We start from the raw sequence: 57,200 nt of genomic DNA, 5'->3' as shown, positions 1-57,200 counted from the left end.
CAATCGCCGGGCTTTGGTTTTTTGGGGCATTTGGGGACTGGTCGAGGACGGCGCTCCCGATCGCTTCCCCTTACAAGCTGGTTGCCGGTGTGGACGGACAGGGACGCGCCACGCTCATCGGCTTTGCTCCTGATGCCGACCAGCAAGAGGCAATCCTCTCGAAATTCACCCAAGAGGTCGGGCATGCACCACCCGACGGCACCCTTACTCTTGCCGACGGCGCTCCGTCTGTACGATGGGCTGAGGACATGGCCGCCTTTTTCGCGCTCGCCGCGCCGCTCGAGGAGTGGAAGCTGGAAGTTGCCGATCGAACGGTTCGCCTTACCGGACTTGCGGGCGATATCAAAGGGCGCGAAGCCGCGGTAACCCGATTTGCTGCGGCGGCCAAAGAGGCCGGCTATCAGCCCGTCCTACGTATCGCCGCCGGTCCGCGCGATCTGGCGCCGGATCAACTGAAATCGCTCCTGGTACCATTGGAGACCTGCGGCCCACTCACGATTCAACCTCCGCAGACGGGTACCTACCCTCTTGGAGCAATGGTGTCGATCCGGGGAAACGTCGCCTCCAGCAAGGACATCCATGCCGTTCAACAGGCGCTTGCCCCGCATCTTGGGGATCGCGAGCTGCGCTTCGACGCCACCGTGCTCAACAGCCAGCTATGCGTCGTTCAGGAGCTGCTGCCGGATGCGAAACAGGGTCCGATGACAATCGTCCTCGGATACGGCGACAAATCCGAACCGAACATGTCCGGCATCTATTCGGTTGGCGATAACCCGGTTATCGACGTGCTGGCGCCGGCCACGCTTGACGAGGGTTACTTGTGGGTTGCAATCGCCGACGTCACCGGCAATCTCTTTAACGTTCTTCCGAATATTAAGAGACCCAATCATGCGCTTGCCGACCTCGGAACCCTGTCTGAGGGGATGCGAAGCATCCGGGTTGCCTATCCGACGGCCGAAGGTGCAGTCGATCCAGCCAAGCTCTCCTTCGCCGTCGACAGCACGTTCGGCAGAAGCCTGATCATCGTCCTGCAGACGAACGAACCGCTTTTCCCGGAGCTTCGGCCTACAACCGAGTCCACCAAGTCTTTTGCCGAAGACTTGCGCGCGGTGATAGCCATGAGGCGTGTTTCGGTCCTCTCAATCGCCACCCGGCTGATCGATACCAGGAACTAAAAATTCAATTGCTATCGAGAGACGGGGAAATAGAACAGCTTGAAAAACTATGGTAAAAGTACACTGTGAGGAGAACATTAGTTGGTAACGGGGGGATCTGTTGTTCGACTCCGCTCTCTGGCTAAGTCCACTGAATGGCAGCAATCCGTCTGGCGAAAGCTTGCGGAATGATGGGCGATTCCACGAACTGGAACGCCTCATGCAACCTCAAATCGAAATTAGCCGAGACGAACGGAATAACCCAGTAGCAAGGGCCGAAGTTCCTGTCGATTGGACAAACGTCCTTCGGAAATCGGAGGAGCTGCGTCAGCACGGGCGGGATCTGCGGCTCCTGGTGATCGTCACGCGAGCTCTTGCGAATGAACAGGGTTTTGCCGGCCTGGCCTCGGGGCTTCGCCTGATCGCCCGGACCTTCGACCTGCATTGGGAGACGATGCATCCAGAACTTCGGCCGGACTCCACTCCTCGGGATGCGGCGCTGCGCCGGACCAACGCGCTTCTCCAGCTTCAAAACGACAAGGACGGGTTGTTGGGGGACTTTCGGAGGATGACCTTATTTGCCCCCCACGGTGTTGGCCCATTCACCGGCCGGGATCTGGAGCGCGGATCGATTGACACCCGTACGGCTCTTGCCGAGGCTGCACCGGGACTGAGCGAGGCTGAGAAATCATCACTCGTAAGCGAGCACGACCGCCTTTTGAACCGCATGAGAATAGGCTGCGCGGCATTTGCGGAGCAATCCTCGGCTGAAGCGGCCGAGCTTATCGCCAACGCACGTGCTGCGGCGGCTGCGTTGGGAGAACTCGAAGAATCGCTTAACCGGCAGATGGGCGGTGATGTGCGCTTCACATTGTCGGATTTGGACCGGTTCCTTCAACGAGTGATTTCGACGCTCGAGCGGGCGCAACCCGGCTCGCGCCAGGAGGTCGCAAGCGAGGAAATCGCCGCTGGTGACAAGGCACCTGCGCAAACGAGCTCCGGCGCAGATTCGATCTACACCGGACCGGCTGCAGCCTTTCCGGCGCGCCTTGCCTCGCGCGAGGAGGTCACGAGGTGCATCGACCTCGTCATCGACTTCTACGACCGCACCGAGCCGTCGAGCCCTATTCCTCATCTGGCGCGCAGAATCAAACGTATGGTGCCGATGAATTTTCTGGAACTGATGGAGGACTTGGCGCCCTCCGGTCTGAAGGAGTTCCGGCTTCTGGCCGGCGTGCCAGAAAACAAGAAATCTCGGGACGAAAGGTGACCTATGAGCGAAACTAAGGCGAAGGTAATTGAACGAAACCGGGCGCCTCGCGTCCAGATCGCCTATGAGGTGGAAACATACGGCAGCCCGACAACGATCGAATTGCCGTTTGTGATGGGCGTGATGGCCGACCTTGCCGGCGCCTCCGAAACGCCTGAGGCGCGCAAATCCATACGGGACCGCGCTTTTGTCGAGACCGACGCAAACCGGTTTGGCCGTTTCATGGAAGCCCTTAGCCCGCGCGTCAAGGCGCGCGTGAAGAACACTCTTCCCCAGCCTGCCGGCGAAGAACGCGATGAAGAGCTTGCGGTAGACCTGACCTTTACGAGCATGGCCGATTTCGCGCCGGATCGTGTTGCAGAACAAGTCCCTCAGCTCGCCGAGCTCCTGAGGATGCGCCGCCAGCTTGAGGAATTGCTCGGCTTCATGGACGGTCGCATCGACGCGGAAAAACGCATCGCCCAGCTTTTGAACAATGAGCCCCTCCTGGGAAAGATCGCTGACCAGGCGATCGAAGACAGCAGCAAGTCGGAGGTCTGAGCCATGGCCGAACAGGAAAAAGCCGCCATTGCCGGTGTCGCAGAAGCGGAGGGAGTGGATCTCGGCGAATTCAGCGAGCTTCTAGAGAAGGACTTCAAGGTCAAGAAGGATGACAGCGAAAAGCTTCAGGCCCTCGTCCGAAATCTCGCCCTTGCCGCGCGGTCGCGCTCGGAATCGGCTGTCATCTCGTCGAACGCGATCAAGTCGATCAAGTCCTTGATCTCCGGCATCGACAAGCTTCTGACCGAGCAGGTCAACGAGATCCTCCATGCGCCCGAAGTGCTCCAGATGGAAGGGACGTGGCGCGGATTGTGGTATCTCGTCAACAACACCGAGACGGATCAGAAGCTGAAGATCCGCGTCATGAACATTTCGAAGGAGGAACTGGCCGATACGCTTGAGGATTACGAAGGCCAGATGTGGGATCAAAGTCCCATCTTCAAGAAAGTCTACACCGACGAATACTCGATGCTTGGTGGCAGCCCGTATGGATGCCTGATCGGCGCCTACGAGTTCTCAAATCACCCGAAGGACGTCGCTCTCCTTCGCAATATGTCCGGGATCTGCGCGTCGGCTCACACGCCCTTCATAGCAGCCGCCTCCCCGCGCCTGTTTCGCATGGAGAGCTGGCAGGAACTGCCGAACCCGCAGGATCTGCAACAGATCGTATCGTCTCCAGCCTATGCCTCATGGCAGTCGCTGCGCGAGAGCGAGGACGCGCGCTATATCGGGCTGACCATGCCCCGGGTGCTGGCAAGACTGCCTTATGGAGCTGAAACGGTCCCCGTGAAGGGGTTTGCCTTCGAAGAAGAGGTCCAGGGCGACCATCATCGCTATGTCTGGATGAACGCGGCCTTCCCGATGGGAGTGAACATAAACCGCAGCCATAAGCTCTTCGGCTGGGGCACCCAGATTCGTGGTGTCGAAAACGGCGGCGCCGTCATCAATCTCCCGGTCCACACCTTTCCGACCGACGACGGCACGGTAGCGATGAAGTGCCCGACCGAGGTCGCGATCGACGATCGGCGCGAGGCCGAGCTCGCCAAGCTCGGGCTGATGCCGATCCTGCATCGCAAGAACACCGATATTGCCGCCTTCATCGGTGCCCATTCGCTGCAGGACGATGAGACACGAGCCGGCCGGCTGGTCGATCCGGACGCCCAGGCCAATGAAAGGTTGAGCGCCAACCTGCCCTATCTGTTCCCGGTTTCCCGTTTCGCTCATTACCTGAAGGCGATCGCCAGGGACAAGATCGGCTCATTCAAGGAACGCGCCGACATGCAGATCTGGCTGACGGAGTGGATCAACCGCTACGTTCTCGCCAATCCTGCCTTTGCCGATGAAAAGGCCCGCGCAAAGCGGCCGCTCGCGGCAGCCGAAGTCCAGGTTGACAGCGTCGAGGGCCGGCCGGGCTGGTACAACGCCCGCTTCTATCTCAGGCCACATTACCAGTTGGAGGGCATCAATGCTTCGCTCCGGCTCGTTTCGGAGCTGCCGTCTATGAAGTCGTGAATACACCAGAGAGCCGATGGAGGTTGTTCATGAAAATTGATGGATTTCTCAAGGTCCCCGACATTACCGGGCCGAGCATCCGCGATGGCCACGAAGAAGAGATTGAAGTGCATGGCGTAGAGTTTGAAATGCAGGCACCCTTCGATCCCAATTCGTTGTCCAGGAGGGGCCGTGTCAGCCTGGGCATGGTGAATTTTATCAAACACTACGACAAGTCTTCGCCCTATCTGAAGAAGGCTCTCTTCGACAACACGCTCCTCGACGAAGTCAAGTTTTCGGCGAGAAGAACAATCGAAGGCGAGACAAGCGACTACCTGGTCATCACCTTAAAAGACGCATCGGTAACCAGCTATATCATGAAGCCGAGTGAGGACGAGCCAGACCTCATCGAAGAGCGCGTCGGCTTCGCTTACAAGAACATCACTTTCAACTACGACGATAAGGACGAGGTCGAGATGGATGTCTATGTCGGCAAGTGAAAGCTGGCAAAAGAAAGGATTTGGAAGGGAAGCGAGACCGCCCGGGGGGAACCTGCGGGCGACGCGCGAGGCGATCCAGCCATCCTTGTGGGATCGGCTGGTCAATGACCTGCCGGGGCTAAGCTCGGAAATCAAGCAGCTTCGGCAGGCCTTGCAGAACGAAATAGAGGCTGAACGGCTCGATGCGCTGATTGCCGGCGGCATTCGCCAGATCGACGCAGCGACGGATATAGGCGTCGACCAAAAGAAGAGCCTGCACCGGCTGGTCTCGCTCGACCGACGCCGGGCGGAACTGGAAAGCCGCGGCGTCGTCGTCTCGGCCGACGTGCTGCGTGAAGCCGTTCGACGGGACATCGAGGCGCTCTTCAATGCACAGCGCTTCGAGTCCTCGCCGCTCCTGACGGACTTCGAGGTCGACCAGGCCGGTGACAACCCGCCCTCGCTCGAGGATTTCCCGGAGGTTCGCCGCAGCGTGGTCAATTATGGCGTACCGCCCTTCTCCGGCCGCTCGTCCCGCGATTTCGACCGTGACGAATTGGCCAAGGAAATCAGGAACGTGCTTGCGGCATTTGAACCTCGACTGAAGGAAAGCGCGACAAAGGTGACCGTCAGTCTCGGCGACAGGTCGATCGGTCTGAGGATAGACATCGACGCGCTGCTGCTCACCGCTCCAGCGCCTGAACGGTTACGGCTTCGAACCGTGCTCGATCTCGAGAACGGTTCGGCACGCACCGAGCTCAAGGACACCTGACATGGACCGAGTCTTCCTGGAATATTATGAGGAAGAACTCACACACATCCGCGCTCTCGCCGCAGAGTTTGCGGCCATGCATCCTTCGATCGCTCGTAATCTTTCCCTGGACACTGTCCCCTGCCCGGATCCTTATGTCGAACGCCTGCTCGACGGTGTGGCCTATCTCGCCGCTCGCACCCGCCAGAAAGTGGATGCGGAGAGCGCACGTTTCTCGAGAAGCGTGCTCGAGAACTTCTATCCCGATCTCGTCTGCCCGGCGCCGGCAATCGGCATGGCTTTGCTGAAGCCCGGCCAGCAGGTTCAAACAATGGCCGCGGGGCACCTGGTGAAGCGTGGGACACGGCTGGTTTCGAGCGCCCGGCCCGGGATTTCGACCCGGTGCATCTATACCACCGCACAGGACGTGGTGCTGTGGCCGCTCACGATCAGCTCGGCCACCTACATCCAGGATCGAAGCGCACTCGCGGCGGCGGGAATAGGCCCGATCGGCGGACAACCCGGCGTGGCCGCGTTGAGCATCGTCGTCAGTCGGACCGGTAAAGGCCGGCTCGGCGATTTGGCGCTCGATCGCCTCGATTTCTATTTCGCCGAGAAGAGCAAGGCAGCCTCGCTCTTCGATACGCTCTTCGGGGCCTGTTGTGCCACGGGCGCTCGCCCGGAAGGCCGCGATCATCCGCTGAGCCGGCTCGCCGAGCCGGAGATGGTCGGGATCTCGGACGAGGAGGCGCTGCTGCCGCGCACGCGCGAGACTTTCGAGGGCTACAGGCTCTTGCGCGAATACTTTGTCGCGCCAGAGCGATTCCACTACGTGCGGGTGAGAGGGCTGCAGCCGATCGTTCATCGCTGTGAGACTGGGCTCGAACTGGTGTTTCTCCTGCGGCGTCCCGCCCCCGAGCTCGCCAATATGGCAGCAACCGATCTCGCGCTTTTCACGACGCCGATCATCAATTTGTTCGAGCGAAGCTGCAACGTCATCGAACTCGATCCGAGGCGCACACGGCAGGTGCTCCATGCCGATCGGACCCGCCCGAGCGATTTCGAAATCTATCGCCCGATCCGTGTCGAAGATGCCGACATTGGGGGACCGGACGCCGAGATACCGGCGCTCTTCAGCCTGGGCCAGGATCGTGGCAACGGCTTTGTCTATTTCACCGAACGTCGCCCGCGGCGACCGAACGAGGACGAGCTGCGCCTGGGACAAACCCGCACTTCCTATAGTGGTGACGATGTCTTCGTGTCGCTTTCGCGTCCCGCCCACTCGAAAGCTGCACGGGCACCGAAACGAATTGAGGTGGCGGCGCTCTGCACAAATCGCGACCTGCCTATATTGGACGACACACCGTCGCTCTCCCTCGAAAGCGGCGATCCGGTCGAGACAATCCGGCTTCTCGGAGCCGTTCGGTCCCCGGTGCCTTCGATTCCGGCAACACTTCCGTCTGGAGCCGTGGATGCCACGCGGGCCGATGAACTGGCGTGGAGGTTTGTGGCGCAGCTCTCGCTGAATTTTCTCAGCCTGGCAGAAGAAGGCCGCGGAGTGGACCCGCTTCACGCCATTCTTGAGCTCTACGCGCAGCGCGGGGATCCGGGCCTCAGCCGGCATGTACGCGCGATTCAAAGGGTCGAGTCGCGGTCGGTGATCGAACGCCTGCCCATACCGGGACCGATGTGCTTCGGGCGGGGCACCGAGATTACCCTTCATATCGACCAGTCTGTGCTAGCCGGGCACAGCGCGCTATTACTCTCAGGCCTGCTCTCGAAGCTTTTTTCCCGCTATGCGTCGATCAATGCGTTCGTGCGAACCCGCGCGCGCGTGATCCAGAAGCAGGAGGATGTGCCATGGCCAATGACGCCGGGCAATCGCAACCTGATCTGACCAAGGACGCCAATCCGCTCCCGACGGAGTTCGACTTTTTCGAGCTCCTCAGGTGCCTGGAAGAAGGCGGAAGGTTCTTCGGCCAGGCCGGCCGACCGGATCGTGAGCCGGCGCGGCTCGGACAGCATGTGCGGCTCGGCTTCGCGGTGCAGGACGTCACGAGCGTCGAGATGGCGACCGACAAGGCGCCGGCTCGGGTTACGGTGACGACTATCGGGCTCCTCGGGCCAGAAGGTCCGATGCCCCTTTACCTGACCCGCTGGGTACTGGATCGCCTTTCGCAACGCTGGTTCGCAACGACCGACATGCGTGAGATCAGCGATACGACCTTCATCGACTTCGTGAACATTCTTCAGCATCGAATGATCGCGCTCTTTTACCGCGCCTGGGCGGATGCTCATCCGGCGGTGCAGGTCGCGCGCCCGGGCGGCGGTCGCATTCGTGCGTTCCGGGCGGCCTTGGCCGGACTTGGACTTAGTGGTCAAGGACAGACGGCGCCCACCTTGATCGATGAAACGAAGCTCCGCCATGCGCCTGCGCTCGCCAATCAGATAGAAGGGCCTGAGAGACTCACGCGGTTTCTTGCCGACCTCCTGAAGGTCCCGGTTCGCCTTCGGGAATTTGTCGGCAGCTGGAACCCGATACCGGCAAGACTTCAGTCCCGGCTTGCCGTCGCCCATGTTCGACTTGGCCGAAGTGCCACGATCGGCCCGCGCATATTCCAGCGCCAGCAGAGAATGGAGCTCGCCCTGGGGCCGCTGACGCTTCCCGACTACATGGCTTTTCTCCCCGGCAGCGAACGGCGCGAGACCTTGAAAACGGCGATCGGCGACCTGGTGGGACATGGGCTCGACGTCGACGTCAGGCTCGTGCTCAAGCGAGACGCGGTTCCTTCGGCACGCCTGGGAGAAGCGCGGATTGGGCACACGGCGTGGGTCGCTCCACGGAAAGATCGCAGTGACGCAGAAGACCTTTGCATGCGCACGGTCAATGGCTGGCGGCCCGAAATGCTGGAGGCTGCCGAATGCTGATCCTCACTCTCGAGCAATCGCCGCAAATGCAAGCTGTTCGCCAGATGAGCCTCGTCGAGGGCGAGCTTGTCATCGGCCGCAGCGCCGAGGCCGATTGGCGGCTTGACGATCCCGACATGTATGTCTCGCGGGCTCATTGCACGATCACATGCGTTCGCGGTCAGTATCTCGTGACCGACACGTCAAGCGGCGGGCTGTTCATCGACGGCTCGCGAACACCGCTCGGGGCCGGGAATTCCGCCACGCTGCATAATGGCGCACGGCTGCAACTCGGCAATTACATCATCCGCGTCGACTTCCAGGCAGCCCCCGCCGAGCGGGTTCCTGAACAGAGGGCGTCGCCGCCCATCGGCTTCGAGAGGGACACGTTCTTCTCGGAGCGCAGCGAGCCGCCGCCGCCTCCCCCACGACCGGCCGGGCTGCCGGATCCATTTGAACAACCGGCCGATACACCAGACGAAGGCGATGCGGTCAAACGCCCACCGATGTTTGACGATCCATTCAGTCTCGACCCGGTGCCGACATCGGGCCAACAGGAGCAGTCCTGGGATTTTCCCTGGCCGAGCCCGGCACCACAGCCGCTCGTCTCGGAAACCAAGGCCGCCGCGAAACCGGTCCCGGAAGAGCCGGCGAAGCCCGGCCCGACGGTGGCGGCTTCCCCCGAGACCGACCTGCGCGAGGCTTTCCTGCGCGGCCTGGGCTTGAGCGCCGACGAGTTTCCGGCCGCCGACCCGGCGGCGCAGATGGAGAATTTCGGCCGGGAATATCGGATGATGCTTGAGGGGCTGATGCATCTCCTGCGCAAGCGTGCCGAGGAAAAAAACGAGGCGCGGGTCGTTCAGACGGTGGTCGGAGCATCCGATGTCAACCCTCTCAAATTCCTGCCCAACGTGGACGATGTTATCGCGACGTTTCTGGCCCAGCGCAGTGTTGGCTTTCTTCCTCCGCAGGCCGCGATCAGCGGCTCCATCCGCGACCTTGCCCACCACCATGTGAGAACGTGGCGCGGCGTCCAGGCGGCGCTTGCGAGAATGATCGAGCGCTTCGATCCGGCGGCGCTCGAAAACGAATTGAAGTCGCGCTCGGCGTTGGAAGCGCTGCTCGCCGGCGGACGGCGGGCGAAACTCTGGGAGCTTTATGAGAACCGCTATCAAGAAATCGCCAAGAGCGCGACGACGCGTTTCCTCGGCGAGATCGGCGGCGACTTTCGGGACGGTTATGAAGAGAGGGAGAACGACTGATGCTGCATCGACGCGACTTTCTCATGGTGATCGGCGCGACAGGCCTGATATCGGGCTGCATGGGCGGTCCGCCGAAATCCTCGAACGTGACCGTCGCGGCGGTGGGACAGGCGGGCATGAACCTTGCCGCCGACGGCGGGGAGCGTCCGGTCACCCTCTTAATCCTCAGGCTCAAGGATGTCGGGAAATTCAATGCTGCGGATAGCTTCGCTCTTCAAGACCCGGCTACCGCACTCGGCGCAGACCTCGTGGGGTCCGATCAACTGACGATCGCCCCCGGCAAGACCGCCTCGAAGACGGTCACCTTTCCGCCCGAGGCCACCTATCTCGGTGTCGTGGCTCTGTTCCGGGAACCTGGTGGTCGCACCTGGCGAAGGACCGCCCCGATCAAACCCGAATCGACTGTGACGGCGAAAGTGATCCTCAACCGCGGCGGTATGACGCTCGCGCTCGCCTGAATGGAGGCGTGCAGCATGACGGACGCGAACAAGGTGGTATGGCTGGAGGGACTTTTCCTCCGCACCCAGCATTTCCAGCAGCAGGATCGTTATACCGAAGCCTTGATGCGAGGCGCGCTGCAGGCCGGTCGGCTGCAGACCTTCGGTTTCAGGTCTCTGACACTCGATGCCACACAACTCGAGGCCGGACGGGTCGCAGTGTCATCCGCGCGGGGCATTTTCCCGGATGGCACCCCCTTCGCGATTCCTGAAACGATGGATGCCCCCACACCGCTGGCAATAACGCGCGACATGGGCGCCGGTGCGGTGCAGCTCGCTTTGCCGGTGGAGCCTCCTGGCGAAGCCAGCTTCGATCCTGCTCATCGGGAACCCACCGGCGCGCGATATCGCGGGCGGATCGAGTGGGTCCGCGACGCCGTCCATGGCGGCGCCGATCCTGAAGAGATCGAGATCGCCCGGCCGCAAGCGCTGCTTCTGTCGCCGGCTCAGACGACGGGCGGCTACACCGCAATGCCTGTCACGAGCGTCAACGGACTGCTCGCCGATGGAAGCGTTGCGGTCGCCGAGAATTTCCTGCCGCCGGCGCTGACGACCGGTGCTGTGCCCTTCTACGGCAAGCTCCTGCAGGAGGTGATTACCGGACTGGACCGCATTGCGGAAGCGCATGGAAAGATGGTGCTTGGCGGCGCCGGCCGCAGCGTGGAAAATCTGCTGGTGCTCGATCTCGCCAATACGGCTCGACCCCGATTGGCCCACATGCTTCCACAGGAGGTCTTCCATCCGGCCGAGCTCTTTCTCGAGCTCAGCGGTCTGGCTGGCCGAATGGCCACATACGGATCAGGCTCAAGGCGACTGACTGAGCTTCCCACTTACGAGCATATTGCGCCCGGGCAGGCGTTTGCCGCGCTGGCGGACACCTTGCGGTCCCTTATACTGAGCTTGCGTTATGTCGAGCCGAAGTCGCGGGCGCTGCCCGTCGTTAAGCACGCGACCAATGTATGGAAGGTGCGCATCGACAACCCCGAACTGCTGACGACGAGCCGCATCGTTATACGCGTCGGATGCGATGCCTCAGAGGAAACGCTGCGCAAGATCTTTGTCGACCAGGTGACCGTCGGTGCTGCGGACGAATTCGAGGCGCTGTGGAAGTCCCGGCTCCCTGGCATTCGCCTCAAGCCCCTCCACTCGCAGCCGCGCGAAATTCCCTATGACGGGGACCGGCTCTGCCTGGAGCTGGATCAGCGCAGCGAGCATTGGGAATCACTTCTGCGCTCGCCGGGATTTGTGATTGGCGTCTCGGGTATTTTGCCCAGCGAGCCGCAAGTAGACTGCTATTCGGTAAGCAGGTAGCGCCATGGCAAGCGAGGACCCATTCGGCCTTTCGGAAGATCAGGGCCGCACGCGCATCCGCCCGCCGCCGGCGGCAATGCGGACCCTTCCGACCGGCCCCTTGACGAGACGCGTGCGCTATCATCCCAACGCGTTGATCAATGCCTTCGCCATGCTGCTGGAATTTGCGCCAGAACTTGAGAATGCCTTGCCGCCGGGCAATCCCGAGGCGCTCAGAACAAGGCTGATGGAGGAGCTGGTCACCGCGCGCGATGCTGCCGTTGCCTCCGGGGCGAACCTCGCACGGGCAGACGCGGCCGCCTGGGCCGTCGCCTCGCTCCTCGATGATCTGGCGCTCAACACGCCGTGGGGCGGCTCCAGCGCGTGGCCGCGCCAGCCTCTCGTCGTCATGCTCCGCGGCGACGTGGATGCGGGCGCACAGTTCTTCGCCCGTTTGGAGGAACTGGAACGCCATCCCGGCCGAGACCGTGAACTGCTCGAGCTGCACTACTTCTGCCTGGCGCTCGGCTTCCGGGGCAAATATCGAGTGCCGGGGCGCGCCGGTGATCGTTCTCTCAACGCCGTGCGCGCCGCAGCCGCCCGCTTCCTGCGGGACGCCGATGGCGAGAGTTCGAAGCTGTCGCCGAGGTGGGAGGGCGTCATAGCAGCCGACGAACCTTCCCGTTTTGCCATCCCGATCTGGGTGCTCGCAGTCGTGGCGGTGATGCTTGCGACCGCAATTTACGTGCCACTATCGATGCGGCTGGGTGCCAAGGCTGAGGAACTGGCAACCCTAGTTCGGGCACTGCCCCCGCCCGAACGGGCCGAAATCTATCGGCCGAACAAGCGCACGCCGGCGCCGGATGCGCCACCGGTGCAACCGGTCATCTTCGAGCTCTTGCCGGAATTTCGCGCCGCCGCGCCTCCTACTCTTCTCCCAGCGTTGAAGGGCAAAGAAAACGCCTCTTCGGTGACACTCCTGCTTCAATCGAGCAATCCGGAGCTTTTTCAGTCTGCACGAGCCGAACTGACGAAAAGCTTCGAACCGCTCGTCGCCTCGATCGCTGCTGTCCTCAAGGATAATGCTGAATTGATCGGAAGCGTTACGATCGTCGGTCACACCGATAATGTTCCATTGCAGGCTACCAATCCGCTTGCAAACAACCAGCGCCTGTCCGAGGCCCGCGCCGCAACGATTGCTGCTTTGCTGGCTGCCAGCGGCGTGCCGCCTGAGCGCGTGCGGTCGGAAGGACGTGCGGCAACGCAGCCGCTGGCGAAGAATGATACGCGCGAAGGCCGAGCCGCCAACCGCAGGATCGAGCTCCTGATAGCAAAGAGGCTCTGAGATGAAGTTCTTCCGGTCCCTCTGGGCTGTCTTTACCTCGCGCTGGCTTTGGACTTTCATCGGCCTGATCCTGCTATCCCTGATCATCTGGATATTCGGCCCCATCGTCAGTGTCGGAGAGAGCGCGCCGTTAGCATCGGAGACGGTGCGGCTGATCGTGATCGGCGTTCTGCTCCTTCTGTTTCTCATCTGGTGGATCGCTGCGCAGCGCCGGGCAATCCGCGCCAATCGTATCTTCGTATCGGAAATCGCGCCCCAGGCGGAAGCGCCACCCACCCCGGCAGAAGAGGGCGTCGCCTCGGTGGGCGCAAAATTTCGGGAGGTGATGAGCGAACTGAAGCGTCGCAAAGTGGGGGGCCGGAAGTTCCTCCGGGAAATGCCCTGGTACGTGATCATAGGCCCGCCGGCGACCGGCAAGACCACGGCGCTGCGGCAGTCGGGACTGAGTTTTCCAATCGACCTCACCGACGATCTGCACGGGGTCGGCGGGACCCGCAACTGCGACTGGTTCTTCACGGAAGAGGCCGTACTGATCGATACCGCCGGGCGCTACGTTCTACAGGAGAGCCAGCCGGAGGTCGACGCAGCCGAATGGCTGGGCTTCCTCGATCTTCTGAAGAAGCATCGGGGCCGCCGCGCTCTGAACGGCGTCATCGTGGCGCTCTCCGTCGAGACGCTTTCGGAAGGCGATGCCGCCATCCGTGCACATGGTCGCCAGGTGCGCAAACGGCTGACCGAGCTTCAGGAGCACCTGAAGATCCGCCTGCCAGTCTACCTGATGCTGACCAAGGCGGATCTGATCAAGGGCTTCGAGACCTTCTTCGGGGGGCTCTCGACCTCCGATCGCGAGCAGGTGTGGGGCGCGACCTTCCCGCCTGGGGCTCGCATCGACGGCAGTGACGTCTCACGGGAACTCGCGGCGCTGACCGGTGTCCTGGAACGGCGCCTCGTTCCCCGCCTCGAAGACCAAGAGAACCTTGCCGCCCGGGCGGAGATCTTCCGCTTCCCTGCACAGGTCGAGACCCTTACCGAGCCTATTCGCGTTCTGGTCGAAACCGTTTTCGGTGAAAGCCGCTATGCGGAAAGCGCCTGGTTGCGCGGTATCTATCTTACCTCCGCAACGCAGGAAGGGACGGCAATCGATCGACTGACGGCCGCGCTCGCTTCGTCCTTCGGCCTGCCGGCGCAGCCGGTCACCCCCATTCCGCGGGCGGAGAAGCGCAGCTTTTTCCTGAAGGACTTGCTTTCGAAAGTAATCTTCAAGGAAGCCGGTCTCGGCACTTTCGATCCCGCCGCAGAAGAACGGCGCATCTGGATATGGCGCGGCGCCGTTGTGGCCGCAGCCGGACTGGTGCTTGTCGCCGGTCTGATCTTCACGATTTCCTATCGCAAGAATTACGCGGTGCTGGCTGCCCAAGCAGAACAGCTTGAGGCCTTGCAACTGCCGCTCACCCCGGTTGCCGCACGTCAGGCGCCCCTCGAGCCTCTCGATCTCGACATAGCGCTCGAGGCCGTCACCGAGGTCTCGAACGCCCGTAGCGAGCCGCCGGCCGGAATTGCAGCCCTGATCGGCCCTTCCGCCGCGACCGAGATCCGCCAGGCTCAGGCCGATGCCTATGACCGCGCATTGCGGAACATACTGGAACCCCGCATGATAGCGCTGCTCGAGGCAACGATGTGGCGCCAGATCCGCGACCCGGAGTTCCAGCTCGGCGCGCTCAAGACCTATCGCATGATGACCGGGCTGTCGCCGATGGACCCGGACTTCGCCGAGCAATGGTGGACGGAGCAGCTGCCTGAATTCGCCCCCGTGCCGCCATTCCGAACCGACATGGCTGCCGATCATCAACTGGCCGCGATCGCCAACATGGCTTCGAATCAAAGTCAAATCGCTCCCGACGAGGCGTTGGTTGGCGAAGCCTTGCGCAGCATCTGCTCGATTCCGCTGCCGGTCCGCGCCTATAACGCACTGCTCTCCGATCCGGAGGTCAGGGCGTTGAAGGAATGGATCCCCGCGGATCATGTCGGCCCGAACGGTCCGAAGGTTCTTGCCCGTCGCTCGGAAAAGACCTTCAGGGTGGGGATCAGCGGGGCCTTCACCTATGAGGGCTTCCATAACGTGATCCTTGCCCGGCTAGAGGAGGTGGCCGCGCAGGCCGCACTCGATCGTTCCGTCTTTGCGGGCGGCTGCTCGGAAAGCGCCAGCCCATCGGTCGCTTCCCTCGCCCAGGACATTCTCAAGCTCTATTACGACGACTACGTTTCGCAGTGGGACAGCTTCCTACGTGATGTCCGGCTCGCGCCACTCAAGGATCTGCAGACGGCCAGCGAGAACCTCAAGGATCTCTCCAGCGCGGATTCTTCAATGAAGCGGCTGCTGGACGCCATCGTGCATGAGACGGAACTGACCCGTTCCGAGTCCGACGGCGGCGGCAAGCCTCCGGCCGGCGCATCCAAGCTCTTGTCGAAGCTCGGCAAGATCGGCAAGCTCGCAAAAAAAGGCGTGAAGCTGATGCCCGCCGGCTCGAAGTCGGAAGTGGATCTCTCGGGCGCATTGGTTGCCGAGCATTTCAAGCCCATCAAGGGCGCAATCGCCGAGGTCGACGGCCAACCTCCAGTCCTCAATGACGCAGTCGCAGCGCTTACTGCGCTTTCGAACATGCTGCAGACCGTATCGGCAAGCCCCGATGCCCAGGATGCAATCAAGCGACAAGGCGGCTTGGCCGAATTGACGGGGGCTGTCGCAAGACAGGCCTCGACCCTGCCCGACCCGCTCGACGATTGGCTGGCGGGCATCGCCGGGGACACGAGCGGTCTTACAACGGAAGCGGTGACCTCAGAACTCAACGCCATCTGGCGCGCCGACGTCCTGCCCTTCTGCCAGGCTGCGCTCACCAACCGCTATCCGTTCGTTCCCGAGAGCGCAATCGATGTCAACGTCGTCGACTTTTCCCGTATCTTCGGTCCGGGCGGGCTGATCGACAGCTTCATCAACAATCACCTGATCGGCTACATCGACGTGACCCGACACCCCTGGAAGTGGCGCGCGGACATCCAGCTTGATTCGTCGGCTCTGGCGGCGCTGGAGCAGAGTCGACTGATCCGCGACAGCCTGTTCCCGGGAGGCGCCGGACCAATCCTGACATTTACGCTCGAGGCCAAAGACCTTTCGCCGACCGTCGGCCGCGTGACGTTGAACGTCGACGGCCAAAGTCTCTCCTACTACAACAACCCAACTCGACCCCAGCCGATGACCTGGCCGGGCAAGGACGGCACGGGCGTGATCACCCTTGCCTTCCAGCCGATCGACGGGTCGCCCGAGGTTATGGTCAGCGAGACGGGAAGCTGGGCATTGCTGCGAATGCTGCGTGCGGGGCGCTTGACCAAAACCGAACTTCCGGAACTCTACCGGCTGCGGCTTGCCGCTCAAGGTCATTACGCGGACTTCGAGCTTCGGGCCGCGAGCGTTGCCAATCCCTATGACCTGAAGATGTTCGCGAGGTTCACGTGTCCGCCGCGACTTTGATCCTGCCGGGCTTCTTCGGAAAACTGCCGGCGACGGGGGATTTCGTCAGGCGCGGCCTGCCCACCTCGTTCGTTGGCGCGTGGGATCGCTGGATCAGCCGACATCTGGTTCACCGATTTTCGTCCAATTCACCGCAGGAGCACCCCGTTCTGCGATTTCTCATCGGGCGCGAGGTCTTCGGACCCATGACCGGCATTGTGATGGCCAGCGCCGACCGTGCCGGCCGGCCGTTTCCGCTGACGATTGCCGCTGCGCCTTCGGTTGCAGCGATCGATATTGCGACTGCGGCCGGGGAGTGGTTCGAGGCGTTGGAGGCAACTGGGACATCGGCGTGCACGGGTCAACTCGACGGCGACGGGCTCGCCGCCCGCCTGCGTTCGCTTCCCTTTCCCGCAGTCGCAGCGAAGGGCAGCCCCGTCCGACGCATGGTGCTCTGGCTTGGACGGTCCGAACCGATCGAGGTCAATCCGGACGAACCCGAACCGATGCTCCGCGAGCTCCTTTGCGAAGATCTGAGGTCCGGCTGATGCAGATCTGGAACCAGACCGGCTTCCCGACCGAATTCACCATGGCCATGGACAAGGCCGGGCACGAGTACATCGTCGTTGTCGTCAAGGGCACATTCGACTTTCCCCAGACGCCGGGCGGTCCTATACGCAAATCATCCCAGCAGGTGCCGCTGGTGATGGCCGACACTCATACCGGAAAACCCGGTTTTTCGGCCACTCTCTGGGAGACGGATTTCGCCTTCCGCAAGCCACGCTGCGACGTGATCGCCAATGGGTGCGCCTATGCACCGGGAGGACGTCCCGCCGAGCGTGTCCGGGTCGGCATCAAGCTTGGTCACTGGTCAAAGGCCTTCGACGTGGTGGGGGATCGCGAATGGCGCGCGCGCGGGCCGCTATTTGCCGCAACGGCACCGCTGCCCTTCCTTCGCCAGCCGTTCTCCTATGATACGGCCTGGGGCGGCACCGACCGCCTCGATCCCCATGACAATCTCCCCGCGAGCTACCACCTCAACCCCGTCGGCACGGGATGGGCGCGGCCGAAGAACCAGCATCTTGTTCCCGGATTGAAATTGCCCAACACGCAAGCCATCGGCGAGGAGATCCGCTCGCCTTTCGGCGACTACCGGCCAATGAGCTTCGGGCCGTATGGGCGCGGCTGGCCGGGCCGCATCGAGCATGGCGGGACCTATGACGACAACTGGATTGAAAATATCTTTCCCTTCCTGCCGCCCGATTTCGACGAGCGCTATTTCCAGATGGCGCCGGCGGATCAGCAGACAGACTCACCGAAGGGTGGCGAAGAAGTGGTGCTGGTGAACCTCACCCGCGTGGGCCGCGAAAGCTTTCGTCTCCCCGGCACCAGCTTGCCGATGACGCTGTTCAGGGGAACTGAGACGGCCTTCGAGGGCTCGATACTGCCCGACACCGTCTTGTTCGATCCGGAGTACAGGCGCCTTTCGCTGGTGTGGCGGGTCTCGCAGCGGATCCACCGGACAATCCTGGACTTCAGCGAATGCTGGGTTGGGCCGCCGACACCATCCATGCTACGGGCGCGTGCGACCGGTCGACGCTACATCCGCGCCAATGGGGTAGAAGAATTAGAGGACGAAGCGGTTTGAGCATCCCGATCGACATCGTCTCCATCGGCATGGTGACAGCCGTCGGCCTCGACGCCCCCTCCGCTTGCGCGGCGATGCGGGCGCATCTGGACGGCTTTCAAGAGACGCGCTTTCTTGGATCCGGCGGCAATTGGCTGATCGGCGCTCCGGTGCCGCTGCCGCGCAACTGGATCGGCGAAAAGCGTATGACCCATCTGGCGGCAGGGGCCATCTGCGAAGCCTTCGAGGCAGCGCCAGAAGCCCGCGGCAAGACCGCGCTCATTCTCTGCCTTGCCGAGGAAGGTCGGCCCGACCGCCCTGCCCCCGACGGGGCGCGCCTCCTCAACTCGATTGCGGAGATCGCGGAATGTCCACCGCACGGACGCTCGAGGATCGTTGCCCACGGTCGTCCCTCGGGACATGTTGCCCTTGAGCAAGCGCGGCGGATACTCGCGACCGGCGAGGCACCTTATGTGATGATCGCCGGCGTGGACAGTTATCTGACGGCAGGGGCCGTTACGCACTATCTCGCGGACAACCGCCTGCTGACTCCGGACAATCCGAATGGCTTTATTCCCGGCGAGGCCGCCGCCGCCGTTCTGTGCACTTGCTCGCGAAACCGTGGACTTCGCCTTTTCGGCCTAGGTCTCGCGCGCGAGAAGGCATCTATCTACAACCCGGCCGACATTCCTTTGCGCGGCGACGGCATGACGTCTGCCTATCTTGCCGCACTCAACGAAGCCAGCATCGAAATGAATCGGCTGGGTTACCGCATCGCCGACCTGATCGGTGAACAATATTGGTTCAAGCAATCCGCATTGGCGAGCCTGCGCCTACTGCGGGGAAGGCATGAATTTCAGGACATCTGGTCGCCGGCGGAAAGCTTGGGCAATGTCGGTGCGGCAGCCGTACCCATGATGATTGGCATGGCTTTCATGGCCGCAAAGAAAGGCTACGCCGCGGGAAATCCGGTTCTGATCGAAGCCTCTAACGACGCTGGCGCCTGTGGCGCCGCCGTGCTCGCTGCAAGGGTCGCCTGATGTCCAACGTTTTCGCCAACGGCCTGGAAATATCCGGCAAGGCCGTGAACGCCAGGACCATCGCAGCTTTTCCGGATGTCTGTTTCACGCCACCAGAAAATCCCGCGACCCCGCCTGGAGTTCCGATCCCTTACCCCAGTTTCGGTTTTGCGTCAGATACTGAGAACGGGACCGGTACGGTCAAGATCGGCGGCCAGACCGTCAACATAAAAAACAAATCCGATCTGTCCAGGACATCCGGTACCGAGGCCGGCTGTGCCGCCAAGAAAGGCGTCATCACCTCGAAGAACACTGGCAAGGAATACTTCAACTCCTGGTCAATGAACGTAAAATTTGATGGTGAATCGGTTATACGAATGACCGACCTCGCCACGAACAATCATGCCTCGCCCGTGGGAAACGCTCCGCCCTGGCCGCATATCGCGGGCCTGAACGTGGGCGGCGTGCCTTGCGCCGAGATTCTCGCAAAACTCGGGATGAAGGTGCATGCCTACAAGCACGCCGAGAAGGAGTGCCAAGGCGGCGGCAAGCAGCAGTCGGACCACATCCTGCAGAACGCCTGCTTCCAAAACTCTCGTGGAGGCGAGGCTATCAGCACCGTCTCCGACTACACCATGAACGATGCGCCATGTGTTTGCCTCGAGGACGCGACAGATCCAAACACCGAGCATGGACGGAAGACAAAATCCCAGGGCGAATGGGCCAAGAAGCAACGGGCCAAGGGCACAAATCCGACTTACAAGGAGGTCGTCGATGCCAACATGGCGGCCATGAAGGAAGCCAAGAAGCCGCATATGAACGATGCACCGGACGGCACCGAGCACCCCGCCGTCGAGTGCTTGCGACTGATCTGCGACTACCATTTCAAGCCGATGATGACGGGGGAGGAGGACAAGAAGAACGACACGCAAGTCCGGACTCCCGCCTCAGGCAAGTTCAAGCCGCCGCTCTCGGGCACTAATGGCGCAATTTAAAAGGAGACAGCAATGGCCGACTACACCGTTACTTGCAACGGCGCCGAGCCAGACGCCGGCGGCGTGCTCTATACAGTCGTCGTCTATTACGACGGCGAGAGCTTTTATTCATATGTCTCTTCCGAATCGGACGTGGCCAGCGCGCAGAATGTTCGCACGGCACTCTACGAACAGCCGGTCTGGTTCACCGACATCTGGCGCGCACCCTCGTCTCCACTCTTCGTCTGTGACGCCGACGGCCAGGTGCACCTGTTCCGCGCTGAAGCCTGGACTGCGATCCGGGTCTCGGAACGAGCACTCAACACCGTCTGGGGCTTTACCGAGGCGCTCGCCTATACTGGCGGAGATGACGGCATCGTATACCGGTGGGATGGCAGCGGCTGGACGGCGATCAGCCCGCCACTTGGCGGTACGATCCTGTGCATCCGCGGCAGCACGCCCACCGACCTCTATGTCTGCGGTGAAGACTCGCTGTTCTGGCATTACGACGGAAGTGCCTGGACCCAGATCGCGCTTCCCACCAACGTTGTGTTGGTCGGCCTGCTGCCGCTCTCGACCGCTGACGTACTCGTCAGCGGTCAGGGTGGGGCGCTGTTCCGTGGAGCGGGTGCCGTGTGGACCGACGTTTCCCAGCCAGGGCGCGACTTCTACAAGATGGCATTGTTCCGCGGTGAAATACATATTGCCGGCGGTGGGGACGGCGTGCTGGTCTTCGACGGGGTAAGTGTCAGGTCAATCAAGGACAACATCGTCGTCTACCGGCTAGGCGCGAACGAAACTTATCTCGCCGCTGCCGGTGGGAACCTCGCGGCCCGCTTCGACGGAGCCGGATGGTTCGGTGCCCGGTATACCTGAGATGCCATCGATGTGACGAGAATTCGGTGCCCGTTATTCGGACGAGAGCAGCGTCAGCGGAGTCTTGCGGTCAGATAGGCGCGGACCTTGGGCAAATCGAGGTTGGCGACGCGCAGACCCTCCGCGCCTTCGCAAATCATGCGCAGGACAAAAAGCTCACCCGGCTCTGGGTACTCGTTGTAGAGTGCTTGGGCGATCTCGCGGCCCGCCTCTCCCGCCACGCGGAGGCCGTCAAGGTGTGCCTCAAGTCGCTCGACCAGACGCGCCAGCCGAACCTCATCCATGTCGGGATTCTCTTCCGGATGAAGCAGGTGGTAGTCGTAGACCGTCCACAAGAATGCGGCCATCTCGGCATGTTGGCGGACAATCTCGCGAAGAACAGGTGCGGGCGGCATCAGTTAAGGTTCACCGATCCGCCGCGGATGCGGTTTGCAGCACTGGCGTGGCTGGTCACATAGGTGCCGCGGATGGTGATGTGACCGTCCTTTTCCATGATGATCGTCGCCTTGCCGCAACGAAGTTCGATGCGCTCTTCGCCAATAATCCGCACGTGCTCCCCATCCCGAACGACATTGATTGTCGAAGTTTTGCGCGCCGGGTCCACGATCCGGCCAACGATCAGTGGCCTTGTCGCTTTTCCATCTTCGAAGAGCAGCGCGACCTCGGCACCGACCGTCGCTGATGAAAGGTCGGCCAGGGTGCGCGCAGGCAGTGCGGTTTCGCAAGGATTGCCGGGAAAGACCACGAGCGGCACGCCTGCCTCAAAGCCCAAGAAGATGCCGATCACTACTCCTTCAATGCGTTCCCGTGTATCCGACATGGGATGCCCTCAGTTATGGTTGATCTTGCTACCCTTCCAAACGACCTCGCCCGAAGCCTTGCCGTTGAACTTGCCCTTGGCGTTCACAGTAATATCCTTACCTTCGATCGAAATGGTGCCGTCTTTCTTCATTGCAATGGCCGCCGAGCCGCACTTGATGACAACGGAATCGCCGGCATCGATAAGTAGGTCCTTTCCTATCTTTATCAGCCCATCCTCCCCCACCTCGACGGCGCTGCCCTTGGCGATCTTCAGCGCTCGGGCACCTCCGATCTCCGTCGAATCGTCATTGCCAACTTTAGCGCTGCGGCCCTTGCCGATCTCGCTCGTCTGTCCGCCGCCGATCTGCACGCTCTGGTCGCTGCCGATGTCCCAGCTGTCGGAGGTACCGATGTCATGGCTTTGGCTGCTGCCCACGCTCACCGACCGCGTCGCGCCGATGGTGTTCATCTGTGCCGCCCCGACCGATCTGGTTTCCGTCGCCCCGACCGAGTCGACGCGGGACGCGCCCACGGTTACCGTCTGGACGACGCCAACTGTCTGGGTGTGGTTGGAGCCGATCGTCTCGGTGGAATTCGAGCCGATGCTGATCGTTTCATCAACTCCGACGCTGAGCGAGCGGTTGAGCCCGACCGTCTCGGTATCGTTGGAGCCGATATTGACTGTTCGGTCGACGCCGACCTTCGTCGTCTTGTTGTTGCCGACATCCTCGTCGAGGTTCACGCCAACAGAATGCTTGGCATTGTTGTCGATGCGGTCCGACTGGTCGTGCTGGACAAGCTTGCTGCGGTCGTTCTTGATCAAGAGGTTGTGGTCCTTCTGGGCCTGGAAGTAGACCTCCTCCGATCCGGCCTTGTCTTCAAAGCGCAGCTCGTTCCAGCCTCCGCCGCCGGGCGAGGAATTCGTTTTCAGCCCCGATTGCGTTGCATTGCCCGGCAGCTCATAAGGAGGCATTTCCTTGCCGTTATAGACCCTGCCGGTGATGATCGGCCGGTCGGGGTCCCCCTCGAGGAAGTCGATGATAACCTCCTGGCCAATGCGTGGGATCTGGATGAACCCCCAGCCCGCACCTGCCCAGGTCTGGGAGACCCGCACGAAACAGGAGCTATTCTGGTCTTTCTTGCCGAGACGGTCCCAGTGGAACTGCACCTTTACCCGCGCGTATTTGTCCGTGAAGATCTCCTCACCCTTCGGGCCGACGACGGTCGCTGTCTGCGGGCCACGCATGATTGGCCGAGGCGTGATGCGCGGCGGCCGGTAAGCCAGCGATGTGGGCGCAACCTTCAGGCTCGCGCGGAAGGTCTCCTCTTCCGCATAGGCGGCGGGCCGGTAGCCGGGATCAAAAAGGCGGTAGTCGGCGCGAAGCACGAGATATTCGGCGTTTTGATCCTTGCGCGGGAAGTCTTCCAATTTGAACGTGCAACCCGAAGCGAGCCCGCGCACGGTGCCGGCGGCTGCGATCCGCTTGTGCGCGGCCTGGATTTCCTCGCGCCTCACGACGGCAACGGAATCGCCGCGACCGACGGTGAGGTGTGCGCCGGGATGACGGTAGTACTCTCCCCGGGATTCCGAATGACTGAAGGGCTGCGCCGATTGCGCCATCAGATCGGCGGCGGGCTTGGTGAAATCGTAGTCCGTGTGAGCATAGCTACCCGGGTGGACGGAGGCTGTCGCCACCCATTCGGTGATATATTCCTGGTCCCGTCGCGTCGGTTCGCCTTCCGCGCGGAACTTGACCGTCGCATAACCGGGCGCAGGCTTCAGCTTGTTCATGGCGTCGGCAAGAATAAGGGTGTGTTCGCCTTCGCCATACTCGAAGAAATACATGATGCCTTCATGCTCGAGCAGGCGTTGCACGAAGTCCAGGTCGGTTTCGTCATACTGAACGCAGTATTCCCGCGCCTCGTAGGAACCCTGCAACCGCTTTTCGAATTTCGCCGGCTTGTACTTCGAGAATATCTCCTCGGCGATTTCCGGAACACTCATGTTCTGGAAAATGCGACAATCGGTTGTATTTCCCAGCAGCCAAAGCCACGGCCGCACCTCCGCTTCGTAATAAGCGAAGCCTTCCTGTATGCGGATCAGGCGAAAATCCGTCACCAGCCCACTGAACCAGCGTTTGGGATCCCCGGACTCCCCCTCGACCGAAACCGGTTTTCCAAGGAGTTTCAGCGCGTCGACGTTCTCGTCGGGGCTGATAAATCCGACGGTGAAGGCGAAACAGCGGCTGATTTCGTCATGGCCGATAAGATGAGTGAAGGTCAGCGTCGCGGGGTCAAGCGGCGTCCGGACGATTGTCTTGCGATCTTCGGCCATGCGGAGAGTGCCCCCTGTCTCGTGACGCCGGCAGTCCTCGATGATCAACCTACCATAAAGACCAGCCGCCTCGAAAGACGCATGTCTTGCACCGTTCTATACTCCCCCGGTTGAGTATCGAACTCGAAATTTTCCCGCCAACTGACGGCGAGTTATGAATTTTTTCTTTTGGCTTGGACCTGCTTGGCGCAGATCCAGAGCGTGAAACCTCGCTATCTCACGTTGTCGCGAGCTGAGATCCGGCCAGAAATGCACCCGAACAACCTGGAACATTGGAAAGCACCCTGTTTTTCCCGGCTGCGAAACTGCAACAATTGCACTACTATGGCCATGCATATTCGCGACAATCAATTGAACGAAGCAGCAACTGGGCTTACCGGGCCAATGGTACAGAAAATTTCTTCCTTTCGGCTGAAATGGACTTTCCTGATCCCGCTGGTGGCGCTGTTTTTGGCAGCGTTCTCGTCGATGGCCTACGCGGAACGGCGAGCGGCTATCGTGGTCGGGAACGGCGAGTACAAATTTGCGCCTCTGGCAAATCCAAAAAACGACTCCAAGCTGATTGCAGCGACGCTGACGGAGCTTGGGTTCGATGTCCTGCTTTTCTACGACGTCAAGAAGGCAGCTGTTGACGATCTCGAGAATGCGATCCGCACGCATCTTCTCGGCGCCGAGATGTCTATTCTCTACTATGCGGGGCACGCGCTACAGCATGACGGGCGAAACCTGCTGCTACCCGTCGATGTACGAACGGGATCGGCGAAGGAGGTCATTGATGATGCCATCGCCCTCAATTCTCTCATTGACATCGTCAAGGACGATCCGGTTGGCGTCAAATTGGTTATCCTCGACGCCTGCCGCAATAATCCCCTCACGGCCAAAAAGGGACTGGAGGAGGGCTTGGCGAATATCGAGGCCGGCGCAGGTCAGGTTCTCATAGCCTTTGCCACTGGCGCCGGCGAGGTAGCTTACGACGGCACAGGCGTGAACAGCCCTTATTCGTCGGCGCTGGCCAATGCGCTTCAGCAGCCGGGACTCGACATCTATGACACGTTCAGAACCGTCCGTGGAGACGTGCGCCTCGCCACCAACGGATCCCAGATACCTTGGATCACTGGCTCGATCGAAACCAAATTCGTATTCCGGGCGAATGATCTCAGTAAAGCGCCATCGGAGGTCACGGCTGCCAATGAGGCGCTAACGATCGATCAGGTGCTCTGGTACTTCATTCAGGACAGCCCGGACCCGACGGACTTCGAACGCTTCGTCAAGGCGTTTCCAAAAAGCCAGCTTGCGGAGGAAGCACTCAAGCGCAGCAAGCTCCAGATTGCCGCGCTGAACCAGCGTGGGCTCTTTGTCACCGGCGCACTTGCCGCCACATCTATTTCCACTGAACCACCCGCCGGCGCCGATACTGCAGCCGCCGGGGCGGAGTTTGTCTTTCAGCAGGCCGGCGAGCGCGCCGTAAGCGAAACTTTTCGTATTTGGCCGCGCGAAATGCCAGCTACAGGAAGCGGAATGAAAACTCTGGTAACGGACTGCGACCTCTACGCAGCCGACCCAAACGACCCACAACGTGTTGTACCTGGTGTTACGAACGGGCTCGTGAATGTTCGCGATGGGCTGCGAGCCTGTGGCTTCGCGCTTGCTGGAGATCCCACAAATCCGCGGCTGCAATACCAATTTGGCCGAGTGCTGGAAATAGCCCGGCGCTATGACTGGGCAGAACACTTCTATGAGCTCGCCGGCGAGCAGCAATACAGCGCCGCACTCGTTAATCTCGGATATATGGCGCGTGTCGGGATGGGGCGCGAGGTCGATTACAAGCGTGCCTTTGATTTATACATGAAGGCGGCGTCGCTGGGAAATCTTAGAGCTAGGACGAATGTCGGATCGGCTTACATACGCGGCCAAGGCGTACCGAAAATCCCCGAGGAAGGGATTCTCTGGTACAAACTCGCGGCATCAAGCGGCTGGTCGAATGCAATTAATGCGTTGGGCGACAGCTTCCGCCGCGGCACAGGTGTGAAGAAGGATGATGTCGAGGCGGCAAAGCTTTATGCCGCCGCGGCCGATGCTGGGCAGATCGATGCGATCAACAATCTCGGCCGTGCCTATGTCAGCGGCTTGGGTGTCCAAAAAGACGTCAAACGAGGACTGGATCTGATGCTCCGAGCGACGGAGATGGGCAACCAGTATGCACCGTTTTACGCCGCTCGCCTGCTCCTGAAGGGCGATGGCGAGGTGTCGCGCGACACGAGTCGCGCGCTTGCTCTGTTCGAATTGTCAGCGCGCCGCGGGTTTGAAGACGCCTATCTTGAACTTTCGAAAGGTTACGCCCAAGGTTCCTTTGCCCGTGGAAAGCCGGACTTGCGGCGGGCCTATTTCAATGCATTGCTGGCGGCCCGTTTCAAGGTCGATAAGGCGGAACAGACACTGACCTCGGTTGGCGAGAAACTTGATGCCACCGCACGAAAAGCGGTCGAAGGCGAGGTCGAGCTGTTTGTTCAGCAAAACGGGCTCTGAGATTGTGACTTAGGTTTGCAAAAACACCGAGGGGGTGGCAGTGCGCGGGATTGTCGACGGAGCGCCATGGCACCTTTCGCTTGTCACGCCCAAGGGAGACATGGGCGCCATCGATTTGGCCGCGGAAGAGACGAGCCTGAATTACGTCTTAAACGACGCCACCCTCCAGGCAAAACCCAGAACCCTGATCTCGGTGCTGGGCACAATGCCCGCCAATCTTGCCGAGATTCTTGATACTGCTGTGCAGGCTTGCCGGACCGATGGCGAACTTCCAGTTGTTGTCCTGTCCGAACTGCGCCTGGACCTGATGGCCGCACGTTCGGCTCCTTTGGAATTCCTTCCAACGCGCCGGCACCTGCCGTCGGTCCCTAAGGTAAGCTACGGCAGATATGTTCGCCGGCGCTGGTCGCTGATCATGGCAAAATGGGACGTCTCCCAGGAAATTGCGCTGTCGCTGAGCATCGATGAATTTCTTGCCGCACAGATCGGCGCCGACATCGCACAGCAGCTCACGTGCGAGCAATCGCGGCATGCAAATGTCGGTCGGCCCGAATACTGAAGACGAGCTGCTCGATCGCCTTTGCGGCATCGACTGCGCCATTGACGAAGCCCAACCGCCCTGATCGCCGGCGAACCTCGGCCTGGAAGGATTCAGACAGCGCCAGGTCGAGGGTTGCCTCCACTCTATTCAATTCGGAGTGCCGCAAGCACAGGCCCAAACCCGCCGACTGGGCATAGACGGCGCGAAGATGCTGGTCGTCCATTTCCGGCGCTTCATTGGGCACAAAGATCGAGGGGATTCCCCCAAAGACGCTTTCATGGAAGCTGTTATAGCCGGCGTTGGTCACCAGGAGATCGATCGCCGAGAAACACTCAGCGAGAGGATAAAGGCTCCTGCTTGGAACCCTCCACCTATCCTCTTTGGAGGGCTTGGCAAGCGGATTGAGGATCTGGACCGTTTGCACCCCCCGCCTTCCCAGCCCGGCGAAAATGAGTTCGGGCAGCGTCGCAAAGTCGAAATTGCGCTGCGAGCCCAATTGTATTGCAACAGTGAAGCGGTTTGGATCGACGCCCAGCTTGGCGGCGGCCTCGCTCCGGGGGAAGCCCGAGCCCGGGTCCAGGAGGAGCAAGGGCGAGACGGCAACCGCGCCGGGCAAATCGCGTGTCGGCCCATGGTCCTCGTCATGAGCGAATTCGCCCGGCTCTATCACCATGTCGAATGCGTCCTGGGCATCCGGATTGAACGCATGATCGACACGCCACAGGGCACGGCGTATCCAGATCCAGGCCAGATCACGCCGACTTTGAGCAACTGCAATCAGTCCCGGAAAGGGCTTGTTCCCATCAAACACCACGGCCGAAACATCAAAGGCTTCCACCGCGCTCAGCAGCTCTTGCGCATACGCCCTGTTCCAGCTCTGGTCCGTGACGCCCATGGCCAGACCGCAAGGAATATAGTCCACGGCGTGGCCTCGCGCAAAAACCAGGGCGGCTCCCGCTGATCTCGTAAGGAAAATGGGATCGACGTCATCGGACATGCGCTCGGCGATGGCCATCAGGCGAGTGATGTGTCCCAGTCCTATACCGTTCGTGGCGACGAAAAGTATCCGGCGCCTTTCGCCCATACGTCTCGGCGGGAATCGCACCAAGCTGTCTTCAGCATCGCTTCCATTCGAAAAACCACTGACCGTCGTTCGGCTGTTTTTCAGGGCCGAGGCCGCAGGCAGTTCCAGATCATCGTAGAGGCGAGCCATGCGTCCCGGGTATTGGTCGATCGCAAACTTTCTCCGGACAAGTTCTCGCGCCGCGTTTGATTGCTGGACATAAGCGTGAGGCGAAGCAATGAAACGTTCGATGACGTCCGCCGTTTCGGCAATATCGCAGTAGGCGGCGCCATCTTCGAAGAGATCTTTGAATGAGGGATCGAGCACCGTTACCAGACCGCTGGCCATTGCTTCCGCCGCGCACAGTCCGAACGCCTCCACCCAATGCTTGCTGTGGAAATAGACGTAAAAGTCCAGGCGACTGAGAAAGTCGGGTACGCTTCTTTCCGCAAAGGCACGGATTTCCCAGTTCGAGCCGATCCACTGCTGGACCGTATCGGGAACACCGCCCAGGATTTTGATATTGAAACCAGCCCTCTCCGGATAGGCTGCGCGGAGGTCGTCCGCGCAATCGGGCCATTTCATCGGGTCCGCTCTCGTGTGTCGCCCCAGATTAACGGCGTTGGTTGGAGCGTTTCTCTGGTTTTGCGTCCATTCTGCGGGGTCGACCATGTTCCACAGATCGTGCCGAAGAAGCGTGGGCCCGCTAGGACCAAGACCTCCGAACTGAGACCTGACCTTCGGACCGACAGGAGCAAACACAACAGGAACACCGAAAAGGCGATCCAGAACACGCTCGACCACTGCGGGATCGTATTGCTGAACGTGTTGACCGTTGAACAGGGGATGATGAACAACACATACGACGCGACGAGGCTTTAAGCGCACCGGCGAAAGCGGCATCCGCTCGAACACGGCAGGATGGTGCGCCAGAAGAATGTCGCAGGTCGCCTGTTCCGATCCAGTCAGCCAAGCGGTGTTTGATTGCTCGATTGCCGCTGCCGTACGGCTGTCGAAGACGCCTCCTGGAGATTCCTGGTGCCCAAGGAAAGGCAGCAGTCCGCAGTTCAGGTCCCAACGCCTCGCCGCCTTCAGCTCGGCTCTCAGTGCGCTCGATGTGCCGCCGTGAAATCGTGGATCGGCCGCATGGACAACGTCAAAGTGCATCAGCCGATCCGGAGAACGATTTGAATTCCTGAGACAATCATACGCTCCCCATTGCCGCTCAGCATTGCTGTCATTGAAGCAATACGGTGAAGGGCACCGATCGCTGAAATGCTAGTACGCCGTTTGTCCGGACAGGGTCCGCCGATATCGAACTGGCAACTTGCGTACGACGACAGGTTTTTTTTGGACCGTCGTCTTCAATCGGCTTACGGCAGAAGCTCCGTAGCAACTGCGAGGATACCTGTTGAGGAAAGCCCTGTAGGATTCGCGTGTATTCAACCTTTGGGCGCGACGCCACGCCGCAGATTCGGCGGCAGTGGGAGGCGTGTTTTGACAGCTATTGGATTGGGGGAGCGGAGGTGTCGAAGACCGCCAGGACGGCACGCACGCCGTCAGAAACACCGAAAGGAGTACGGAAACACGGTTCAACAACACGAGAACGTCTCCTTCCGATAATAGTAAAGTTTACAGGTGATAAAACTTGAAGATTGATAGTATAGAATCTTCTTCCGGATAACAAGCGCCAACTCATAAGTAACGCGGCCGTAGACGTCTTTGCGTTGGCTGAGCTTAGCGCAGATCAACCCCGGTCTCGCCAGTCCCGCTTGGCTTCGCCAAGGTTATCCCGCTCCGGGCATTCAAAGCAAAGGGAGTATCGCACCCAATCAAGCCTCATCGGTCACCCGCCACGGCCGGGCGGCCGCCTGACGCTCGCGAAAGTGCGCATCGGCGTCAGCATCATCGAGGTCCGGTCGGGTGTCCTCGAGCGCCTGCAGCACCTTGGCGCGGAACCAGGCATCGTAAGCCTCGCTATGACTGACAAGTTCCAGCGGAAGTGCGCCTTCGTTCGCTGTCTGGGTTAATAAGATCCGACCGGCATCTGAGATCATCATGTCCATGTCTTCTAGAACCGCCGTGGCGCGCTCTTTGACGTCGGCCTCAATCCGGGTCTGGACCAGTACATTTGAAACCATATCCGTGTCTTCTTATTGCAATGCACCTGAATGACAAATTCCAAGGCCACTCCGAAGTTTCGTCCGAAATAAGCCTCGCTGCGATTATGCAGGTATTTGCCTGCACATGTTGACATGCAGGCAAATGCCTGCATGTATGACTCTTGTCCCGCACGGAGGCATCGATGGACGACGACAAGGTGTTCAAGGCCCTGGCCGATGCCAGCCGCAGGATGCTGCTCGACCGTCTTTGCGAGAGGAACGGTCAGACGCTCGGACAGCTCTGCGAGACGATGGACATGAAACGCCAGTCCGTGACCCAGCATCTTGGCCTCCTGGAACAGGCCAATCTCATCAGCACGGTGCGCCGCGGGCGCGAGAAGCTGCACTTCATCAACCCGGTTCCACTCTACGAAGTCTACGCGCGGTGGATCCGGAAGTTCGAGGAAGAACGCCTGAACCTACTCCACGACCTCAAGCAGGAACTTGAAAGGAAACAGACATGACCGAAAAATCAGCCAGCTTCGTCTACGTCACCTATATCCGCACGACGCCCGAAAAGGTGTTCGAAGCGATTACGCGGCCGGAAATGGCCCGCCGCTACTGGGGCCACGAGAACGTCTCGAAGGACTGGCGGCCCGGCTCCAAATGGCAGCATATCCGCACCGATGAGGCACGCACGGTCGATCTGGTGGGCGAAGTCATCGAAAGCGACCCGCCGAAGCGGCTCGTCATCAGTTGGGCGAACGAGAGCCAAAAGGACGACCCTGACCAATACAGCCGTGTCACCTTCGACATCGAACCGCAGGGGGAGATGGTCAAGCTGACCGTCGCGCATGACGAACTGCAGCCCGGCAGCGGCATGCTGAACGGGATCAGCAAGGGCTGGCCGCACGTGCTGTCCAGTATGAAGTCCTTCCTCGAAACCGGTCAGGGACTGGGCCTCTAAGTCGCGCACCGACACATCAGGAAAACAGGAGTGCCCCAATGAGCGGGAAGACCTACAAAGGCGGCTGCGCCTGCGGCGCGATCCGTTATGATACGAGCAGTGAACCCATCTTCGAGAACCACTGCCAATGCAGAGATTGCCAGAAACGAAGTGGAACCGGGCATGGGTCTTATCTGACATTCCCGCAGCGAGCCGACGTGAGAATTACCGGCAAAGCGTCGCTATGGAGCGTGGCCGCGGATAGCGGGAATGACAAGATTCATGCCTTCTGCCCTACATGCGGAACACCGGTCTACCTGACATTCGCGGCAATGCCGGATTTGATACCGGTCCACGCGACCAGCCTCGACGACCCAAGCCAATTCAACCCGCAAGCGCTCACATACAGCATCCGCGGCCATGTATGGGACCCGATTGATCCCTCGTTGCAGAAATTCGAACGGATGGTGCCCGGCTGAATTCCGCCAGGCGTATGCGAATAAACCTCGGTCACGGCGGTCCACGCCGACACCCTGGGCGGGTGTGTAGCTCAACGGCGAGAGAGCACCTCGCCCGAGTTTTTCGCGAACTTTTGTCGGCTCGGTGTTTCGTCCGACGTCCTTAGTCTAGAAAGCGATGATGGAAGTCGAGGCAGGAGGTAACTAAGATGATGACACTGTACGGATTGGGGCCGACGCGCTCGCTTCGCGCACTTTGGGCCCTTCAGGAGCTTGATGCGGAATTCGAGTTTGTGGCCGTCAACATTCTGGCCGGCGAAACCCGTCACCCCGACTTCCTTCGCCTCAATCCTGCCGGCAAACTTCCGGTGCTGGTTGACGGTGACTTTGTGCTCACGGAATCTGCCGCGATCGTCATGTACTTGGCGGAGAAGTACGGCGCCAAAGGACTGATGCCCGCCGACCTAAAGGAGCGGGCCCAGACATATCGATGGTCTCTGTTTGCGGTTACCGAACTCGAACAGCCCCTTTGGCGGATAGCCAAGCACACATTTTTGTATCCCGAAGACAAGCGTCTGCCGGAAGACATTGCCCTCGCCAGGGAAGAATTCGTGGCGATGGCAGCGGTGCTTGAACAGCGCATGGACGGGCGTGCGTTCATCGTCGGCGACAACATAACCATCGCCGATTGCGTCACCGCCTATGTCCTGGACTGGGGCAATGAAAACGGGCTGATTGACGACTTTCCGAATCTCAAAGCATACTTTGAGCGGATGTATGCTCGTCCCAAGGCACCCCAGCGAATTGCCGAAGCCATTGCAAGCCTCCAGAATTAGAAATCTGCGCTGATGGCATCAGAGCGGGCTCTGGCCAGGAGCGAGCCCACCGCCATCGTCAGTGCGTTTCTCGCCGGCTCCTGGTTTGTCCACATAGCGGCTGTCCGGCGTCTGCGCATAGCACGGCCGCTCAATCACCCCTTCACGAAGGATGCGACCCGGAAAGATCGACCCATAGCCGCCGCTCGACGCCTGCGACGCCCAGCTTCTTTATTTCGGCATGCGGGGTTACCGGGTCATCGCCCCTGATCGACGCGGCAACGGCCGATCCGATCAGCCATGGCACGGCAAGAACATGGATCAGTACGCCGACGACCTCGCCGAGCTGAACGAGGCGCATCTTGAAAATTGAATTTTGTGGCCGGTAGGCTGTTCGGCCCCGTGCTCTGACTTTGGGCATGACGGAGACGCCGCTTATTCCAAAGAACAGCGGCGCTCCCCTTGCGGCTGATACTTGAGGAAGTCTTATTGCGGCGTCAGATCGAAGCCGAACCACTTTTCCGAAAGGCGCTTGATGGTGCCATCCGCCTTTGCGGCGGCGATCGCATCGTCGAACATCGCCTTGAGCTCGGTGTCGCTCTTGCGCAGGCCCACGGAGCTGCCGGCGCCGAGGAAGCCGCCCTGGAAGCGCGGACCGGTAATCACCATGCTGCTGTTCGCGGGCTTTTCGACGGCCGTCTTCAGATAGCCCATCGAGGCCATGACAAAATCGACGCGACCGGCGATAAGGTCGAGGTCATGCTGCTCGGTCGTCTTGTACTCGCGCACCTCAACCGCATCCTTCAGATATTCATCGATGAACCGCGCCGCGATCGAAGCGCTCTGGACCCCAACCGTTTTGCCTTCGATGAGGGGCTTTAATTCCTCGGCGGCCTTGCGTGCACCCGCCTCGTTGGAGGCGAGTGAGAAGAGCTCGCCCTTCATCGGCAGCGTTTCGAGATCGCTGCCCTCCAGCGTCGCGAAAGCTTGACCCGTGCTGCCGTAGGACATCGAGAAGTCGATGACTTCCTTGCGCTTCTCCGTCGCCGACATGCCGGCCATGATGGCGTCGAACTTGCCGGCGTTCAGCGCCGGGATCATGCCGTCGAAGGCCTGCGGGACGATGGTGCATTCGACCTTCATGTGCGCGCAGAGGTATTTGCTGAGCTCGATCTCGTAGCCGTCCAGCGTTCCGTCCGGCTTTGTCAGGTTATAGGGCGGAAAAGCGCCTTCCGTGGCGATCGTGATCTTCGACCACTTCTTCCCTTCCGCTTGCGCGCTCGCGGCCAGGAGGCCGACGGCGACGGCAACTGCCGCCGCTATGGTCGCGGTTGATTTCTTCATTCTGCTATTCCCCTTGCTGTGGTGGTTGAGTGGGCCTTTTGCGGCGCGTGCCCGTTGACGAGGACGCCTCACTTGCTGATGAACTGCCGAAAACGCTCGGATTTGGAGTTGGTGAAGACCTCGTGCGGAGCGCCTTCCTCCTCGATCGCGCCCTTGTGCAGGAAGATGACGCGGCTCGAGACGTCGCGGGCAAATCCCATCTCGTGGGTGACGACCAGCATCGTCCTGCCCTCCTCAGCAAGCCCGCGCATGACGCGCAGGACCTCGCCGACGAGTTCCGGGTCGAGCGCCGAGGTCGGCTCGTCGAAAAGCATCGCCTTTGGCCGCATCGCGAGCGCACGGGCGATCGCAGCGCGCTGCTGCTGGCCGCCGGAAAGATGGGCAGGATAATGATTGCGCTTGTCGGCGATGCCGACCTTGCCTAGCAGCGCCTCCGCCTCCTCGATCGCCTCGCTCCGCGGCCGCTTCAGGACGTGGATGGGCGCCTCGATGACGTTTTCCAGCACAGTCTTGTGAGACCACAGATTGAAGCTCTGGAACACCATGCCGAGTTCGGAGCGGATGCGGTCGACCTGCCTCTGATCGGCCGGTCGGCTCTTGCCGCTGCTCGCGGTCCTGAGGCGGATCGTCTCGCCGGCGACTGCAATCGTGCCAGAATCCGGGACTTCGAGCATGTTGATGCAGCGCAGCAGCGTCGATTTTCCGGAGCCCGACGAACCCAGGATGGAGATAACCTCGCCCTCACTGGCGTCGAGCGATATGCCTTTCAGCACCTCGAGCGGCCCGAACCTCTTGTGGAGATCCCGGAGGCCGATGGCGACGGGTGACGTGGATTTGGCGGGAATGTTCAATGTGCTTCTCCCTTCAGTTCGCCGTGGATCGCCAGCGGCTGGCGCTGATGCGGAGTCAGCCGGTACTCGATGAAGGCGATGAGCCTGGTCAAAAGGAAATTGATGGCGAGATAGATCGCCCCGGCAACGACGAAGACCTCGATCACCCGGTAGCTCTCCGAAATGATCCGCGCGGCGACGCCGGTGATCTCCATCAGAGTGATGATCGACGCAAGCGACGTCGCCTTGACCATCGAGATCATCTCATTGCCGTAGCCGGGCAGTGCCTGGCGGATTGCGAGCGGCATGACGATGCGGCGGAAGATCATGAAGCGCGGCATGCCGCAGGCGCGCGCCGCTTCGACCTGGCCGTGCGGCACCGACAGCAGGCCGCCACGGATGATCTCGCTGGCATAGGCCGCCGTATTCAGCATCAGCGCCAGCACTGCGCACCAATAGGGCTCGCGCAATATCGGCCAGAAGATGCTGTGCCTGACGGCTGCGAATTGGCTGAGCCCGTAATAGATCAGGAATATCTGGACGAGCAGCGGCGTTCCGCGAAAGACGAATACATAAGCGCGTGCAAACCAGTCCAATACGAGGATGCCCGAGAGGCGGGCAAGCGCAAGAGCAAGAGCTACCACCGAACCGAGCGCGATTGCCGTCACCGCCAGCTCGAGCGTCAGCGGCAGTGCCGAAAGAAGGCTCATCAGGGTTTCGGAGGCAAAGGCGATATCCATCAGCCCCTCCTGACGCCGCGTGAGAACCAGTGCTCCGAGGCATTCAGGAACGCGCCCGAAACGGTCGAGATCGCGAGATAGATCATCGCGGCAACGAAATAGAAATCGAAGGGCAGGCTGGTCGACCCGGCGCCAATCTGCGCCTGCCGCAACAGTTCGACCACGCCGGTAACCGAAACGAGCGCGGATTCCTTCAGCACCACCTGCCAGACATTGCCCAGCCCCGGCAGCGCGTGGCGCAGCGTCAGCGGCGCGGTGATGCGGCGGAATCGGAGCACCCGCCCCATACCACAGGCAGTCGCCGCCTCGAGCTCGCCGGGATGAACCGCGCGAAACGCGCCGCGGAAGACTTCGGTCTGCTGCGCGCCCGACGTCACGCCGACGGCGAGCGCGCCGGCGACGAAGCCCGGGAAACTGACGAAGCCTTCGGCTCCGAAGAACTGCCCGACAGCCGTCACAACGGCGCTGCCGCCGAAATAGAAAAGATAGATGACGAGCAGGTCGGGTATCCCGCGCAGGATGGTCGTATAGGCTTCGGCAATCGCGCGGGGAACCGGACCGCCGGAAATCTTTGCCCAGGCGCCGAAGGTGCCGATGACGCTGCCGATCGCAATACCTGCGAGCGCAATGAGGATCGTCATCCACGCGCCTGCGGCGAGCACATGGCCCCAGCCGTCAGGCCCAAAGCTGACGATGTCGAGGAAACCGGGGCTGTTCATGGGGAGGTTGTTCCTCTGCCGGAGCGCCCGCTGATTACGTGGCTGTTCATGACTGGCAATCCGCTTTGCGGGGCCGGCGGGCTCTTAAGGTGCGCCCGCCCGCCTCTTCTCTGTTAGAAAGACGGGGTCAGGTTGAGCTTGCTCCATTTCTCGGAAAGCGATCGAATGACCCCATCATTCGCAGCCGATTTGATGGCGGCATCGAACTTCTCCTTCAGCTCCGTCTCGCCCTTGCGCATGCCCATGGCGACCTCAGTCGCCAGCATCGCTCCCTTGACTAGCGGCCCGGTCATGGCGAGATCTTCGTTGCCGGGCTTGGCGAGAATCGACGTTCCGTAGACGCCGCTGTCGAAGCCAGCGTCAATCCGGCCGGCCTTCAGATCGAGATCGCGTTCGCCGGAGGTCTTGTAGGTGCGCACCGTGACGGTGTCTCCGAAGTAAGCCTTGATGAGCTGCTCCTGGCTCGTGGCCTGCACCACACCGACCGACTTGCCAGAGAGGGTTTCGCCGATCGTCTTCATGACGGGATCGGCCTTTTCGTTGTCGTTGAGATTGAGTCTTTCACCGGTCATCGGCAGCTCCGGCACCGGGCCGTCCTTGGCGACCAGGAAGGTCGCGACGCCGCTCGCATAGGGGACGGTGAAATCGACGACCTGCTTGCGCTTCTCGTTGATCCCGAGCGTCATGATCAGGTCGAATTTGCCGGCATTGAGGCTGGGGATGAGACTCGTCCACTCGCCGGTCATGAGCTCGCATTCCACCTTCGCGCGCGTGCAGAGATCCTTGATGAGATCGACATCGAAACCCGCAAGCTCACCTTTGGAATCAAGCGCGTTCCACGGCGGGAAGGCGCCCTCGATGCCAACCCGCACCTTGGTCCAGTCCTTTGCGACAACGGCCGACGCGCTGAGCGAAAGACCGGCCATAAGCACGGCTGCAACAAATCTGCTTCGTTTCATCTTCTGTTCCCTTCGTTGTTGCCGGCCTTCATTCTTCTGGCCGGTTTGCTGATAGTCGGGTGCGCCCTCACCGCGCCGCCGCGATGGCAGCCAGGACCTCGTGCGCTTCGCGCAATGCATGGGCGACAAGGTTCCGGCACTGTCTGGCGTGCACCGCATAGAACGGCAGATCGGGTGAGCCTTGCGGAAGCCTCGCAAGCTCGCGCAGGCCCTCGAGCGCCGGCCAGGCCGGATGCGGCAGGGCGCTGTCGTGTCTGAATCGATTTCCGCTCGTATAGTTAAGCGGCACGAGCAGACGCGAGGCGCGCATCAGAGCGCGATTGATCGCGCGCGCCACATCACCCTCGGCTCGGCTTGCACTCCTGTTCACCACCTGCGCTGCCCGTTCGAGTGCATCGAGACGCGCAATGAGGCCGGATATGTCCATCCGGTCGCCGAGCCGGTCCTGAATGCCAAGGAGTTCTTCCCTCATCGAGGTCGCGAAGGCGGCGTAGTCGAGCGGCAGCACGGGAGCCGTCAGCAGGCGCCACAGCACGCGAAGCACAATCGATGTGTCGCGCCGCAGATTGTCGAGGTCGATGCGTTCAGCCGTGTCGTGCCGCGTGTGCCACCACCAGCCGAGCGCGGTCGGCATTTTGACCGGACCGGGCGGCTGATGGCTGAGGCTGCCGAACATCGACGGTATGCCGATACCCCAGAACGACTGGTCTGCGGCCCGGCCGTGACGGCGGCCGGCATGCGGTTGGCGGCTTACGGCTTCGACCGCCTCAGCGGCGACGGACTTCAGTTCGTCGGTGACGGCCGAATTCGTAAGCACGCTCGCCCCAGCGCCGCCCGTCGAGTCGACGTTCACATGGGCGACGCAGCGCCGCTCGAGCTCGTCCCAATATTCGTCCGCATACCAGGTCGAGCCGGAATAGCGGCCATGGGAGTGGCCTGACCAGAAGCAGACCCGTAGACCCTGTTTCCAAAGGCTGCGCCGCTCGGCCAGCAGCCGTGCCGCCTCAAGCATGGTGGCGTTGGCGCCGCCATTGTCCATCACGCCGTAGTGCCAGGTATCGTGATGACCCGAAAGCAGCACGAAGGGCGCCTCGTCACCCGTTTCCTCTTCCGCCGGCAGTTCGGCAACAAGGATCGGCGTCTTCCGCCAGCCGGTGTCAACCTGAGCCCACAGCGAGACCCGCACATCCGCCCCCGCCATGCATTGGGCCCTCAGCCTTGCGCCGTCTCCACGCGTGATCGAACAGACGACGGTGGTCGGAAGCAATGATCGCGTGTATTGCGAGGGACTGCCCCAGACAGGCGAAACACACATCTCGTAGAGATGTTCGTTCGGGCTGACATGAAGCTGGCCAGCCGCGCCGTATGCGCTGGCAAGCGCGGCAATTTCTTCCGTGGCGATCCCGTCGACAAGCACGATCCTGCCCTTGACGTCGGCTCTTGCGAACGACGCCTCGTCGCCCTCGCCGACATCGACAAGGGACGCGGTGATGCCGTCGCCGGATGTCGAGGCCGACATCGAATGCGTGATGCAGCGCAGGCTTTCGCCGTTAGCATCGACGCGCGCACGCTCCGGAAGGCTGATATAGGCGTCGTGGACGAGAAGCTCCGTGCGGTATCCGTAGGACGCCATCTCGCGCTCGAGATAACGGAAGCTCTCCAGTTCTTCCGGCGTTCCCGAAAGCTTGATGCGCCGACTGAACTCCTTGATATGGGAGGCCAGGCGATGGCGATGCGGTTGAAGCGTGAAGCTAGCCATCGCGCCTCTCCGGTAGCGGCGGTTCGACATCGTCGGGGATCGGATTGACAAACGGCGTGCCCTTGAGCCGCGCCGCATGGTCGGCCTTGGCGGCGGCGATGAGCTCAGGCTTGAGGAACAGCTCGAGCGCCGTGCTCGCCATGACCTTTGCCGCGTGTTCCATGCCCTTGTGTGCGGCGGCCAGCTTGCCTTGAGCCACAAGCTGCCAGGAGTGCCCGGGCGTGCCGATCGCGTAGGTGGCGCCGCGCATCTGGACGGTCGGCACGACCCAGCTCACCGTGCCGACATCCGTGGAGCCGACAAGCGTGCCGTTGCCGCTCGCCGGCGGGAAGATCGTGTCGCAGAGCGCAACACCTTTGCGCAGCTTGAGACCGAACCGTTCGAAGGAGGCGGCGATGTCGTCGGCGCTGAACGTCTCCTGGAATTTTGCGGCGGTGTCCCGGTCGGCGTCGTTGAACACGGGTGGCCCCAGGCGCTCGAGATGCGAATGCATCAGCGCTTCCAGGGGCGTGTTGCCGATAAGATTGGCGTCGCCGCTGACGATTTCGCTGCGCACGGCCGTTCCCGTCATCAGCGCCGCCCCTTCGGCCACATTCTTGACGCGCCCGAGAAGATCGATGAGTTCCGGCAGGCTGCGCGCCCGGATCAGATAGCGCACCGTCGCGCGCGCCTGCACCACATTCGGCGCATGGCCGCCCGTGTCGGTAACGGCGTAATGGATGCGGGCGGTCGACGGCATGTGCTCCCGCAAATAGTTCGCCCCGACATTCATCAGTTCCACCGCATCGAGCGCACTGCGGCCGAGATGCGGCGAGGCGGAAGCGTGCGAAGCGCGGCCGCTGAAATGGAAATTGATCTCGTTGCAGGCAAGCGAGATCGGGTTGTTGACGCCGGCAAAGGGCGCCGGATGCCAGGAAATTGCGATGTCGACATCGTCGAAGACGCCGGCGCGCACCATGAAGCCCTTGGAGGAACCGCCCTCCTCGGCCGGGCAGCCGTAATAGCGGATCCGCCCTCTGATGCCGTTGGTTTCGAGATAATCCTTGACCGCGGTCGCGGCCATCATCGAGCCCGCACCGAGCAGATTATGCCCGCAACCGTGGCCGTTGCCGCCCGGGATGAGCGGCCGTTCTTCCGCTATGCCTGCCTCCTGGCTGAGGCCGGGGAGCGCATCGAACTCGCCGAGAATAGCGATGACCGGGCCGCCCTCACCCGCTTCCCCCATCAGGGCCGTCGGCATGCCGGCAAGTCCCTTTGAGACACGGAAGCCTTCCGCCTCCAGCGTGGCCGCATGCTCGGCCGACGAGCGGTATTCCTCATAATTGGTCTCGGGCGTATCCCACACGCGGTCGCTCAACGAAAAGAAAGCCTCACGCTTGCGCTCGACGAGATCCCACAGGGCGTCCGAATTTTTCATCGTTTACTGGCTTTCCCGTTAATGGTACTAAAATTGGCGCCAATTTATGATAACATTTTGAATTGCGCAAGTGACATCAATGGCGTTTTGGGTCGGGTACGTGGACGAGAGCAAGAGTGGTTTATCCACACGCCTCGCGCCCCATTTTCCACGGCTTCACGAGGTCCCACCTTGTGTGGCCGCGGGCAATGGCAGAATGATCGAAGATCCAAAGGAGGGTACATGAACAAGCTGAAACCGCGGGGAGAGAACGCTGCCACGGCGGTCGACGTCACCGACCTTATTCTGAACGACATCCAGACCGGCGTGCTCGCACCCGGATCATGGCTGAAGCAGATCGATCTCGAACGGCGCTATCAGTGCACGCGACCGGAAGTGCGCCGCGCGCTCGATCGGCTTGCCCAGCGGCGCCTTGTCGAGCACGTGCCAAATCGCGGTTACCACGTCTTCGAACCGGACGGCCGCCAGGCTGCAGAGATCAGCGAGATTCGCGTCCTGCTGGAGACCGGCGTGGCGGACAAGGTCGTAGCGAACGCGTCCTCTTTGGACATTCAGGCGTTGCGCAGTCTCGCCTCCCGCTTCGACCGCATGATCCTCGAGGGAACGCCGATCCAACTCTATGAGGCCAACCTCACCTTTCACCACCGGCTGCTTTCGCTCTGCGGAAACGAGGAACTCGTCAATCTCGTTACCGAGATCCGCCAGCGCACCTCCTCCGCCCCGGTGGCGCAATGGAAGACGCGAGCACGCATCGAACAATCCTCGCGCGAGCACCACGAGATGATCGACGCCATCGCCGCCGGCGACGCGGCAGCCCTAAGAGACGCGATCACGCGCCACATTCGCCAGAATTGATGGACCCGCAAGTCGATCCGAATCGGCGCCTCGGGGATAGGTGCATCGTCGAATCTCTAGGTCGCGGACCCGTAAAAGCTCATGCGCTGGGTACAAATATGTATGCCAGAGCCGATGCGAAGGAGGTTCCCAGGCCAAGTCCTTACGATGAACTCATCTACACCCGTGTCGCCAGCACGGCACAGCAATCGCCCGCCTTGATCAACCCGGGGTGATGGCGCGCGATCAGGATCCCATTCATTCTGGCGTGTACTTCGAACGGCTCTGCGCCGGTACGCCCGGTCGGATAAATTCGCGCGATCGCAGAGCCGCGTTGGACCGCTTCACCGAGGTCGACTAGAAACTCCACGAGCCCGGGCTCCTCGGCGAAGGCGAAACAGTCAGCGTCCTGCATTTCAAGCCAATTTGTTGGCCGTGGCTCGATCTCACCGTTGATGATCCCGGCGTGCCGTAGAACGTTCGAAACCCCGCGCTTGGCGATGGCAACGCTTTTTGCCGTTGCTGACCCGCCACCTCCGAGTTCGGTGGTGATAAAGATCTTACCCATCTCCTCTGCCGCCGTGTCGTACATTCCGACGGCGTCGATTTCGAGCATCTTGATCGAATAAGGTGAGCCAAAGGCCTTCACCAGCTCAAAGGCCCTGGCCTCCTGGCGCTTGTCGGGAAGGAGATGGGCGGCGCAGAAGGGTAGAAAATCGAGCGTCTTTCCGCCGGAATGGAAGTCGAGCACGATGTCGGCCAGCGGCAGAAGAACGCGTTGGAAATAGTCCGCGATTTTTTCCGTTACCGTGCCGTCAGGCCTGCCCGGAAAGCTGCGGTTCAGATTGCCCTTGTCGATCGGCGAGGTCCGCGTCCCGGCCTGGAACGCCGGATAGTTCATCGCCGGCACGATAATCACCCTCCCGCGGACCTCGGCAGGGGCGAGCGTACGCGCCAGGTCGAAGAGCGCGATCGGCCCCTCATATTCGTCGCCGTGGTTGCCGCCCGTAAGGAGGGCTGTCGGGCCCTCCCCGCTCTTGACCACAGTGATTGGGATCATCACGGAGCCCCAGGCGGAATCGTCCCGGCTATAAGGCAGGCGCAGGAAACCGTGCTGGACGCCGTCGGCGGTGAAGTCTACCGTGGCGCTGATCGGCGACGGCCGCAAATGCTGCTCGCTCATGACTCAGTCCTTGACCATCAGTTTGGGCGGGACAGAGGCGAGGCATTCGACCCCGGTCTCGGTAATCAGGATGCTCTCTGTTGTCTCGAAGCCCATGTCCTCGAGCCAGAGCCCGGTCATGAAGTGGAAGGTCATGCCCGGCTTCAGTTCCGTTCTGTCGCCGGGGCGCAGGCTCATGGTGCGCTCGCCCCAATCCGGTGGATAGGAAAGACCGATCGGGTAACCCGTGCGGTTGTCCTTGACGATCCCGTATTTCTTCAGAACGGAGAAGAAGGCGTTTGCAATGTCCTCGCAGGCCTTGCCTGGCTTGGCGACCTCGAGCCCGGCTGCCATGCCCTCGAGCGTCGCATTCTCGGCGTCGAGAAAAGCCTGGGTCGGCTTGCCTAGGAAAACGGTCCGCGAAAGCGGCACGTGGTAGCGATTGTAGCAGCCAGCGATCTCGAAGAAGGTGCCCTCGCCCCGCTTCATCGGCCGGTCGTCCCAGGTGAGATGCGGCGCGGAGGCTTCGACGCCCGAGGGCAGCAAGGGCACGATCGCCGGATAGTCGCCGCCGATTCCGTCTACGCCGCGCGTGCCTGCATCATATATTTCGGCGACCAGATCGCATTTGCGCATGCCCACTTCGATCTTGTCGAAGATGCGCTGATGCATGGCTTCCACGATTCGCGCCGCGTTGCGCATGTACTTGACTTCCGTCTCGCTCTTGACAGCGCGCTGCCAGTTAACGAGCGCGGTCGCGTCGATGAAGCGGGCATTCGGCAGGTGCTTCTGCAGCGAGGCGAAAGCGGCTGCCGAGAACCAGTAATTGTCCATCTCGACGCCGACCCGGAGCGAAGCCCAGCCGCGATCGGCAAGGATACCCGAGAGATAGTCCATCGGGTGACGCTCGGTCGACTGCACATAGTGATCGGGATAGCCGATGATGTTCTCATGGCCGAGATAGGCGGTGAGCTTGGCGCCGTTGGCGTCCTGGCCGCGGCCAAACCAGATCGGCTCACCCGAAGGCGGCACGATCACCGCCTGGTGCACATAGAAGGACCAGCCGTCATAGCCGGTGAGCCAGGCCATGTTGGAGGGATCGCTGACGATCAGGAGTTCGACACCCTTGTCCTCCATCGCCTGACGCGTTTTCCTGAGCCGCGCTTCATATTCCCCCAGGGAGAATTTGAGGTTTGGTTGGGTCATGTTTGTTCCCTCGCTTTACCGGCTGTGCCGGCTTCAACTCTCGAAAGTGGTTCCGGCGTTTGCGGCGCCCGCCCGTGCAAAGGCGAGCGTGGCGATGGCGGTGTCCTGAATGCCGGTGCCCGTCAGGTCGGCGATGGTGATCTCATCGGCGTGCGTTCGCCCGATTCTCTGCCCCGCAATCACCTGACCGAGTTCCGCGAACTCGGCATCCGGCGCTGTGAGCCCGGCGGCAATCGCGTGGTGCAATTCGCCCAGCCTGCGCGTCTGCCTGAGGCTGTCGGCGACATAAGTGGCGCGGGCAATCGCCTGCGGGTCGATCTCGTTCTTGTGCTCCGCGTCTGAGCCCATGGCAGTGACATGCTGCCCCGGCCGTAGCCATTCGGCCATGAGGATCGGCTTCTCGGACGGCGTCGTGGTGACGATGATGTCGGCGGCGTCGACAGCCACTCTCGGGTCGGTTGCGGCCTTCACCGGAAAACCTAGCTCTTCGGCAAGCGCGTTCGCCGCCGCTTCGGCCTTGGCCGCATCGCGCGCCCAGAGCCGTGCCTCGCGGATCGGGCGGACGAGCGCGAGCGCTTTGAGCTGGAGTTTCGCCTGCATGCCGGCGCCGAAAATGACGGCGACAGAAGCGTCCTTCCGCGACAGATGCTTCGCCGCGACCGCACCGGCCGCGGCCGTGCGAATATCGGTGAGATAGCCATTGTCGAGCAGCAGCGCCTGCACCAGCCCCGTCTTGGTCGATAACAGCACCATCATGCCGTTGGTGCTCGGCAGGCCGATCTTGGGATTGTCGAAGAACCCCGGGCTGATCTTGATCGCGAAGCCGTCGAGGCCCGGCACATAGGCGGTCTTCACGTCCACCTCGCCGCGATGCTCCGGAATATCGAGCCTCAGGATCGGCGGCATCGCCACCGATTTGGTGGCGAGCGCATGAAAGGCATCCTCGATGCAGGCGACCGCCTCGCGATTGAGCAGTACGATCCGGCGCAGCTCCGCCTCGGTGAGAATCGTCATCCGTGTCATGCCACCCCCTCGCGAAACGGATCGGTTTCGCCATTCATCACGCTGAGATGCAGGTCCATGTCGACATTGCGGCCGGAGAGGATGACCGCGATCGGGCCGCCGATGTCCTTGATCTTGCCGGCGAGAAGCGCCGCAATGCCGACGGCTGCGGCGCCTTCCACAATTTCACGCTCTTGCCTGTAGCTGTGGCGCATGCCGGCGGCGATTTCCGCCTCCGTCAGAAGGATGATGTCATCGAGGAGTTCTCGGCACATCTGGAATGTTACGCGATTGTCGAGCCCGATGCCGCCGCCGAGCGAATCCGCAAGGCTCGGCTGTTCCTCGATGAGCACGGGCTTGCCGGCGGCGAGGCTCGCCTTCATCGCCGCGCCCCGCTCCATCGTCAGTCCGACAACCCGCACCGCCGGTCTTCGCGCCTTGATCGCTGCCGCTACCCCGGCCGCGAGCCCGCCGCCCGAAATCGGCACAAGCACCATGGCGACGTCCGGCATCTGCGTAGCGATCTCAAGTCCGAGCGTCCCCTGCCCTGCGACGATTGCCGGATGGTCGAAGGGTGGCACCATCACGAGACCCCTTTCCGCAACGAGCCGTTCGACCTCTTCCTGCGCCTCGTCCTGCGAATTGCCGAAGATCCGCACATCGGCGCCAAGGCGTCTGATTTCGGTGACCTTGTTCGTCGGTACCAGCTGCGACATGCAGATCGTTGCGACCGCGCCTTCTGCCTTTGCCGCATGGGCAAGCGCCCGGCCGTGATTGCCGGTTGAAGCCGCGATGACGCCGCGTGCCCGCTCCTCGGTGGTGAGCGAGAGAACGGCATTGGTCGCGCCGCGCAGCTTGAAGCTGCCGGTCGACTGATGGTGCTCGAGCTTCAGGCTGACGGGCACGCCGCAAAGTTTGCTGAGCGATGCCGACGCAACGAGCGGCGTCGCGATCACGTGACCAGAAATCCGGCGCCCCGCCGCTTCGATATCCTCGATCGTCACAGGGAGAGAGGCGCTCACAGCCATGCACCCCCGAGCGGTAATGCCATCAATCGACCGAGCTGCGGCCGCGCCACCTGATCACCGCAGAGACGAAGGCAGATCCAGGCAGTGGCGTAATTGCTGCTGACGACGGGCTTGCCGATCGCCGCCTCGATCCTCGAAATCACGCCGGCCGCCCGCACGGCCGTGCAGGAGATGAAGAGCGCGTCCGAATCCGGCGCCGCCGCTTCCTTTGCGAAAGCCACGATCTCCTCAGGCGCGATCCGCGCCATCTCCCGATCATCGGTGAGCCCGAGACAGGTAAATCTGTCCATCGTGAAGCCGAGCTTGGCGAAATAATCCGCCATTGGTCGGCTGGTCTCGATTGTATACGGGGTGAGCACCGATATGCGCCGGGCGCCAAGCGTCCTCAAGCCCTCGACCGCGGCCGCCGTCGGGGTCACCACGGCGGCCCTTGGCTTCGAGGCTCTGATCGCTGCGGCTATCTCCTTGTCACCGATGACGACGGAGGCCGAGGTGCAGGAATACATCACGACGTCGAGCATTTCGTCTGGCAGGATCAGGCCTGCCGCCGCCGTCAGCGAGGGCTGCATCGCCCGGAGGTTTTCCGGCGTCACTGGATTGGCATAGGGAATGCGCGCGACATAGACGCCGATCCGGTCCGATGCGACCAGACGCTGGAAATCCACCTCGGTAGTATGGTCCGTGGCCAGGATGATGAGACCGATGCGCTTTTCCATCGGCCGGTCGTCGAGGCGCGGTGCACGTCCCGCGAGCGCAAGTGCGACAGGTTGTTCCATCAGCGTTCGTCCACCCTTGCGTAGCGCTCTTCCAGCCAGCGCAGGAAGAAGACGGAGATCAGGCTCATGATCAGGAAGAACACCCCGACCAGCGTCATCGGCTCGATATAGCGGTAATTACTGTTGGCGATGCTTTTCGCCTGGTTCATAAGTTCGAGCACCGTGATCGCTGAAAGCAGCGGCGTCTCCTTGAACATGGCGATCAGATAATTGGCGAGCGCGGGGATCATCGGCGGGATCGCCTGCGGCAGGATCACATGGATCCAGGTCTGGCGCGCCGTGAGGTTCGTCGCCCTGGCGGCTTCCCACTGGCCGCGCGGGACGTTCTCGATTCCGGCGCGGTAGACCTCGGCGGCATAGGTGCCGTAGTGGATGCCGAGGCCGATGACACCGGCAAGCAGCGCCGGCAGGCGGATGCCGATATCCGGCAGCACGTAAAAGATGAAATAGAGCTGCACGAGCAGAGGCGTGCCGCGGATGAACTCCACCGCGAAGCTCGTGGCGCGTGCGATCGGCGCCGGCGCCACCATGCGCAGGATGGCAAAAAGGAGGCCGATCACCGCGGCGACCGCCGCGCCGAGAATGGTCGCGAGAATGGTGATCTGCAAACCCTCTATGAGAGTCGGCATGATCTGACGAACGAATTCCCAATCCCATTCCATGGTCAAGCCCTCACCCCATCGAGACCACGGCTGACGCGCCGCTCCAGCCAGCGCATGCCGAGCGAGATAAGCCAAGCCATGACGAAATAGAGTACCAGGATCGTTGCGAAGGGGATCAGCGTGTTGCCGGTCTGCGCCCTGACCACCTGCGCCTGGAACGTCATGTCGGTGAGCGAGATCAGCGAGACGACGGCGGTTCCTTTGAGGAGTTCGATGGCATTGTTGCCGAAGGTCGGCAGCATCAGCGGCAGTGCCTGCGGCAGGATGATATGGCGCATAGCTTGGTAGCGCGTGAGGTTGAGGGCGATACAAGCTTCGCGCTGCTCGCGGCCGATCGCCTTGACGGCGCCTCGCACCACTTCAGCGCCATAGGCACCGACATTGAGCCCCAGCGCGAGCACGCCGGCCTGAAGCGGCGTCAGGGTGATCCCGGCAAAAGGCAGCACGAAATAGGCCCAGAACAGCTGGACGAAGATCGAGGTGCCACGGAAGAACTCGATGTAGGTCGTCGCAAGCGCTCGCACCCCCGTGAAGCGGCTGAGGCGTCCAAGCCCCGCCGCAAAAGCGACGACGATGGCGAGCGCCGAGCCCATCAGGGTGAGCTGGATCGTTACCAGCGCGCCCTCGAGGATCAATCCGATATAGCCGGACCAGTCGATCATCGTTTCGTGTTCCAGTCAGAAATTTCGGCTGTAGTTTGCCGCCCGCCCGAACCCCGCCTTCCGCCCGCATTGATCGCGAATGGAAGGCGGCGGGAGCCCCGGCCCGGGCTTATTTCGCGGCGCAGAGCTTCTCACGGCTGGTGGACATGGCGGCCTTGGCCGAGAAGCCATAAGGTTCGATGATCTTGGCGAACTCGCCGGATTCCTTCATCTTCGCGAGCTCGACGTCGAAGGCATCGCGCAAGGCCTCGTCCCCTTTCCGGAAAGCAGCGCCGTCGCAATAGACCGGCGCCCCTTCGACGGGAGCCACCACTTCGATATTCGGATCATTTGCCTTCGAAACGAGATCGTTGATCGAGAGAACCGGCAGCGAGTAGACGTCGATGCGCCCGTCCTGCAGCATCTTCATGCCGCTCTGGCCATCCGGCACGACGATGACGCGGTCGCGCGGTACGCCGGCTTCGAGCGCCAGCTTCTCTTCGGTACCGCCGCCAGGCGCGCCGATCTTCGCATCCGGATTGTCGGCAATGTCCTTGTAGCTCCTCAACTTGAGCGGATTGCCCTTCTTCAGCGCAAAAGCCTCGGCATCGCAGAGGATCGGCTCGGAATAGGCAACCGCCGCGCAACGCTCCGGCTTCATGAACAGCCCGGCGGTGATCGCGTCGTGGCGCCCGGCCTGCAGGCCCGGGATCATTGCGCCGTATTCGGAGATAGAGGCGACGATTTCCGGCACGCCGAGCCGCTTGAAGATTTCACGGGCGACATCCGGAGCGGCGCCGGAAACCTTGCCGTCGGCCCCGACCGCGGTAAAGGGCGGTTCGTTGGCGATCGCGACGCGCGCAAAACCCTGTTCCTTCAGTTCCTCGAGCTTGCTCTCATCGGCTGCCACGGAAGTAGCCACAACAGCTGCCATCAACGCCGTTGCGCCTGCCGCCGTTGCTATCAAAGCTTTCAGTTTCATCGGTCCCAACTCCTCTGTCGTTCTCGTGCTGTTGTTGGTTGAGGCAATGTCGGCCGCAAGGCTTAGACGCGGTGCCCGGCCGCTAAGATTTTGCGCAGGAAGGTCTGCGTACGTTCCTGTTTCGGATGCCGGAAGATGTCTTCGGGCCTGCCCTCCTCCACGATCTTGCCGCGGTCGAAGAAGAGCACCCGATCGGCGAAGTCATGGGCAAAGCCCATCTCGTGGGTGACGAGAAGCATCGTCATGTCGGTCTCCGCGGCAAGCTTGCGCATGACGTTCAGAACCTCCTCGACGAGTTCCGGGTCGAGTGCGGAGGTCACCTCGTCGAAGAGCATGATCTTGGGCGAGAGTGCCAATGCGCGGGCGATCGCGACGCGCTGCTTCTGGCCGCCGGAAAGCTGCGCCGGCATGCTTTTCGCCTTGTCGGCCATGCCCACCATGTCGAGAAGCTCCATCGCCCGCTCCTCGGCCTGAGCCCGCGCGATGCCCTTCGTCAACATCGGCGCAAGCGTCACATTGTCGAGCACGCACTTGTGAGGAAACAGGTTGAAGTGCTGGAAGACCATGCCGATCTTTTCGCGCATCTTATGGAGGTGGCGCTCGTCGGCCGGCACGAGGCGACCGTCCTTCTTCATGTGGTAGAGCTGCTCGCCGTCGACCTGAATGAAGCCGTCACTGATCGTCTCCAGGGTCATCAGGATGCGGAGGATCGTCGTCTTCCCGGAACCGGAGGGCCCGATGAGAGCAAGCTTCTCGCCAGGCATCACCTCCATCGACAGGCCATCGAGCACGGTGAGCGCGCCGTATCTCTTGACGATGCTGTCGATGCGGATGATCGGCTCGGGCATTCGCGTCTCTCCGTTTGAGACCGGTAATGTCCCAACGATGATCTGGTTGCGAAATCATGTCAATCTGTATAATAATATCATGACATTTATTCCGGAGGTGCCAAAACATTGGGCATCTGCATCAGATGGCGAGCAGTAAGGCCTCAGGGTCGCCGAGCGCCAGCGAGGTGACGGTGCCGAGCCCCGTCTTGAGCTCCTGCTCGGTGGTCGAGCCGAGCGAAATCCGCACGGAAGGCCGCCAGCCGAAATCGGCGGTCCGAAACGAAGCGCCCGGCGCGATCGCAACTCCGCGCAGACGCGCCTGGGAGACGAACGCGTCCTCCGAATGCCCTTCCGGCAGCGGCAACCAGACGTGCAGGCTCTGCGGATGTGTGCGGTGGCTGAGGTTGCCCAGGCTCTCTGTGGCGATCGCGTGGCGAACAGCGAGGGCCCGTCGCTGCCAATTGACGAGTTCCATCGCCGTGCCGTCACTTACCCAGTAGCTTGCGATTTCAGCCATCGACGGAGTCGCCATCCAGTTCGAAACGAGGTGCCGGTTTGCAACCGCCGCAACATAGCGGTCCGGCGCCGCGAGATAGCCGATCCTCAGTCCCGGCACGGTGATCTTGGTGAAGCTCGTGACATACAGCGTGCGCTCAGGTGCCAGGGCCGCAATGGGCGGCAGGCGCTCCTCCACCAAAGGTCCAAGTATATCGTTCTCGATGATCGCCATGTCATGCCGGCGCGCCACCTCCGCAAGTGCGGCTCGCCGATCGGCACTCATCAAGGTGGCCGTGGGATTGATGACCGAGGGTTGCAGGAATATCGCTCGGATGACCCCCGTGCGGCAGGCCTCGTCCAACGCTTCCGGCATCATGCCGTCGTCATCAATAGCTATGCCCTGGAGACGGATGCCGAGATAGGTGGAAAGCGGCACCAGCGTATGATGGCTGATCGCCTCCGTCGCAATCGTGGAACCGGGCGGGGCAACGCTCATCAACGCAACCGTCATGGCCGAGGTCGCGCCGTTGGTCAGGCTGATATTCAGCGGAGAGATGTCAAGGCCGCAGCGCGACAGCCATTCCGCCGCGACATTGCGATGTCGCGGAAACACCATGTTCGGTCGGAAGGAAAGTGCGGAACTCGCCGGTAGGTTCTCGGCAAGCCAGGCGAAGGCCTCGCGCATCTTTTCGAGATGGATCTGCTCGCAGACCGGCTTCAGGATCGAAAGGTCGATCAGTTCACCAAGCCGTTCCGGCAGATAAGGCGGAGCGGGTTCACGCGGACGCGTCTGCACGAAGCTGCCGCGGCCGACTTCCCCCGAGATCAGGCCGCGCCGGATCAGCTCGTCATAGGCACGGCTCACCGTCTGTACCGAGAGCTTCAAATCATCGGCAAGCTTGCGGTGCGTGGGCAGGCGAGTGCCGTTTTGAAGCCTGCCCTCCTGTATAGCACGGGCAAACTGCTCGGCCAGTGACAGGTAGGCCGGGCGGCGCAATTGAGCAGTGTCGGGCATCCAAGTTGTCATGATTTGAACAGTGATAAAAATCAGCTCAATTGACAATGCCAAAACGTACACCCAATGTCTTTTCCCGAGCTTTGCACCGGTCGGGAGACGGAAGGGCGCCCGTATGAAACTCGACGCGATCGATCTGCGCATCCTGGAGGCGATCCAGGCCGACGGGCGCATCACCAAGCTGGCGCTCGCCGAGAAAGCTGGCCTGTCGCCGACGCCCTGCTGGATGCGGCTTAGAAAGCTGGAAAAGGCCGGCATCGTCACGGGATACCACGCACGGCTCGCGCTGCGGCGCGTGGTGCCGGTCGCGAGCGTGATGATGGAAGTGACACTCGGCAATCACCGCCAGGTGGATTTCGACCGATTCGAGCGCGCCATTGCGGCCATCCCCGAGATCGTCGCCTGCTGGTCGGTCGGCGGCGGCGTCGACTATATACTCAAGGTGGTGGCCGCCGATATCGACGCTTACCAGCGCCTCGTCGACGAACTGCTCGGTCGCGAACTCGGCATCGACCGCTACTTCACCTACATCGTGACGAAGACGGTCAAGGAAGAAACAATATTGCCGTTGGGTTCGCTCTTGCCGCAGACGAATTAAAACCGAGTGCGGCGATGAACGGGGGAGTCAGCTTTCCTGATCTTCTATCGACAGAACGTCGTGTCGCTTCAGTTCGTCGATGGCCTCGAGCGCTTCGTCGGCAGACCAGCCGGCGGATACCGCTGCCTCCAGCAGCCGCGTTTCCACCTCCTGCTCAAGTTCCATATACAGCGGCTCCAACGCCTCCTGCACAGTGAGGATGTGTTCAACAGCTGTAGCGGCAGAGCGATATGGCGATGACGCGGTCATGGCGCAATTCTCCCTCTTTCACGCGGGGGGTGGTTGTCGACAAACGTACCAGGCGCAGCTTCTGTTCCACGCGTAACGGTCGAAATTCACGAACTGAGATGAAGCCGGCGCGTGCAGCGAAGACAGGTATGCACCCTTGCTCACTCGTTCGAGGGTCGGGAAGAGACAATCTCTCTCTTAGCAGGGGGCGTCTTTGGTCAAAGTCTCTCCCGTCAAGCGGCTGATTGGACAATCTCTCGCGGCAACAGTGCGTAATCTCTTCGCAACTTGCGAGGAGACGAGGAGACATGGACATGACCGCCGCCTTTGCCCGCACTGACTTTCACGAAGCGTTGAAGCAGCTGAAAGACCGGCAATTGCTGCGGGAACTCGCCTATGTCGGCGGCCGCTGGATTGCTGGGCGCGAGGGCAAGTGTCTGGGGGTGCGGGACCCGGCGAGCGGCTCCGCCCTCGCCTTCGTCGCTTCGCTCGACGCGGGCCAGGCCTCCGAAGCGATTGAGGCAGCGGAAAAGGCATTCAGGACGTGGCGCGATATGCCGCCCCAGGCGCGTGCTGCCATCCTGCGCAGATGGTATGAACTGATGCTTGCCGCTCGCGAAGACCTTGCCCTTTTGATGACGCTCGAACAGGGCAAGCCGTTGGCGGAGTCGCGCGGCGAGATCGACTATGCGGCTTCTTTCATCGAGTGGTACGCCGAAGAGGGAAAGCGGCTCAACGCCGAGAGCGTGACAAGCCATCTTGCGGGCGCCGAGATGATCGTGCGCCGAGAGGCGCTCGGGGTCGTTGGCGTCGTTACGCCATGGAACTTTCCCTCCGCGATGATTACCCGCAAGGCTTCTGCGGCGCTGGCGGCCGGCTGCACCGTGGTCGCACACCCCTCCTCCGAGACGCCGCTTTCCGCCTTGGCGCTTGCCGAACTCGGCGAGCGCGCCGGCCTGCCTGCTGGCGTCTTTAATGTCGTCACCGGCAAGGCCGCAATGATCGTCGGTCGCATGTGCGAGGATGCGCGGGTGCGCGCCATGAGCTTCACGGGCTCCACGGAGATCGGCAGGCTGATCGCGGCGCAGTGCGCCCCGACGATGAAAAGGCTGACCATGGAGCTCGGCGGTCACGCTCCGCTGATCGTCTTTGCGGATGCCGATGTGGAGAAGGCGGCCGATATCGCGACCGCGGCGAAATTCGCGACCTCCGGGCAGGATTGCCTTGCGGCCAACCGTATCTATGTCGAGCGGCCGATCCTCGCAGCTTTTGAGGAGGCTTTCACCGCCCGGATCGCCCGCCTGAAGGTCGGACCAGGGATCGATGCGGGCACGCAAATCGGTCCGCTGATGCATGAGCGCGCCGTCGCCAAGGTCGAGGAGCAGGTCGAGGACGCCCTGAAGCGGGGCGCCAGGCTTGCGCTGGGCGGCAGGCGCCATCCGGCTGGGCCGCTGTTCTTTGAGCCCACCCTGCTGACCGATGTGCCGGACGAGGCGCGCATTATGCGTGAGGAAACATTCGGCCCCATTGCCGCCGTCACCGCCTTCGACCGCGAAGACGAGGTGGTCGCGCGGGCGAACGACACCGAATACGGGCTCGTCGCCTATGTCGTCACCGAAAACGGCGCCCGGCAGCTACGGCTTGCCCGCGCGCTCGAATATGGAATGGTGGCGATCAACCGGGTGAGGATCACCGGAGGACCGATCCCCTTTGGCGGATGGAAGCAGTCCGGCCTCGGCCGCGAGGGTTCCCGCCACGGCATGGAGGCATTCACCGAGCTCAAATATCTCTGCATCGACACCGCCGCCTGACCGACTTGACGAAAGGAATGACCATGCTCGAAAGAAGCAACGAACTCACCGCCTGGGACCGAGACCACTTCTTCCACCCCTCGACGCACATGGGGATGCATGCGCGCGGCGAGAGCCCGACGAGGGTCGTCGGGGGCGGCGATGGCGTCTACATCACCGACATTGCGGGCAAGCGCAGCCTCGACGCCTTTGCCGGGCTCTACTGCGTCAATGTCGGCTACGGCCGCAGGAAGATCGCCGAGGCGATCGCCGAGCAGGCAAGGAACCTCGCCTATTATCACGCCTATGTCGGCCACGGCACGGAAGCCTCGATCCGGCTTGCGAAGATGATCATCGACCGTGCGCCGGAGGGCATGAGCCGCGTCTATTTCGGGCTTTCCGGGTCGGACGCCAACGAAACAAACATCAAGCTGATCTGGTACTACAACAACATTCTCGGCCGTCCGGAGAAGAAGAAGATCATCTCGCGCTGGCGCGGCTATCACGGCTCGGGCGTGATGACCGGTTCACTGACGGGCCTTCATCTCTTTCACAACGCCTTCGACCTGCCGCGTGCCCCGATCCTGCACACGGAGGCGCCCTATTTCTTCCGCCGTGCTGATCGCTCCACCAGCGAGGAGCAGTTCTCGCACTATTGCGCGGACAAGCTGGAGGAGATGGTCCTCGCCGAAGGGCCTGACACCGTCGCTGCCTTCGTCGGCGAACCGATCCTCGGCACCGGTGGCATCGTGCCGCCGCCGAAGGGCTACTGGCAGAAGATTCAGGCGGTGCTTCAGAAATACGACATCCTGCTGGTCGCCGACGAGGTCGTGACCGGCTTCGGCCGTCTCGGCACCATGTTCGGCTCGGATCACTATGGCATCAAGCCGGATCTCATCACCATCGCCAAGGGGCTGACTTCGGCCTATGCGCCGCTCTCCGGCACAATCGTCTCCGAGAAGGTCTGGCAGGTGCTGGTGAAGGGCTCGGACGAGCTTGGCGCCATCGGCCATGGCTGGACCTATGCGGCGCACCCGATCTGCGCCGCGGCCGGTATCGCCAATCTCGAGCTGATCGACGAACTCGGCATCGTCGAGAATGCCGGTTCAACGGGCGCCTATTTCCGGGCAGAACTGCAAAGGGCCATTGGCGACCATCGCCATGTCGGCGAAGTCCGCGGCGACGGGCTTATGGCAGCGGTCGAATTCGTCGAAGACCGCGATGATCGCAAGTTCTTCGATCCCGGCCGCAAGATCGGGCCGCAGATAGCGGCGGCGCTCCTCGAGCGCGGCGTCATCGGTCGTGCCATGCCGCAGGGTGACATCCTCGGCTTCGCTCCGCCGCTCTGCCTGACGCGGGAGGAGGCCGACATCATCGTCGAGGCGACAGCCGATGCGATCCAATCCGTCCTCGGCCGCTGAGGGGGCAAAACCATGGTCCCTTCCGTTCCGAAAACCATGGCGGCCGTGCTTCTGACCGGGCACGGCGGGTTGGACAAGCTCGTCTACAGTCGCGAGGTCGCCGTACCGGCTCCCGCTGCCGGCGAAGTCCTGATCAAAGTCTCTGCATGCGGCATGAACAACACCGACGTCTGGGTACGCGAAGGCGCCTACGGCACCGAGGACGACCCGTCCGCCGTCTCGACCTGGCGGCGCCACGGCAACACGCTTAGTTTTCCACGCATCCAGGGCGCAGACACGGTGGGTCACATCGTTGCCGTCGGCGAAGGCGTCGACAAGACTCGCATCGGTGATCGCGTAATGGTCGATTTCTCGATCTACAATCGCGAGGACGATAGCCTCGCCGACATCGACTACATGGGCCACGGACGCGACGGCGGCTATGCCGAATACATGGCGCTGCCGTCGGAAAACGCCCATGTGGTGGCGACCGAGCTGACCGACATCGAGCTTGCAACGTTCTGCTGCGCCTATCTCACCGGCGAACGCATGCTTGAACGGGCGCGGCTTGCGGCTGGCGAGCGCATCCTGGTGACCGGCGCCTCCGGCGGCGTCGGCTCGGCGATCATCCAGCTCGCTCGCGCCCGCGGCGCCGTTCCGATCGCCGTCGCCGGCCCCGGCAAGGAAGCCGCCACGCTTGCGATCGGCGCCGAAGCCGTCGTGACCCGTGGCGACGGAGATCTCGCTGGGGCCGTGCAAGCGGCGAGCGGAGGCCGGCCGATCGACGTCGTCGCCGACCTTGTCGGCGGGCCCCTTTTCAACGATCTTTTGAAGGTCCTGCGTCCGGAAGGGCGCTACACCACCGCCGGTGCCATAGCGGGGCCCATCGTGCAGCTCGATCTCAGGACGATGTATCTGAAGCAATTGGAACTACACGGATCGAGCCAGGGCAGTCGTGCCGATTTCCGCCGGCTGGTGCGTTACATCGAGGACAAGAAGATTCGCCCACTCGTCGGCGGCGTTTACACCTTGTCGGAATTTCAGCGCGCGCAATGTGATTTCATGGCGAAAAAATTCGTTGGCAAGCTCGTCGTGGTTCCCGACTGAATCACAGCTCGCCCGGGTATCGTCGGGAGACTCATGCCACCCGGGTGAATATCAACCCCTCGCTTGAAGAGAATCGAACCGTCAGTCCTTCGTCCGCGCCTCGCGAGCTTCCATACAAGTTGTCTGTGTATGCCGAGCGCATCCAAGCCGCGGCCGTCCGCACAACGCTCAGGACGGAAGGTTTGGGCTAACAGCTGGCCGCGGAGCTCCCAATGACAGCGCCAAGCGCAAACGGCAAGGACGCCGCGGCAGCTTATGGCCCGAAGCAGACCCGCAGAGCTGAAACCGTTGGGATGCTGCGAGCGTGCAAACCTAACGGAGTCTTCGAGGCTGATCGCAATTATCTCGCCAGCAAACAATAAGGCTCTTGCAACGGACCAACGCACCATCCATATACCATCCAGGTGGATGGTGTGAAGGTGGATACTACATGAAAGACTTACGCGAAAAGGGCGGTGAATCGGAGAAGATCACCATCAATCTCGGTTATGTCGATCTTGGGCGCATAGACCTTCTCGTGCAGGAAGGATTCTATTCCAATCGCACCGACTTCATCCGCACAGCGATCCGCAACCAGCTCGCAGCCGAGGCCGAGGCCGTCAGGCAGTCGGTCGTTCGGCACACGCTTGAGTTGGGATTGCGTGACTATAGCAGAGCCGATCTGGAATTGCTGAAGGCGGCCGGCGAGAGACTTCACATCAAAGTGGTCGGACTTGCCCGCATCGCGCCCGACGTCACACCGGAACTTGCTCTGGCAACAATTGAATCCATCACCGTGCTCGGCGCCCTCCAAGCCAGCACCGAGCTGAAAGCAGCGCTGGCCGAACGCATCCGATAGAACTGCGGCCCGACCAACAAGGACAACTCCATGAACAACGATTTTGCGACGGCCATGCGGCATGCGCTACGGTCCACGCGCGCCTTGAACATCGCCGAGGCGACGCGCGTGATCCAAGATGCGCTGGCCGGTCGATCGGGCTCCGCTATTCGCACCCCGACACCGGACATCACACCACCGCCGCCAAATCAGCGCTCCACCCCCTTTCCGGTCGTCCCGGACGCGGAGGTCATCGAGCCACTGGCAAAGCCTGAGGCGGAA

Annotated in this window: 54 protein-coding genes and 1 pseudogene (2 of these 55 cut by a window edge); 32 read left to right on the top strand and 23 right to left on the bottom strand. The window is 61.6% G+C overall.

What is annotated here, in order from left to right:
- From J2Z31_RS06395 to J2Z31_RS06310, 18 genes are all read left to right on the top strand, one after another.
- Positions 1–1,175: the 3' portion of a serine/threonine protein kinase gene (locus tag J2Z31_RS06395; RefSeq protein ID WP_209601007.1), read on the top strand. It extends 919 nt beyond the left edge of the window; 1,175 of the gene's 2,094 nt are visible here — the last part of the coding sequence; its start codon lies off the left edge, out of view; the stop codon is at positions 1,173–1,175.
- A 100-nt stretch (positions 1,176–1,275) separates the two neighbouring features.
- Positions 1,276–2,424, top strand: a complete 1,149-nt coding sequence (gene tssA / locus J2Z31_RS06390; protein WP_209601006.1) for a type VI secretion system protein TssA — start codon at positions 1,276–1,278, stop codon at positions 2,422–2,424.
- 3 nt (positions 2,425–2,427) lie between these two features.
- Positions 2,428–2,964, top strand: a complete 537-nt coding sequence (tssB, locus tag J2Z31_RS06385; RefSeq protein WP_209601005.1) for a type VI secretion system contractile sheath small subunit — start codon at positions 2,428–2,430, stop codon at positions 2,962–2,964.
- Between the two features lie 3 nt (positions 2,965–2,967).
- Positions 2,968–4,476 (top strand): type VI secretion system contractile sheath large subunit, encoded by a 1,509-nt coding sequence (gene tssC / locus J2Z31_RS06380; RefSeq protein WP_209601004.1) that lies wholly within the window; start codon positions 2,968–2,970, stop codon positions 4,474–4,476.
- Positions 4,477–4,505: 29 nt separating this feature from the next.
- Positions 4,506–4,955: an Hcp family type VI secretion system effector gene (locus J2Z31_RS06375; protein ID WP_209601003.1), complete on the top strand. Its 450-nt coding sequence runs from the start codon at positions 4,506–4,508 to the stop codon at positions 4,953–4,955.
- Positions 4,942–5,706 carry a type VI secretion system baseplate subunit TssE gene (gene tssE, locus J2Z31_RS06370; protein WP_209601094.1) on the top strand — a complete coding sequence of 255 codons (765 nt, stop codon included), beginning with the start codon at positions 4,942–4,944 and terminating at the stop codon, positions 5,704–5,706. Before J2Z31_RS06375 ends, tssE begins: the two co-directional genes overlap by 14 nt.
- 1 nt (position 5,707) lies before the next feature.
- Positions 5,708–7,582 carry a type VI secretion system baseplate subunit TssF gene (gene tssF, locus J2Z31_RS06365; protein ID WP_209601002.1) on the top strand — a complete coding sequence of 625 codons (1,875 nt, stop codon included), beginning with the start codon at positions 5,708–5,710 and terminating at the stop codon, positions 7,580–7,582.
- Positions 7,546–8,613 (top strand): type VI secretion system baseplate subunit TssG, encoded by a 1,068-nt coding sequence (gene tssG / locus J2Z31_RS06360; RefSeq protein ID WP_209601001.1) that lies wholly within the window; start codon positions 7,546–7,548, stop codon positions 8,611–8,613. The genes tssF and tssG overlap by 37 nt, the downstream gene beginning before the upstream one ends.
- Positions 8,607–9,854, top strand: a complete 1,248-nt coding sequence (gene tagH / locus J2Z31_RS06355) for a type VI secretion system-associated FHA domain protein TagH (protein ID WP_209601000.1) — start codon at positions 8,607–8,609, stop codon at positions 9,852–9,854. The genes tssG and tagH overlap by 7 nt, the downstream gene beginning before the upstream one ends.
- Entirely contained in the window at positions 9,854–10,312 is a 459-nt protein-coding gene (gene tssJ / locus J2Z31_RS06350) for a type VI secretion system lipoprotein TssJ (protein ID WP_209600999.1), read from the top strand. Before tagH ends, tssJ begins: the two co-directional genes overlap by 1 nt.
- Before the next feature lie 15 nt (positions 10,313–10,327).
- Complete coding sequence (tssK, locus tag J2Z31_RS06345; protein ID WP_209600998.1) at positions 10,328–11,662, top strand: type VI secretion system baseplate subunit TssK; 1,335 nt, start codon at positions 10,328–10,330, stop codon at positions 11,660–11,662.
- Positions 11,663–11,666: 4 nt separating this feature from the next.
- Positions 11,667–12,986 (top strand): type IVB secretion system protein IcmH/DotU, encoded by a 1,320-nt coding sequence (gene icmH, locus J2Z31_RS06340; RefSeq protein WP_209600997.1) that lies wholly within the window; start codon positions 11,667–11,669, stop codon positions 12,984–12,986.
- Between the two features lies 1 nt (position 12,987).
- On the top strand, positions 12,988–16,512 hold the full coding sequence (tssM, locus tag J2Z31_RS06335) for a type VI secretion system membrane subunit TssM (RefSeq protein WP_209600996.1): 3,525 nt from the start codon (positions 12,988–12,990) through the stop codon (positions 16,510–16,512).
- Positions 16,494–17,039 carry a type VI secretion system-associated protein TagF gene (tagF, locus tag J2Z31_RS06330; RefSeq protein WP_209600995.1) on the top strand — a complete coding sequence of 182 codons (546 nt, stop codon included), beginning with the start codon at positions 16,494–16,496 and terminating at the stop codon, positions 17,037–17,039. The genes tssM and tagF overlap by 19 nt, the downstream gene beginning before the upstream one ends.
- Entirely contained in the window at positions 17,039–18,139 is a 1,101-nt protein-coding gene (locus tag J2Z31_RS06325; protein ID WP_209600994.1) for a DUF2169 family type VI secretion system accessory protein, read from the top strand. The genes tagF and J2Z31_RS06325 overlap by 1 nt, the downstream gene beginning before the upstream one ends.
- Positions 18,136–19,158 carry a beta-ketoacyl synthase N-terminal-like domain-containing protein gene (locus J2Z31_RS06320; RefSeq protein ID WP_209600993.1) on the top strand — a complete coding sequence of 341 codons (1,023 nt, stop codon included), beginning with the start codon at positions 18,136–18,138 and terminating at the stop codon, positions 19,156–19,158. The genes J2Z31_RS06325 and J2Z31_RS06320 overlap by 4 nt, the downstream gene beginning before the upstream one ends.
- Positions 19,158–20,132, top strand: coding sequence for a DUF4150 domain-containing protein (locus J2Z31_RS06315; RefSeq protein WP_209600992.1), 975 nt, complete (start codon positions 19,158–19,160; stop codon positions 20,130–20,132). Before J2Z31_RS06320 ends, J2Z31_RS06315 begins: the two co-directional genes overlap by 1 nt.
- Positions 20,133–20,144: 12 nt before the next feature.
- A complete protein-coding gene (locus J2Z31_RS06310) occupies positions 20,145–20,987 on the top strand; it encodes a beta propeller repeat protein (protein ID WP_209600991.1) in 843 nt (280 codons plus the stop codon).
- A gap of 53 nt (positions 20,988–21,040) precedes the next feature.
- On the opposite strand, the gene J2Z31_RS06305 is transcribed toward J2Z31_RS06310, so the two are convergent.
- From J2Z31_RS06305 to J2Z31_RS06295, 3 genes are read right to left on the bottom strand one after another with little or no spacing between them, the layout of a single operon-like run.
- Positions 21,041–21,382 (bottom strand): hypothetical protein, encoded by a 342-nt coding sequence (locus J2Z31_RS06305; protein WP_209600990.1) that lies wholly within the window; start codon positions 21,380–21,382, stop codon positions 21,041–21,043.
- Positions 21,382–21,807, bottom strand: coding sequence for a DUF6484 domain-containing protein (locus J2Z31_RS06300; protein WP_209600989.1), 426 nt, complete (start codon positions 21,805–21,807; stop codon positions 21,382–21,384). Before J2Z31_RS06300 ends, J2Z31_RS06305 begins: the two co-directional genes overlap by 1 nt.
- A gap of 9 nt (positions 21,808–21,816) precedes the next feature.
- A complete protein-coding gene (locus tag J2Z31_RS06295) occupies positions 21,817–24,123 on the bottom strand; it encodes a type VI secretion system Vgr family protein (protein ID WP_209600988.1) in 2,307 nt (768 codons plus the stop codon).
- 324 nt (positions 24,124–24,447) lie between these two features.
- Here J2Z31_RS06295 and J2Z31_RS06290 point away from each other — a divergent pair, with 324 nt between their 5' ends.
- Both J2Z31_RS06290 and J2Z31_RS06285 read left to right on the top strand, forming a co-directional pair.
- Positions 24,448–26,649, top strand: coding sequence for a caspase family protein (locus J2Z31_RS06290; protein ID WP_408022011.1), 2,202 nt, complete (start codon positions 24,448–24,450; stop codon positions 26,647–26,649).
- 40 nt (positions 26,650–26,689) lie between these two features.
- Positions 26,690–27,208 carry a hypothetical protein gene (locus tag J2Z31_RS06285; RefSeq protein WP_209600987.1) on the top strand — a complete coding sequence of 173 codons (519 nt, stop codon included), beginning with the start codon at positions 26,690–26,692 and terminating at the stop codon, positions 27,206–27,208.
- On the opposite strand, the gene J2Z31_RS06280 is transcribed toward J2Z31_RS06285, so the two are convergent.
- Positions 27,159–29,168, bottom strand: coding sequence for a glycosyltransferase (locus tag J2Z31_RS06280; RefSeq protein ID WP_328243206.1), 2,010 nt, complete (start codon positions 29,166–29,168; stop codon positions 27,159–27,161). The genes J2Z31_RS06285 and J2Z31_RS06280 overlap by 50 nt on opposite strands.
- A 917-nt stretch (positions 29,169–30,085) precedes the next feature.
- Complete coding sequence (locus J2Z31_RS06275) at positions 30,086–30,394, bottom strand: type II toxin-antitoxin system RelB/DinJ family antitoxin (RefSeq protein ID WP_209600985.1); 309 nt, start codon at positions 30,392–30,394, stop codon at positions 30,086–30,088.
- Positions 30,395–30,558: 164 nt separating this feature from the next.
- On the opposite strand from J2Z31_RS06275, the gene J2Z31_RS06270 reads away from it, so the two are divergent.
- The 5 genes and pseudogenes from J2Z31_RS06270 to J2Z31_RS29145 all read left to right on the top strand — a co-directional run.
- Positions 30,559–30,879, top strand: a complete 321-nt coding sequence (locus J2Z31_RS06270) for an ArsR/SmtB family transcription factor (RefSeq protein WP_209600984.1) — start codon at positions 30,559–30,561, stop codon at positions 30,877–30,879.
- Positions 30,876–31,322 (top strand): SRPBCC family protein, encoded by a 447-nt coding sequence (locus J2Z31_RS06265; RefSeq protein WP_209600983.1) that lies wholly within the window; start codon positions 30,876–30,878, stop codon positions 31,320–31,322. Before J2Z31_RS06270 ends, J2Z31_RS06265 begins: the two co-directional genes overlap by 4 nt.
- Positions 31,323–31,360: 38 nt before the next feature.
- Positions 31,361–31,780: a GFA family protein gene (locus tag J2Z31_RS06260; protein WP_209600982.1), complete on the top strand. Its 420-nt coding sequence runs from the start codon at positions 31,361–31,363 to the stop codon at positions 31,778–31,780.
- 188 nt (positions 31,781–31,968) lie between these two features.
- Complete coding sequence (locus tag J2Z31_RS06255) at positions 31,969–32,595, top strand: glutathione S-transferase family protein (RefSeq protein ID WP_209600981.1); 627 nt, start codon at positions 31,969–31,971, stop codon at positions 32,593–32,595.
- Positions 32,596–32,782: 187 nt separating this feature from the next.
- A pseudogene (locus J2Z31_RS29145) lies at positions 32,783–32,929 on the top strand (alpha/beta fold hydrolase); the annotation flags it as partial.
- Positions 32,930–33,060: 131 nt separating this feature from the next.
- Here J2Z31_RS29145 and J2Z31_RS06245 read toward each other — a convergent pair.
- The 7 genes from J2Z31_RS06245 to J2Z31_RS06215 all read right to left on the bottom strand — a co-directional run bounded on the left by J2Z31_RS06245 (position 33,061) and on the right by J2Z31_RS06215 (position 40,342).
- Positions 33,061–33,918: a transporter substrate-binding domain-containing protein gene (locus J2Z31_RS06245; protein ID WP_209600979.1), complete on the bottom strand. Its 858-nt coding sequence runs from the start codon at positions 33,916–33,918 to the stop codon at positions 33,061–33,063.
- 68 nt (positions 33,919–33,986) lie between these two features.
- The gene (locus tag J2Z31_RS06240) at positions 33,987–34,769 is read right to left on the bottom strand and encodes an ABC transporter ATP-binding protein (RefSeq protein ID WP_234939269.1); all 783 of its coding nucleotides are present in this window, start codon (positions 34,767–34,769) and stop codon (positions 33,987–33,989) included.
- Complete coding sequence (locus tag J2Z31_RS06235) at positions 34,766–35,488, bottom strand: ABC transporter permease (RefSeq protein WP_209600978.1); 723 nt, start codon at positions 35,486–35,488, stop codon at positions 34,766–34,768. The genes J2Z31_RS06240 and J2Z31_RS06235 overlap by 4 nt, the downstream gene beginning before the upstream one ends.
- Positions 35,488–36,207 (bottom strand): ABC transporter permease, encoded by a 720-nt coding sequence (locus J2Z31_RS06230; RefSeq protein WP_209600977.1) that lies wholly within the window; start codon positions 36,205–36,207, stop codon positions 35,488–35,490. The genes J2Z31_RS06235 and J2Z31_RS06230 overlap by 1 nt, the downstream gene beginning before the upstream one ends.
- A gap of 113 nt (positions 36,208–36,320) precedes the next feature.
- A complete protein-coding gene (locus J2Z31_RS06225; protein ID WP_209600976.1) occupies positions 36,321–37,166 on the bottom strand; it encodes a transporter substrate-binding domain-containing protein in 846 nt (281 codons plus the stop codon).
- 67 nt (positions 37,167–37,233) lie between these two features.
- Entirely contained in the window at positions 37,234–38,925 is a 1,692-nt protein-coding gene (locus J2Z31_RS06220; protein ID WP_209600975.1) for a M28 family peptidase, read from the bottom strand.
- Positions 38,918–40,342, bottom strand: coding sequence for a M20 family metallopeptidase (locus tag J2Z31_RS06215; RefSeq protein WP_209600974.1), 1,425 nt, complete (start codon positions 40,340–40,342; stop codon positions 38,918–38,920). Before J2Z31_RS06215 ends, J2Z31_RS06220 begins: the two co-directional genes overlap by 8 nt.
- Positions 40,343–40,564: 222 nt before the next feature.
- On the opposite strand from J2Z31_RS06215, the gene J2Z31_RS06210 reads away from it, so the two are divergent.
- Positions 40,565–41,197, top strand: a complete 633-nt coding sequence (locus J2Z31_RS06210) for a GntR family transcriptional regulator (protein ID WP_209600973.1) — start codon at positions 40,565–40,567, stop codon at positions 41,195–41,197.
- 157 nt (positions 41,198–41,354) lie between these two features.
- On the opposite strand, the gene doeB is transcribed toward J2Z31_RS06210, so the two are convergent.
- From doeB to ehuR, 10 genes are all read right to left on the bottom strand, one after another.
- The gene (gene doeB, locus J2Z31_RS06205) at positions 41,355–42,359 is read right to left on the bottom strand and encodes a N(2)-acetyl-L-2,4-diaminobutanoate deacetylase DoeB (RefSeq protein ID WP_209600972.1); all 1,005 of its coding nucleotides are present in this window, start codon (positions 42,357–42,359) and stop codon (positions 41,355–41,357) included.
- Positions 42,360–42,362: 3 nt separating this feature from the next.
- A complete protein-coding gene (gene doeA / locus J2Z31_RS06200) occupies positions 42,363–43,544 on the bottom strand; it encodes an ectoine hydrolase DoeA (protein WP_209600971.1) in 1,182 nt (393 codons plus the stop codon).
- A gap of 33 nt (positions 43,545–43,577) precedes the next feature.
- Complete coding sequence (gene eutC / locus J2Z31_RS06195) at positions 43,578–44,567, bottom strand: ectoine utilization protein EutC (RefSeq protein ID WP_209600970.1); 990 nt, start codon at positions 44,565–44,567, stop codon at positions 43,578–43,580.
- Positions 44,564–45,568 (bottom strand): hydroxyectoine utilization dehydratase EutB, encoded by a 1,005-nt coding sequence (gene eutB, locus J2Z31_RS06190; RefSeq protein WP_209600969.1) that lies wholly within the window; start codon positions 45,566–45,568, stop codon positions 44,564–44,566. Before eutB ends, eutC begins: the two co-directional genes overlap by 4 nt.
- Positions 45,565–46,350 (bottom strand): ectoine utilization protein EutA, encoded by a 786-nt coding sequence (gene eutA, locus J2Z31_RS06185; RefSeq protein ID WP_209600968.1) that lies wholly within the window; start codon positions 46,348–46,350, stop codon positions 45,565–45,567. Before eutA ends, eutB begins: the two co-directional genes overlap by 4 nt.
- Positions 46,350–47,012, bottom strand: a complete 663-nt coding sequence (gene ehuD, locus J2Z31_RS06180; RefSeq protein WP_209601091.1) for an ectoine/hydroxyectoine ABC transporter permease subunit EhuD — start codon at positions 47,010–47,012, stop codon at positions 46,350–46,352. Before ehuD ends, eutA begins: the two co-directional genes overlap by 1 nt.
- A 2-nt stretch (positions 47,013–47,014) precedes the next feature.
- Positions 47,015–47,674: an ectoine/hydroxyectoine ABC transporter permease subunit EhuC gene (gene ehuC / locus J2Z31_RS06175; RefSeq protein ID WP_209600967.1), complete on the bottom strand. Its 660-nt coding sequence runs from the start codon at positions 47,672–47,674 to the stop codon at positions 47,015–47,017.
- Between the two features lie 109 nt (positions 47,675–47,783).
- Entirely contained in the window at positions 47,784–48,635 is an 852-nt protein-coding gene (gene ehuB / locus J2Z31_RS06170; RefSeq protein ID WP_209600966.1) for an ectoine/hydroxyectoine ABC transporter substrate-binding protein EhuB, read from the bottom strand.
- Between the two features lie 62 nt (positions 48,636–48,697).
- On the bottom strand, positions 48,698–49,483 hold the full coding sequence (gene ehuA, locus J2Z31_RS06165) for an ectoine/hydroxyectoine ABC transporter ATP-binding protein EhuA (protein ID WP_209600965.1): 786 nt from the start codon (positions 49,481–49,483) through the stop codon (positions 48,698–48,700).
- A 121-nt stretch (positions 49,484–49,604) separates the two neighbouring features.
- Entirely contained in the window at positions 49,605–50,990 is a 1,386-nt protein-coding gene (gene ehuR, locus J2Z31_RS06160; RefSeq protein WP_456242959.1) for a MocR-like ectoine utilization transcription factor EhuR, read from the bottom strand.
- 103 nt (positions 50,991–51,093) lie between these two features.
- On the opposite strand from ehuR, the gene J2Z31_RS06155 reads away from it, so the two are divergent.
- Complete coding sequence (locus J2Z31_RS06155; protein ID WP_209600964.1) at positions 51,094–51,576, top strand: Lrp/AsnC family transcriptional regulator; 483 nt, start codon at positions 51,094–51,096, stop codon at positions 51,574–51,576.
- Between the two features lie 27 nt (positions 51,577–51,603).
- On the opposite strand, the gene J2Z31_RS06150 is transcribed toward J2Z31_RS06155, so the two are convergent.
- Positions 51,604–51,825: a hypothetical protein gene (locus J2Z31_RS06150; RefSeq protein WP_209600963.1), complete on the bottom strand. Its 222-nt coding sequence runs from the start codon at positions 51,823–51,825 to the stop codon at positions 51,604–51,606.
- Positions 51,826–52,118: 293 nt separating this feature from the next.
- Between J2Z31_RS06150 and J2Z31_RS06145 the strand changes: the two genes are divergently transcribed.
- The 5 genes from J2Z31_RS06145 to J2Z31_RS06125 all read left to right on the top strand — a co-directional run.
- A complete protein-coding gene (locus J2Z31_RS06145) occupies positions 52,119–53,615 on the top strand; it encodes an NAD-dependent succinate-semialdehyde dehydrogenase (RefSeq protein ID WP_209601089.1) in 1,497 nt (498 codons plus the stop codon).
- Positions 53,616–53,638: 23 nt separating this feature from the next.
- On the top strand, positions 53,639–55,015 hold the full coding sequence (locus J2Z31_RS06140) for an aspartate aminotransferase family protein (RefSeq protein ID WP_209600962.1): 1,377 nt from the start codon (positions 53,639–53,641) through the stop codon (positions 55,013–55,015).
- A 12-nt stretch (positions 55,016–55,027) separates the two neighbouring features.
- Complete coding sequence (locus tag J2Z31_RS06135) at positions 55,028–56,101, top strand: alcohol dehydrogenase family protein (RefSeq protein ID WP_209600961.1); 1,074 nt, start codon at positions 55,028–55,030, stop codon at positions 56,099–56,101.
- A gap of 430 nt (positions 56,102–56,531) precedes the next feature.
- Positions 56,532–56,939, top strand: coding sequence for a CopG family transcriptional regulator (locus J2Z31_RS06130; RefSeq protein WP_209600960.1), 408 nt, complete (start codon positions 56,532–56,534; stop codon positions 56,937–56,939).
- Positions 56,940–56,969: 30 nt separating this feature from the next.
- On the top strand, positions 56,970–57,200 hold the start of the coding sequence (locus J2Z31_RS06125) for an extracellular catalytic domain type 1 short-chain-length polyhydroxyalkanoate depolymerase (protein ID WP_209600959.1). 1,029 nt of this gene lie beyond the right edge of the window; the window shows 231 of its 1,260 coding nt (coding positions 1–231); its start codon is at positions 56,970–56,972; its stop codon lies beyond the right edge, outside the window.

Source organism: Sinorhizobium kostiense, assembly GCF_017874595.1.
GTDB lineage: Bacteria > Pseudomonadota > Alphaproteobacteria > Rhizobiales > Rhizobiaceae > Sinorhizobium > Sinorhizobium kostiense.
The sequence above is the reverse complement of the archived record's forward strand: the minus strand, read 5'-3'. Positions and strand labels throughout refer to the sequence as shown.

Coding starts and splice junctions, on each gene's coding strand:
- J2Z31_RS06155 (WP_209600964.1), top strand. CDS start 51,094: ATGAAACTCGACGCGATCGATCTGCGCATCCTGGAGGCGATCCAGGCC.
- doeA (WP_209600971.1), bottom strand. CDS start 43,544: ATGACCCAACCAAACCTCAAATTCTCCCTGGGGGAATATGAAGCGCGG.
- ehuC (WP_209600967.1), bottom strand. CDS start 47,674: ATGATCGACTGGTCCGGCTATATCGGATTGATCCTCGAGGGCGCGCTG.
- tssJ (WP_209600999.1), top strand. CDS start 9,854: ATGCTGCATCGACGCGACTTTCTCATGGTGATCGGCGCGACAGGCCTG.
- tssE (WP_209601094.1), top strand. CDS start 4,942: ATGTCGGCAAGTGAAAGCTGGCAAAAGAAAGGATTTGGAAGGGAAGCG.
- J2Z31_RS06295 (WP_209600988.1), bottom strand. CDS start 24,123: ATGGCCGAAGATCGCAAGACAATCGTCCGGACGCCGCTTGACCCCGCG.
- doeB (WP_209600972.1), bottom strand. CDS start 42,359: ATGAGCGAGCAGCATTTGCGGCCGTCGCCGATCAGCGCCACGGTAGAC.
- J2Z31_RS06305 (WP_209600990.1), bottom strand. CDS start 21,382: ATGCCGCCCGCACCTGTTCTTCGCGAGATTGTCCGCCAACATGCCGAG.
- J2Z31_RS06140 (WP_209600962.1), top strand. CDS start 53,639: ATGCTCGAAAGAAGCAACGAACTCACCGCCTGGGACCGAGACCACTTC.
- eutC (WP_209600970.1), bottom strand. CDS start 44,567: ATGACACGGATGACGATTCTCACCGAGGCGGAGCTGCGCCGGATCGTA.
- J2Z31_RS06300 (WP_209600989.1), bottom strand. CDS start 21,807: ATGTCGGATACACGGGAACGCATTGAAGGAGTAGTGATCGGCATCTTC.
- J2Z31_RS06325 (WP_209600994.1), top strand. CDS start 17,039: ATGCAGATCTGGAACCAGACCGGCTTCCCGACCGAATTCACCATGGCC.
- J2Z31_RS06290 (WP_408022011.1), top strand. CDS start 24,448: ATGGCCATGCATATTCGCGACAATCAATTGAACGAAGCAGCAACTGGG.
- J2Z31_RS06235 (WP_209600978.1), bottom strand. CDS start 35,488: ATGGATATCGCCTTTGCCTCCGAAACCCTGATGAGCCTTCTTTCGGCA.
- J2Z31_RS06260 (WP_209600982.1), top strand. CDS start 31,361: ATGAGCGGGAAGACCTACAAAGGCGGCTGCGCCTGCGGCGCGATCCGT.
- J2Z31_RS06210 (WP_209600973.1), top strand. CDS start 40,565: ATGAACAAGCTGAAACCGCGGGGAGAGAACGCTGCCACGGCGGTCGAC.
- J2Z31_RS06225 (WP_209600976.1), bottom strand. CDS start 37,166: ATGAAACGAAGCAGATTTGTTGCAGCCGTGCTTATGGCCGGTCTTTCG.
- tssM (WP_209600996.1), top strand. CDS start 12,988: ATGAAGTTCTTCCGGTCCCTCTGGGCTGTCTTTACCTCGCGCTGGCTT.
- tssB (WP_209601005.1), top strand. CDS start 2,428: ATGAGCGAAACTAAGGCGAAGGTAATTGAACGAAACCGGGCGCCTCGC.
- eutA (WP_209600968.1), bottom strand. CDS start 46,350: ATGGAACAACCTGTCGCACTTGCGCTCGCGGGACGTGCACCGCGCCTC.
- J2Z31_RS06230 (WP_209600977.1), bottom strand. CDS start 36,207: ATGAACAGCCCCGGTTTCCTCGACATCGTCAGCTTTGGGCCTGACGGC.
- J2Z31_RS06220 (WP_209600975.1), bottom strand. CDS start 38,925: ATGGCTAGCTTCACGCTTCAACCGCATCGCCATCGCCTGGCCTCCCAT.
- tagH (WP_209601000.1), top strand. CDS start 8,607: ATGCTGATCCTCACTCTCGAGCAATCGCCGCAAATGCAAGCTGTTCGC.
- J2Z31_RS06135 (WP_209600961.1), top strand. CDS start 55,028: ATGGTCCCTTCCGTTCCGAAAACCATGGCGGCCGTGCTTCTGACCGGG.
- ehuB (WP_209600966.1), bottom strand. CDS start 48,635: ATGAAACTGAAAGCTTTGATAGCAACGGCGGCAGGCGCAACGGCGTTG.
- J2Z31_RS06215 (WP_209600974.1), bottom strand. CDS start 40,342: ATGAAAAATTCGGACGCCCTGTGGGATCTCGTCGAGCGCAAGCGTGAG.
- icmH (WP_209600997.1), top strand. CDS start 11,667: ATGGCAAGCGAGGACCCATTCGGCCTTTCGGAAGATCAGGGCCGCACG.
- tssK (WP_209600998.1), top strand. CDS start 10,328: ATGACGGACGCGAACAAGGTGGTATGGCTGGAGGGACTTTTCCTCCGC.
- J2Z31_RS06245 (WP_209600979.1), bottom strand. CDS start 33,918: ATGAAGAAATCAACCGCGACCATAGCGGCGGCAGTTGCCGTCGCCGTC.
- J2Z31_RS06145 (WP_209601089.1), top strand. CDS start 52,119: ATGACCGCCGCCTTTGCCCGCACTGACTTTCACGAAGCGTTGAAGCAG.
- tssC (WP_209601004.1), top strand. CDS start 2,968: ATGGCCGAACAGGAAAAAGCCGCCATTGCCGGTGTCGCAGAAGCGGAG.
- J2Z31_RS06150 (WP_209600963.1), bottom strand. CDS start 51,825: ATGACCGCGTCATCGCCATATCGCTCTGCCGCTACAGCTGTTGAACAC.
- tssG (WP_209601001.1), top strand. CDS start 7,546: ATGGCCAATGACGCCGGGCAATCGCAACCTGATCTGACCAAGGACGCC.
- ehuA (WP_209600965.1), bottom strand. CDS start 49,483: ATGCCCGAGCCGATCATCCGCATCGACAGCATCGTCAAGAGATACGGC.
- tssF (WP_209601002.1), top strand. CDS start 5,708: ATGGACCGAGTCTTCCTGGAATATTATGAGGAAGAACTCACACACATC.
- ehuR (WP_456242959.1), bottom strand. CDS start 50,990: ATGACAACTTGGATGCCCGACACTGCTCAATTGCGCCGCCCGGCCTAC.
- J2Z31_RS06265 (WP_209600983.1), top strand. CDS start 30,876: ATGACCGAAAAATCAGCCAGCTTCGTCTACGTCACCTATATCCGCACG.
- J2Z31_RS06275 (WP_209600985.1), bottom strand. CDS start 30,394: ATGGTTTCAAATGTACTGGTCCAGACCCGGATTGAGGCCGACGTCAAA.
- J2Z31_RS06255 (WP_209600981.1), top strand. CDS start 31,969: ATGATGACACTGTACGGATTGGGGCCGACGCGCTCGCTTCGCGCACTT.
- J2Z31_RS06310 (WP_209600991.1), top strand. CDS start 20,145: ATGGCCGACTACACCGTTACTTGCAACGGCGCCGAGCCAGACGCCGGC.
- J2Z31_RS06130 (WP_209600960.1), top strand. CDS start 56,532: ATGAAAGACTTACGCGAAAAGGGCGGTGAATCGGAGAAGATCACCATC.
- J2Z31_RS06375 (WP_209601003.1), top strand. CDS start 4,506: ATGAAAATTGATGGATTTCTCAAGGTCCCCGACATTACCGGGCCGAGC.
- J2Z31_RS06270 (WP_209600984.1), top strand. CDS start 30,559: ATGGACGACGACAAGGTGTTCAAGGCCCTGGCCGATGCCAGCCGCAGG.
- ehuD (WP_209601091.1), bottom strand. CDS start 47,012: ATGGAATGGGATTGGGAATTCGTTCGTCAGATCATGCCGACTCTCATA.
- J2Z31_RS06315 (WP_209600992.1), top strand. CDS start 19,158: ATGTCCAACGTTTTCGCCAACGGCCTGGAAATATCCGGCAAGGCCGTG.